Below are 43,730 nucleotides of genomic sequence, written 5' to 3'. Positions count from 1 at the left end.
CCGGACGGGAGGGGGCTTCGGCGTATCCGTTCAGCAGGAGGCCGGCGGGACGCTCTGCTCGTACTGGAAGACGTTGCGGGGGTCGTACTTCTGCTTGATCTGGCGCAGACGGTCGAAGTTGCCGTCCCAGTAGGCGGTTTCCCAGTCCTGCATGCCGATGTTGGGGACATTGACGTAAGCACCGTGTACGTAAGGCCGCAGCGCCTGGCTGAACTCCGCGATCCACGCCTGGGCCTGCGTGGTCAGTTCGTCGCCGCTGCCCGGCACACCGCGCTTGCCCCAGCCCGCGCCCGGCTCGGAGTAGAACAGCGCGTCGCGGTGCGGGAACGACGTGCCGCCACGCGGAGCCTTCCTGACCGCACCGCCGAACGCCTGGGTGAAGAAGTTGCTGTCGTCCGTCGGCGCGTTCCGCATGAACGATGCGATCACACTGATCGCCTCGTCCGGGAACGGCTTCTTCGTGAACTGCGAGAAGAACTTCCAGTTCGCGGGCTCGTCCTCGGTCGGGACCTGGAAACTCGTGTACACATCGCCCCAGTTGCCGACCTGCGTGGTGACCTTGGGACGGCCGACCGAGAGAATCGGCGCCAGCAGCTTCTTCGCCTCCGCGGGCGTTCCCTCCGCCAGGACCGCGAACAGCAGGATCTGGTTCGGGTGGATCTCCAGCTGGGTACCCAAGCGGTTGTCGGTGACCGGGGCCGTACGCTGCCAGGCGTCGAACACCCTGTGCAGGTCTCCGAGCCCGTCCCACGCCGCCTGCAGATAGGTGACGCTCTTGAGCGGGGCCACCTTGTAGGTGAGCGAGGTGACGATCCCGAAGTTGCCGTTGCCCGCGCCGCGAAGTGCCCACAGCAGGTCGGAGTGGTGATCCAGCTCCGCCCTGATCACCTTGGCACACGCGGCGCCCTCCGGTACCACGACCTCGGCGCCGATCAGGCTGTCGCAGGCCATGCCGAGGTAGCGGGTGAAGAAACCCAGGCCGCCGCCGAGGGTGGCACCGGCGAGGCCCACGCTGCCCTCCGTGCCTGTCGTCACCGCGAAGTTCTTCTTCGCGAGCGTCGTCACCGCTTCCAACTGGTTGAGCCCGGCGCCCACAGTGGCCGTACGGGCATGGGCGTCGATGTGGGCCGACTTCAGCTCACTGATGTCGATCACGATGCCGTTGTCGACATTCGACCAGCCCTCCAGACTGTGGCGGCCACTGCGCACCCGCAGCGCGACGTTGTGCTGCCGCGCCCACGTGAGGGCGTTGACGACGTCCTGGGTGTTCCTGGCGAAGACGATGACCAGCGGGTAGTGCACGAACAACTCGTCCCAGCCCTGGCTGGCGTCCGCGTAGTTCGGGTCGTTCGGGCGGACGATGCGCCCGGTCAGTCTCGCCGGCGCACATGTCTCACCCCCGGCCACGACACCCTCGACCCCGGCATTCACGGCGCTCGCGGCCGAGACTTCGGCGGGCTCGACACCCGAGACGACGACCGCGCCGGCCCCGGCGGCCGCCGTCGCCTTGAGCACTCTGCGACGAGAAAAGTCGTTCATGGTTCGTGTCCTCTCGACTGCCACCTGACTCGAATCACCCCTTTGTGGGCGATTTGCGCGAAGCGGACAGTAGCAAGAGTGGCCATCGAGGGCTGTCCCGACACGCATGAAGAGGGCCTTGAGCGCGCAACATCCTGCTCGCGGCGGCAGGAGGACGACGGGGACCCCGTGCACGCCGCCCCCCGTCCCGAGGGCCGGTGTCCCACCGGTCGGCCATCCGCTCCCGGCTCGTACGCCGGCGGAAATGTGAGCGCTCTGCCACCTTGACGGTGAAATCGCCCACCCTAACGGGGTAATGCCCGACAGATCAGGGGATAGTACATTAGGGATGGCGACGAAGAAGACAAGTGACTGAGCTTCAGATATTCCTGGCCGAGCACCCGACGCGGTTTGCCCGGTACGAGTAGCGGAATCGCGAAGAGGGGCCGACATGGCTGCTTCTGTTTCCCACCCCAAGGACATGACCGGCCGCGGGAACACGTAGCTGGATGACGATCGGCGTCATGTCGGCCACGACCCGGCGAGCGGTCCGCCGGACGGTCTTCTTCCGCTCCCCGGTTGCGCGGCCGCCTTCAGGTCCGCCGGTATCCCTCAACGCGCCTGCCGTCCCGACTTTCATCCGTTCTGGCCGACGAGCCGGCGCACCACCCCCTCGTGCCCCAGCCGCGCCAAGGCGGCACGGGGCACACCGCCACTGCCATCACTCCACCTCACAAAAGGAGTTGACCCATGAGTGGATGCGGCTGCGGGCAGTCCCCCATCGCCATCGGCGGCTGTCAGCCCTCCAAGCTGGCCTGTCCCCCCGTTGCCTGTCCCGGCTCCAAGCCGTGCGAGCACTGCGAGACGACCCCACTGCGCGACTCCGCGCCGTACCGGGTCGCGGCGACCGCGAGCAGCACCGACCCGACGCCGTACTACACCATCGCCAACACCCATGCCGCACTGGACCCTGTCGTCGCCCAGACCATCCTGAACAGCGGTACGGGCACGTTCCCGGCCGACGACGGGACGCACAACGGCCAGCACACCTGGCTCGCCGGCGTCGTGCACATCGACCCCACGTCACTGCGCGGCAACCCCACCAGCGTGACGATCAGCGCCTCGGTCCATGTCCACAACGACGGCAGGAACACGGCCTGCCAGCTGTACGGCCGCTTCGCCCTGTGGAACGGCACGACCCCGATCCGCACCGACCTCCTGGGCCCACCCGATCTGCCGGCGGGTGGTGACGACAACGGCGTCATCCCACCGACCACCGTGTCCCTCGCGGACGTCCTCGCGGGAAGGATCGTCATCGAGCTCAATCTGGAGACAGGCAACGACGACACCTGCCGGGTCGGCCCCAAGCAGTGGACCGTCGACAGCTTCGTCCTCACCGTCCAGGCGTCCGCCCCGGGCTGCGGCAGGCCGTTCCTCCGTACGACCTGCCGTAACTGCGACGGCGCGGTCACCTGCACGACCGACACCCTCGACGGCTCGACTCCCTACGCCGCGGTCCCGCCGGTCGTCCCGGTCGCCTCCTGCCAGGACGGATGCGCCACCGTCCGCCCTCCGTGCATCTCCACAGACCGGGGCAACGCCATCACCCGGGGCAGCGACGGGTGTCTGTACGCGCCCGACACGCCTGCTCTGGACCCGTCCCCGTGCAATGCCGCACGGAACACGACCGGTGGGCTACTCGTGCCGCGGATCGGCCTGACGGGTATCGCTCCGGGCGGCAACAGCAGCACCGAACGGTCGGTGGACATCGACGTCACCGGGACGCCCGGCTGCCCCGAAAGGTGGGAGATCGGCGCCCGCCTCACGCCGGTGAGCGCGTTCCTCAACGCCGAGAGGCAGCACGCCGACCTCCTGGCCCGAGCGGGTACCGACGTGCCGATCCCCGAGTCCGACATCGTGCTCCCGGAAGCCGGGGTGTACCACATCGACAGCGATGTACGGTACGCGCTCGGTTCCGCCACCGGCGGCAGCGGCTACATCATCGGCTGGCTCAGGGACGAGACCACGGACACCCTCCTGACGAGCTTCACCCAGATCGCGGCGATCAACGCGGCGAGGCAGGAGCAGCAAGGCGGAACCACACACATCATGACCGAGTACGCGGTCGCCTCCGGCCCCCGGACGGTCCGCCTGCACCTGATGTTCGTCCTCACCGGCGGCAAGATCTCCGACGCCGAGGCCGGCGGCACCGACAGCAATGGCGCGACCCGGATGCGCGTCCTCAAGGTCAGGGATTAGGACGTCGCTTCGTTCGGTGAGCGGGCGTCGGCCGGGTGACGGTGTCGCGCTCGTGGACGCGGTCGATGACCCGGGCGCGGAGTAGCCGCATGATCGGCCGTCGAAGAGCCGAAGGGGACGCCGAAGAGGAGGTGTTCCGAAGCCGAAGCGGGGGAGAGCGAGGTGCGATCGGCACGGGGCAGGGCCGGTGGCTCAGCCGATCTCCAGGATGACCTTGCCGGTGATGTTCCCGGCGGCGAAGGCGCGCTGTGCCTCGGCGGCCTTCTCCAGGGGGAAGACCGCCCCGACACGTACGGCGAGCAGGCCGGCCTCGGCCAGCGCGGTGACCGCGGTGAGGTCGGCGCGCTCCATGCGGGCGAAGACGGCCGTGGAGCCGGGGACGCCGGGATCGGCGATGGACGCGAGCCTGGCCCCCGGTCGTGCGGCCGCCGCCGACGCGGCGAGGGTGCCACGGCCGACCGTGTCGAACACGGCGTCCACACCGTTCGGGACCAGACCGAGCACCTGGTCGGTCAGGCCCTCGCCGTACGCGACGGTTTCGGCGCCGATCGTACGCAGGTAGTCGTGATTGCCGGGTGAGCCGGCACCGATGACACGAGCGCCTTGGGCCTTCGCGATCTGCACGGCGACGGATCCCACGCCGCCCGCGGCCCCGTGCACGAGGACGGTCTCGCCCGGTCGCACCGCGAGTGCGTGTCTCACGCCCTGGTAGGCGGTCAGCCCGGCCAGTGGCAGGCCCGCGGCTTCACTGAAGGACATGGTGCTCGGCTTGTGCGCGACGGTGCGCACATCCGCGGAGACCAGTTCGGCGAAGCCGCCGTGCGCTCGCTGCACATCACCGCGGATGTACGCGATCACCTCGTCGCCCGGCGCGAACTCCACCGCTCCGGGCCCGGCGCGTTCCACCACACCGGCGATGTCCCAGCCGGGCACCACCGGGAAGAACGTTTCCACCGCCTTGTCCAGAGCTCCGGCTTGGATGGCCGCGTCCGCGCGGTTCAGCCCGGCGGCCTTGACCCGGATCAGCACCGAGTCCACGTGGGTCTTCGGCTCGGGCAGCTCGGTGACTTCCAGGACTTCCGGTCCGCCGTAGCGGCGGTACACAACGGCCTTCATGTCTCAGGCCCCCGGGATCGCGATGGGCATGTCCATCAGCACGCTGTGCTTGACGATCTTCCACTCGCCGTCCACCCGGCGCAGATCCGTGTCGTAATACCCGGACTCGATCGGCCGGACGGTGCCCTGGGCACCGGAGACCCCGGCCGGCCAGCCCTCGGCCGGGCGCGCGGAGGCCCGCACGCTGTAGACGATGAACTGGGCGTTCAGATGGGCGTGGTCGCCGTCGACGTCGATGATGTGGTCCTGTGTGGTGTGGTGACTGGAGCCGCCCTCGGGGTGCGCGGACATGAAGTTCGTGACCGCGTATTCCACGCCCGCGCCGCCGATCAGGGGCTCCCCGAACGGCTCGTAGCTGTCGGGGCCGGTCCTGGTGTAGATCTGCACGACCGCGTCGTCGGTGAACAAAGCACCCTGTGTCCTGCCGTCGCGCCGGTCCGTCGCACGGACGTAGCGGGCCAGGACTTCCTGGACCTTGCGCTCGTCGCTCATGGGAGCGGTTTCCTTTCGTCGTCGCATCCCGGAACCGCGGTGGTTTCCCGGTGCAGCGCCCTCCCGCGGGGGACGAACCCCGCGGCAGCCGCTGTCTCCATCCGACCAGGGCGCTGCTCGGGGAGCCATGACTGTTTCCATCCATGGCGATACCCTGAAGGTATGGATCGACTGGAGACCCGAGAGCTCGTCTACTTCGTCGCGGTGGCTGAGGAACTGCACTTCAGCCGGGCGGCGGAGCGGTTGGGCATCGCTCAGCCGCCGCTGTCCCGGGCGGTGTCCCGGCTGGAGCGCCGTATGGGGGTGCGTCTCCTGGAGCGCACGAGCCGCCATGTGGAACTCACGGCCGCGGGCTCTGTCTTCCTCGACGAGTGCCGCCGCCTGCTCCTGGATCTGGACGCCGCGGTGCTCCGTACCCAGCGGGCGGTCCGTCCCTCACGGCTCGTCCTCGCCGTCCGCCCCGGCACCGGCTCCGGCCTGCTCGCACAGGCCCTGCGATCCCACGACGGTGCCGAACCCGAACTCGTCTTCACCAATGACGGGGCGGGCGCCCTGCGCGACGGCACGGCCGATGTCGCCCTGCTGTGCACGGACAGCGACGACCTCGCGAGCCTCCAGACCACCGAGGTCGCGGAGGAATACCCCGTCGCCCTCCTGCCGCGCGATCACCGTCTCGCGCGCTGTGTCGCGGTGACCACCGCCGAACTCCGCCAGGAACCGGCCTATCAGGACCAGTGCCCGCCGATGGGTCTGGACGAGGTCCTCGACCGGGTCGCACTCGGCCGGCTCGTCACCGTCGTCGGCTCGTCCGTCGCCGACCGCCTGACGCGGGAGGCGATCGCCGTCCCCGTGACGGATGTGCCCACGACGACGCTGGCCCTCGGCTGGCTCCCGCGGAACTCGCGGCCTGAGATCGCCTCCTTCGCCCGCACCGTACAGCGCATCGCCGCCGACCGCGGCGGTGAGGGACCGCGGTAGACCAAGAACCGGTTCGCGGCTCAGCGGATGGCTGGAAAGCGTGACGACGCCGCTCTGTTCACGGGTAGGGAAAGCCGTGTGAACGGCGCCGTACGCGACGGGACGCGGCCGGTGCGTTCGCGTTGGGTCCTGGATTGGGGTTCGTGGCGCGCTGCCCCGGGCGGCGCGGTCGAGGAGGGGGAGTCATGGCGGAGCAGACGGAGCGGCCGACGGGTTTACGCACGGGGGCGGCGGGGGCGGCGGGGACCGGGGTGGTGGCCTTCGATCCGGCGACGCGGATGTGGGTGACGGAGGCGGAGACCACGGCCGGGCGAGCCGGTCTGGTGCGAGTGCCCCGTCTGGACGGCTCGCTGCGCTCGGACGAAGTGCCGCTCGCCGAGGGCGCGGACGACTTCGGGCACATCGTGCACCACGTCCCGGCGGCCGTGCTGGAGGCCGGGTCCGTCGACGACGTGGTGGAGATGATCACGTTCTGCGACACGTACCGCGTCGAGGTGGCCGCCCGCGGTCAGGGACACGGGACGTACGGGCAGGCGCAGGTGGCCGGCGGGCTGGTGATCGAGACGGGATCGCTGAACCGGATCGGGCCGGTGGGAGCGGGGCAGGTCACGGTAGGCGCCGGAGCCGTGTGGAGCGCGGTGGCGCGGGAGACTCTGCGGTACGGGCTGACGCCGCCGGTCTTCACGGACTACCTGGAGCTGTCGGTGGGCGGCACCCTGTCCGTCGGCGGGCTGGGCGGCCAGGCGCACCGGTTCGGCGCACAGGTGGACAACGTCACCGCGCTGGAGGTCGTCACCGGGACGGGGGAACTGGTCAGTTGCTCGCCCACCCGGCGGCCGGACCTGTTCCGGGCGGTGCTCGCCGGACTCGGCCAGTGCGCGGTCATCGTCTCGGCGACACTGCGGCTGGTCACCGCGCCCGACACCGTGCGGCACTTCCTGCTGCCGTACACGGACCTGGAGACGTTTCTGGCCGACCAGCGGCTGCTCGCCGGGGACGAGCGGTTCACCTATGTCGAGGGCTCGGTCGAGGCGGACGGTGAGGGCGCGTACACCCAGTACGTACTGGAGGCCGTCGCCTACGGGCCGCCCGCCGGACCCGAGCGGGACGACGCGGAGCTGCTGCGCGGCCTGCGGTACGACCGGTCGGCACCGCTCACGGCCGAGACGCTCGGGTACTACGACTTCCTCGACCGCCTGGCCGCGGGGGTGGAGGGCCTCCAGCGCGCCGGCTTCTGGTCCTGGGCCCATCCCTGGCTGAATCTGCTGCTGCCCGGCGACCGCGCCGCCGAGCTGTCCCGCACCCTGCTGGACGGGCTCGCCGGGCAGGACACCGGCCCCGGCGGCGCCGTACTGATCTATCCGCTGGTCCGCCGCCACCTGCGCACCCCCCTGCTGCGGGTCCCCGACGACCCGGTGCCGTATCTGCTGGCCGTCCTGTGGACCCTGGACCCGGCGCGTCCCGCGGCCGTGAGCGCCCGCACGGCCGCCAACCACGCCGCGTACGAGACGGTCCGCGCGGCCGGCGGCACCCAGTACCCCGTGGGGTCCATCCCGATGACCGCCGCCGACCGGCGCGGCCAGTACGGCACGGCATGGGAGACGTTCGCCGCCGCCAAGCGCCGTTACGACCCGCATAACCTGCTCGCCCCGGGCCAGCACATCTTCACCCCCTGAGCGGCCCCGAGGACCCGACCGCCGTCGACCGAACCTCCGTCGGCCCGGGGCGACTTCACACGGGTTCGCCGGCCGGCAGCGAAAGGGTGGTCGTGGCGTGGTCGATCACGTGCGTCGTTGTCGCCGTCGCCGTGCCCGTTGCGGGCGGCTCGCCGGTGCCCAGGTTGCGGTCGTACTCGGGGAACGAGCCGCCCGACAGCTGCAATCGGATCCGCTGCCCGGCGGCGATCCGGCGAGCGCAGAAGTCGAGCGTCAGCTCGATCATCCGTGGTGCGGCCGGATCGTCCACGGACGGCAGCCGCAGCATCGCGTCGGAGAAGTTGACGGAGGTGCCGTCCGCGTCCACCACGCACAGGCGCGCGTGCAGGTCGGCGTACGGGTTGTCCGAGGTCAGGCCGACGCTCAGGGTGGGACTCCCGTGGATCTCGACCGGTCGGCCGAACGCCTCGGTGGTGAACGTGAGCACGTCCCGGCGCTGCTCGCGTGCGGTGTTGTCCCGCGGGCCGCCCTCCGGGGAGACGCGCCGGCCGCCGACAGCGGGCGTCGGGTCGGCCGGGTCGTAGGTGAACGTCGAGGACCCGGTGTCGCCGTCCGCGGTCAGCGATCCGCCCTCGCCGAGACGCAACTCCTGGCGCCCCGGCGCCACGGGCAGGCCGGCGAGTTCGCGCCACTCCTCCGCACCGGCCACATGCAGCCGAACCGCCGGCCGGGTGAGGGCGGTGGCACCGTCCCGCAGATGGGCGTCGAACCACGCCTGCGCTTCGTCCACCATCGTCCCTGCGGCGCCCGCGACGACATCGGTGTGCACCCACGGCCCGAGCGTCAGCGCGGCCGGCACACCCCGTGCGCGCAGCACCTCGAAAGCCTCGATGCTCTGCGGCAGGAACACGTCGTGGCTGCCGCCGATCAGCAGTGTCGGACCGGTGAACCGCTCCAGTGCCACACGGTGGTCGTACGGCCGCCAGTACGGGTCGGCGAGGCCGGGGTGGCCGACCCATTCGGCGTACCAGGGCGCGGTGGGACCGAGCAGCTCCGCCCCGGCCAGCAGCGGTAGCCGCCGCGCGGCGTCGGCCGGCAACTCGTCGGCGACCCCGGGAGACGGCCGGCGCACAAGGTCGCTCCAGCTCTGGCTGCCCTGCACGGTGAACGCGCCGGTGCGGTAGAAGGCGGAGCCGAAGTCGTACGGCCCGACCACGATCACCGCGGTTCTCGCCTCGGGCGGCGGGTCCTGAAGCAGGGCGTAGACGCAGTAGGCGAGGTAGGACATGCCGATCAGGCCCAGCCGGCCGTCGAACCAGGGCTGCTCGCGCAGCCAGCCGACCGTGTCGTGGCCGTCCGCCGCCTCCTGGACCATCGGCCGCAATTGGCCGTCCGAGTCCGCCGTACCGCGGCAGCTCTGCAGCAGTACGTGGTAGCCGGCGCCCGCGAACACCTTCGCGAGCAGCACGTCGAACGGGAAGCCGCGCCCGTACGGCGAGCGTACGAGGATGGTCGGCGACGGCCCGTCCGTGTGCGGGGCGTAGTGCTCGGCCGCCAGCTCGACCCCGTCGCGCATGGGGACGCGCACCGTCGTCACCGGACAGTCGGTGCCGCGTGGGCCGATCCCCGGCAGGGCCAGGACCTTCTGGGGATCGGCCAGGTCCGGTGCCGCGTCGGGCGCGAAGTCGAAGTGGGCGTCTTCCGGCATGGGTGGCTCCAGTTCACAGGATCTGAGGAGCCGGGGCCAGGAGGGCCCCGGTGGTGGTTCAGGCCGAGACGGAATCGGTGACGTGACGCCACTTCTCGTCGGACTCGGCCAGGACCTGGGCGGCCTGGTGGGCGTAGCGGTAGGCGTCGCCGCCGAGCAGGAGCCGGAGCGGCGCGTCCTCGCGGCCGGCGAGATCACACACGACCTGCGCGACCTTCGCCGGCTCCGCGGCTTCCACCCCGGTGACGTCGCTCAAGGCCGCGGCGTCGCGGAGCAGGTCGGCGAACGCGCCGACGGTGGGCCGGTAGGGCTCGCTGACCGGCGGGATGGCCATCGAGGAGCCCGCCCAGTCGGTGCGCATGCCGCCCGGTTCGAGCACGGTGACCTTGATGCCGAGCGGGGCGACCTCCTGCGCGAGAACGGTGGAGAAGCCGCCGACCGCCCACTTCGCGCTCTGGTACGCGGCCAGTCCGACCGAGCCGATCCGCCCGCCGACCGAGGAGACCTGGAAAATGTGCCCCGCGCCCTGGGCGCGCAGCGTCGGCAGCACCGCCTTGGTGACATGTACGACGCCGTAGAAGTCGGTGTCCAACTGGGCCCGGAAATCGGCCAGGTCCACGTCCTCGACTGCGGCCAGGTCGGCGTAGCCGGCGTTGTTGACCACCACGTCGAGGCGGCCGAACGCGGCCAGTCCCCGCTGGACGGCCTGCTGGACCTGGTCGTTGTCCGTGACGTCGAGCGCCACGGGCAGCACTCGCCCGCCGTGGCGCGCGACCAGATCCTCCAGCCGCGCCGGTCTGCGTGCGGTGGCGACCACGCGGTCACCGGCTTCCAGTGCCGCTTCGACGATCGCGCGGCCCAGCCCGCGAGAACTTCCGGTGACGAACCATACCCTCGACATGATCGCACTCCTTGTGTACCGACGGTCCATTACGTCGGCCAAGCTAATGGACCGCCGGTACTATGTCAATGTACCGGTGGTCTACCATGGTGGTATGACCACATTCCGCCGGGCACGCAGTGAGGAACAGCGCGAGATCCGCAGAGAAGCGATCCTTGACACCGCCGCCGCCATGCTCGACGAGATGCCCGTCAGCAAGATCAGCCTCAACGAGCTGAGCCGCCGTGTGGGGCTCGCCAAGTCACCGCTGCTGCGCTACTTCGAGTCCCGTGAGGCGATCCTGCTGGAACTGCTGGACCGCACCTGGAAACAGTGGCTCGCGCGGCTTCCCGAGCAACTCACCGCCGGCGTCGGCACCGACGGCACCGCCCAGCAGCGCGGCGCCCGGCTCGCCGACACCCTCACCCGCTCGCTCGCCGAGCAGCGCGCGCTGTGCGACCTGCTCGCCGCGCAGGCCGGAGTCCTGGAACACAACGTCTCCACCGATGTCGCCATCCGCTACAAGCACGCCGCCGTCGACAACGTGACCGTCCTCGCCGGAATGGTCCGCGACCACCTGCCCGAACTCGGCGCCGACGCCGGACAGGTGTCCGCCCAGGCCATCCTGATCACCGGCGCCATCCGGACGCACTCCGTACCGTCACCGAGCATGCTCGCCGCCTACGACATCGATCCGTCACTGGCCGAGCAGCGCCTGGACTTCACCACCGCCATGCGAACGATGCTGACCACCCTGATCACCGGAACCCTCGCCCGTCCGCGGCCAGAAGCTCCCGCTCGGCGCTCCGGGAGGCGAGGCGCTCACCACTGACAGACAAGTCCCGGCAGTCGCGGGTGCGTTCGGTCCGGTGCGGGGACGTTGCCGTGGATCGTGTCGGACGGACTGTGGGACCGCGTTGAACCGCTGCCGCCGCAGCGTGGGCGCAGGTTCCGGTACCCCGGCCGCAAGCATGTTGCCGGACCGGAAGTGCTGTGCGAAGTGCTGAAACGCCGGATGTTCGGCCGAGCCGGGTCCACTCTCCCGCAGGAGCGCGTCCTGCTCCACACACATGACACCAGGCACTGCGCGACGTCGTTATAGCCTCCGCCTGTGATCCATACCCATAGCTGGACGTCCAGCCCTCAACTCGACGAGCTGCCTCATCATCAAGAGCTCCTGGACGGTACAGACTGGGCATCGCTCGCCACCGCATACGGGACCGGCGAATCCTTGCCGGAGGCGCTGACGCGCCTGCTCGACCTCGATCCGGCCGTGAGGGCGGCCGCCGCGGAGGACGCTCTCGATGAAGTGACCCACCAGAACACCATCTACGAAGCCACCGTGCCCGTGGCGCTGTACGTCGCGGCCGTCCTCGGCCACCCGTCCACGGCAGCGGGCGAGTTCGACCACCGCACCGACCTGCCACCGCGTCACCCCACGCGCGTGAGACTGCTCGACTGGCTTGGTGCCACCGCGTACGACGCCGACGACAAGACCGCCGCCATGCACGAACGCATCTGCGGCAACGGGTTCCTCTGCGAGTACTGGCCGATGCGCGCGTTCCGAGACCTGCGCCCTGTGATCTTCACCGCCGTCCAGCCGTTCCTCGGCCACGACCACGGGGGAGTACGCGACGCGGCCCTGGTCGCCGCCATCCCTCTCGCAGAGCACCCCGCCCTCACCACAGACCTGTCCGAACTCGCCGACCACGCCCGCCGCCTGCTGGCGACCAGTACCGACCGCTACAGACGTGCCCGTGCCCTGGGCGCGCTCAAGGCATGGGGCCATGACACCACCGCCCTGGAGAACGCAGACGACATCGCGGCCCGCGAACTGCACGTCCGCCTCATGGCCGAACGCAGATCCTGGTGGTCAAGCAACGGTACAGGCGGACGCAGCGAAGACCCGCCCTTCTGACTCAACAGGCCTGCTGCCCGCATCACCAAGTCGGACCCCGACACCGCCACCGGTTACACCCGCTGGGTCGGCAAGGGAGCGCAGAGGAACCCGAAGGCTAGGCTCCGGCCATGCCGCCCCAGTACCCGTCAGCGGAGTCGACAACGGAGCAGTTGTCGATCATCGACAGCTTGAGCGCGCTGCCCTTCCCGGGGGAAGAAGGAAGGCCGGGAGCGGGCAGGAGCTGGAGCGGACCTGGGTTCCACCTGGTCGTACTCCGGGAGAGCCGGGACTTCTGGGAGGACCGGAGCACTGAGGCTGTCGAGGCGGCGGAACGAGAGCTGGAAGCCGGCGTCGCGGCGCTGACGGAAATCCTCGCGGGACGCTGGGGTGCTCCGGAGGCGGTTGATCTGGAACCGTATCTCGGGTTCGACGACCTCGGCCCAGAGTTCAGGGCCCGCGAGCCGCTCGGCTTCCTGTGTGGTGTCGCCGGCAGTGTGCAGGTGTGGCGCTTGCCGAACTCGGAGCGATGGATCGGCTTGGCCATCGGCCAGGCGGATCCGGAGTGGCCGCTGCAAGTGCTGGCGGCCATTGGCGAGGCATCCTCGCTCGTTCGGCGAACGACTGGTCGAACATCTTGAGGCCAGGGGGAGCGCGGCCGGTCGGCTCCGGTTAGGCTCCCGCTCTGTGCCTGAGCCAGCCCGTGATTCTCGTCCGAAGTCCTTGATCAACCAGCTCCAGCCCGGCCCCGTGAGAAAAGTGAAGGTCATCGGATTCGACGGGGTGGATGTCCTGGTGCGGCTCATGGATGCCGAAGGGGAGGAAGCCGAGATCGGTTTGTGGACGAAGGCGAGCTGATCACAGTGAGGGTCGCCGAGGTCGATCTTCAGCGTCACCGGGTGCGGCTGTGCGCTGCTGACGGAGGGGGCGGTTTCCAGGCCCTGTCCGGTCGGAGGGCAAGCTGACGGGGGCATTCGGCCTCGGCTCAGAAGCGGCATTCGGCCGGCTGCCGGGAGTTCGTCCCCGGCACCTGGGCGGGCGCTCGCCTTCTCGTGGGCCGCTGTGGTTGCCACCGCGGTGCGCTGGAACGAGTCGCGGTGGGCCACCCGTAACGCGCCTGCGGGATTGGGGTCAGGGGCTGGGCGGGAGCAGGGTGCGGCGGGCAAGAGCGACGGCGGTGCGGACCGCGATGGCGCCGATGAACGCCGTGATCGCTGCGAGCAGCAGATACGTATAGACAGTTTGTCCGGCGGGTCGCCCCGCCTCGTTCCAGCGGAGGGTCGCCGTGACCGCCGCGGCCCAGGAGAAGGTGAAGGCCCACGTACTGGGGGTGAACCGGAGATGGAGGAAAACGGGCAGCAGTCTGAGCTGTACGACGACCATCAGCAGCGCGTAGCCCGCCAGGGCCGCCGCGAAGAAGTCGATCCGGCCGCCGTTGACGGCGAAGTAGGCAACGCTCGCCACGGTCGGGGGCGCCACCTCGATGGCCAGCGTGGGGAGCAGCGGAGTGGGCAGCGTGGGACGGAAGAAGAGCCGGGCCATGATCATCGAGCCGAGGATGAACCAGCAGACGATGCCCAGGCCGAGCATCGTCTCGGCCAGCCGTTGCTGGCCGACCTCAGCGGCGGACGCTGCGGCGACCAGGCCGCCGGCGACGGTGGGCAGGAAGTAGCCGGGGTGCAGCCGGTCGAGTTCGAGTGGCCCGTAGATCCACTGGCCCGTGAGCCAGCCCCCGAGGAGCACGGTCAGTACCAGGAAGATGTCCACCAGCACTTTCCCCGCGTTCGGTGCGTGTGGGGCGAGGCCTTGGGAAGCCAGCAGCATGGGCGTGATGACGGCGAGCGAGGAAAAGGGGCTCCCTACGGGGTCGAGCAGGTCCGAGCGGAAGGCGCCCCGCGTCGAGAGGACGTAGCGCAGGTAGAAGGCCACCGTGGCCAACCAGACCACGGCGCAGAGTGCCAGAAGCGCGTCTCCCACCACGTGGGTGACGTGGCCCCCTTTGGCGGCTGCGACCCAGCAGCCCGCGAGGCCTGCCAGACCGAAGGCCATGCTGAAGAAGTTGAGCGGGATCCGTTGTGCCTGCGTAGCCAAGACGAACTCCTCGGAAAGGGGGCAGCGTGGCGTACCGGGCTCGGGGCGTGGCCGTTCACGGCGGCGGAGTGTGAGGTCGGGGGCGCCGGACCCGCGCCTTCGGCTCCGAGATCGGTGAGAACCTGGTCCCGCGCACAGGCGCGTCCCTCGGGTCGTGCTGTGATGTGGATGAGAACGGGTGATCGCACCGTTCCAACCGTCTGAATGCTCCAGCGGTCCCCTACACCGCGAATCCACGTGTGCCGAGCCGCTCTTCAAGGTCGCCGGGCTGCTGCAATCCCTGCTTGAAGGCTCGATTGATCCATCCACTGACCTCGGGGCCGGCCACTCGGGCGAAGAACGCGTCGGATTGCGGCCTGAACTCCTGGTCATCAGGAAGGGTCATCTCATCGACCCAGCCCTTTATTTCCGCGATGGCACCGCGATCGGTGCCGGCGACGCGATGGGTGAATGAATTGATGAAATCGTCGAACTCCGCATCCGGGATGGACCGGTTGACGTAGCCGTACCGCTCCGCGAGGTCGCCGTCGAAATCTTCGGCACCGGCCAGGATCTCAAGCGCACGTCCGCGACCGACGAGTCGTGGAAGTCGCGAAACGGCTCCGCCGCCAGGGGCGACGCCCGTGGTCATCTCGAACTGTCCGACAAGAGCACGCTCGCGGCTTGCGAAGCGGATGTCGGTGGCGAGCAGGAATTCGCTACCGGCTCCGCGTGCCCGGCCTCGAATGGCGCTGATGGAGATGACGGGCAATCTGCTGAGCCGGATGAGCACGTCCACGAAGGCCTGCTGCCCTGTGACGGGGGGCGGCTCGCCGGCCAGGGACGATGTGTCGTCGGTGAGATCCCAGTGAGCGCAGAAATAGTCGGGATTCGCGCTCTCGAACAGGATGACGGTGAGATCCGGGTCGGTTTCCGCGGCATCGACAAGGGTCCGTAGCTCGATGATCGTCTGCGAGCTGAATACATTCACCGGAGGATTGTCGAAGGAAACCCGCCACAGTGAGGACGATGGCTTGGTGATGGTGAAGTGGTTCATGAATTCACGTTACATAGCTGACTTGGGGAACGCAAGTCAAGTGGGTGCTGCCGTATCATCCCGACTGCTCCTTCGGTGATGTGCTGAGCGTGGGGAGCGGGGTGAACCGATCACAGGATGGCTTGTGGAGTTGGCGACTGCGCTGCGCGACACCAATTCCCGGTAGGCCGAGGTAAGCCTCGGTAGGCCTCGGCAGGTGAGTCCGGGGCTCCGGCGTCCGAGGTCGCCGGAAATGCTGCCGAGGGCCTTTCGGCGGGTCTTTGCTCCGTTTGGCGTTGCGACAGGAAGCGAAGGTGTCGCTGTGTCGCCAGCGCGAGCGCAGAGGCCTGGATTGGTTTCCGCAATCCAGGTTAAAATCGGCCTATGAAGGTCTTGGAGCTCCCTCTCAACAAGTACTGCCCGATCGCGCACAGCCTTGAGGTGCTGGGCCTCAAGTGGAATTTGCTGATCCTTCGGGAGGCATCTTTCGGGCGCACACGTTACGCGGAGTTCCTGAAGATCGGCGTGCCCACGGATGTCCTCATCATGCGCCTCGCCTCACTTGTCGAGGCGGGGCTCCTGGAGCGCAGGCCTTACCGGGAGCCCGGAAAGCGCACACGTGACGAGTACATCCTCACGGACGCGGGACGCGACGCGCTTCCGATTCTCGCGGCCTTCACATCCTGGGGCGACGTGCACGCACCGACCAGTCGCGAACCTGCGGTGCTCTTCGTCGACGAGGCCACGGGGCAACCGGTCACCCTCGCCTTTACCGACGCGGACGGCACCGCCGTGAACCCCGAGCGCGTCCGCATAATCTACGGCCCCGGAGCCGTACGGCCCGAGGACTGAGAGCCGCGGATTTCGCCGACGCCACCCTGTCGGTGGCCGATCTTGTCGACGTGGAGGGCGACGTGGTCGGCGCCCGCGTTGTGGTGTCCCTGGACGCGTCGGGCGATGGCCTCGGTGCCGCCCCAGACTGCGGGCGTAGTAGGCCATACCGATGAACGGGCCGAGGAATCCGAGCGCGGTGGCCCGGGTCGTGTCCGGGTTCATATCCAGGACGACGGCCCGGTACGGCGCGAGGGTGGCGGTCGGGCCGAGCAACTGCCGTGTCGCGGCAGTCGATTCGGGTGTGACCAGGAAGGTGTGGGTGCCCGCTGTGCGGCGCGCTGCCAGGTCGAGGAGTCCGGGGATCCACAGCGCTCCCCAGCCCAGTTCGTCGAGCTCGGCGGCCCGCCCGGAAGGGGCTGAGTCCGGCTGGGGGTCAGATCTGGTTGAGGCCGCCGTCGACGTAGAGGTTGGCTCCGGTGATGAAGCTGCTCTGATCGGTGGAGAGGAAGAGGATCGCGTTGGCGATCTCGTCGGGGCGGCCCATCCGGCCCAGGGGTACCTGGTCGGCGAGGAAGCCCTTGAGGCCGGCCGCCTGTTCCTTGTCGGGGGCCAGGCCGGTGATTCCGGGGGTGTCGATGGGGCCGGGCGTGATGGCGTTGACCCGGATCCCGCGGCCGACCCGCCCGGACCGCCCGGCTGGATGTCTGGGTGTGCAGGGCGCGCTGGCCGCCGGCGAACCGGCGCACAGCGCCCGCGACGCGCTGATCGCCTGGCGCCAGGACGGTGGGAAGGCCGTCCGTGAACGCTTCGAACGGGCCAAGGACGACGGCGACCTGCCCCCGGACGCCGACCCGGCCCACCTCGCGCGCTACGTCACCACGTTCGCGTACGGCATCTCCGTACAGGCGGCCGGTGGCGTCTGCCGTGAAGACCTTCAGCGGATCGCCGACACCGCGCTGCGGAACTGGCCCCCGGTATCGCCCGGTTGACCCAAGGCGGCCCGCACCTCCCGCCGTGGCCGCCGTTTGCGGTACAGGAGGCCGGGACCTCTTCCCGGATCACATCCCGGTGCTCGTCGCCCGCGAGTCCGGCCCGTACGGCACGGAAATCGAAGCTGACGGGACCCGGACGTATGGTCATGGGCACCGACGCGCAGTCACCGATCGGACGGCCGCGCGGATTCGACACCGAGCGGACGCCGGAGCGCGCCGTGCTGGTCTTCTCGCGGCACGGCTACGAGGGCGCCAGGCCGGCGGGCCTGACCGACGCCGTGGGTATCGGCCGGACCAGTACGTACGCGCCCTACGGCAGCAAGCGCCGGCCCCGGATCGCCTGACTTCCTGACCGGCTGTGGCTGGCTGGCGGGGCGTGAGCCCAGGTCGTATCCGGCAAGTGGCGTTGTTGTGCCAGGCGTCGCACGCCGGACGAGATCTGTCAGGCGACGCCCAGCCCCAGCCGGGGTATCTCCCGTCCCGGGGAGCGGTCCATCACCATCAGCAGGCCGGCCTCGCGAGTCCTGTCGTACGCGGCCTCGTCCACGACGTCCAGCTGGAACCAGACCGCCTTGGCGCCCATCGCCACAGCCTGGTCGGCGATGTCTCCGGCGAGAGCGGAGTTGACGAACACGTCCACCACATCCACCGGGAAAGGGATCTCCGCGAGGGAAGCGTAGCCCTTCTCGCCGTGGACCGTCTCGGCCTTCGGGTGCACAGGCACCACCCTCTTGCCGATACGCCGCAGCTTCTCGGCCACGCGGTAAGCGGCCCGTTCGCGGTTGTCGGACAGGCCCACCACGGCCCAGGTGTCTCCGGCGGTGGTGAGGATCTGCCTTATTGTCGCGTCATCACCATAGATCGTCATGCCAGGTGCCGCCGTGCGGTGGCGAGTTCCTCACCAGTTGACGCCGAGCGCATGATCGCGGGGAGTGCCAGGTCTGTGAACTTTGTCAGCCGCATGAGGAGACGTTAGCCAATCTGAATACTGTATGCAATAGTGCGCTCCAGTCGGGCCCGTTGTTCTTCTGTCAGATCTCCGCGTGCCACCGTCCGTGATCATTTCGCAGTTGAGATCCACCTACGCGATGGGCTCGGTGGACACCACAAATCGATGGCCGAGCGTGTGAGCGAGCGTCAGAATCGCTGCCCATGGAACCTGTCTCGCTGACGACACAGCGTCTGCTCCTACGCCCGCATGATCCCGGCGACGAGGACGCGGTCCTCGCCGCTTGCCAGGATGCCGACATTCAGCGGTGGACGGACTTTCCCGAGCCGTACGAACGTCGGCACGCTGCCTTCTACCTACGCGAACTGGTGCCGCGTGGCTGGAACGACGACACGATGTACCACTTCGCGGTGGAGGACCAGGTGAGCGGCGTGTTGGTGGCATCCGTCAATGTGCACCTACACGCTGACACATGGGGGATCGGGTACTGGACCGTGGCGGAACACCGAGGCCGGGGCTATGCGACGGAGGCGGTACTCGCCCTGGCCACCTGGTCCTTCACCGAACGAGGAGTCCAGCGCCTGGAGTGGAGGGCGGAGGCGGGGAACAGGGCCTCCTGGGCCGTGGCGGAGAAGGCCGGCTTCGTCAGGGAAGGCACCCTGCGTGCGGCGCAGACCAGCAGGAACAGTCTGAGGGACACCTGGGTCGGCGCTCTCCTGCCATCCGATCTCGGTCTGCCCTTCGCTCTCCCCTACTACCCCGCACAGAGCGATCCCGGATAACGCGCACAGACACGCCCGCAAACGAGAGCCGCCAGGGCCCAGGGACCGGGCCGCGTGACCCTGGACGGCGGACGAGCCGGGCCGGACCCCAGGACGGGTGTCTTCCGGCGGTTCGGCTTCGGCAGGCTCGGTAAGGGCCCCGGCGGGTTGGTATGGGCGTCGGCGTCCGGCCGTGTTCATCGCGGCGTGGGGCGATTCGCGGTGTGGCGGCGGAGGGCTTCGGTGAGAACAGGGGTGATCTCGATGAGCTGTTCCTGCTGTTCGGGGCTGAGGTCGTTGAAGGCCCTGCTGATGTCCGTCCGGTACTCGTCCCAGGCCAGTTTCTGGAGGGCGGTTCCGCCTCGGGTGAGGGAGACCACGGTGCTGCGGCCGTCGGCGGGGTTGGGCCGACGCTCGACAAGGCCGTCCTCGTCGAGGGCGTCGACGAGGGCGGTGATACGCCGCTGTGTGACACCGAGCGCCTGGGCGAGCTGGGTCATGGTCTGCGCACCGTTGGTATGCAGTGCGTTCAGGAGCCGCATGCGGATGTAGCTGACCGAACCAGCCGGGGTGCAGGCGTTGATCCAGGCCCCCCAAGCGGGGCCGAGTTCGGTGAAGAGCGCGACGAGTTCCTCGGATCTCGACTGGCTGGTCTGTCGGGGCATGTCGGGACCCTATCTCGCGAGCCCGCGGAGCGGCGGTGCTGCCTGGCCGCCGACGCGGCCAGGCAGCGGGGCGGTTCAGGATCCGCCCGTGACCTTGATGTTCGTCCCCGTGATCCACTGGGCGCGGGGGGAGAGCAGGAAGGTCACGGCCTCGGCGATGTCTCCGGGTTCGCCGGCACGCCCGAGAGGAACACCGGCGACCAGGGCTTCGCGGGTGGCGCCGATTCCCTCGGCGATGGTCTGGAGGATGGCGGAGCCTCCGGGAGTGTCGACCGGGCCGGGGGTGACCAGATTGACGCGGATTCCCTCCTTGGCGAGGTCCTGGGCGATGCCCTTGGTGTAGGTGTCCAAGGCGGCTTTCGCCGCGACGTAGTGCAGGAGCGGGCCGGACGGCGTCTCTGTGCCGTTGGTGGAGATGTTCACGATCGCCGGGTTCTCGGCCTTGCGCAGCGCCGGAAGGGCCGCGTTGATCAGGCGGACCGCGGACAGGAAGTGGATGTCCAGGGAGTCCTGCCACTCCTCGTCCGGAATCGACTCGGCGCCTTCGAGGTGCACACGGGCCGCCCCGGCGTTGTGCACCAGCAGATCGAGGCCGCCGAGTATCTGTGCTGCTTCGGTGACCAGGGCCGTGACCGCGTCGGCCGAACGCAGGTCCGCCGGGATGAAGGTCGAGCCTTCCGGCGTCGTCGCCGCGCGGGTACGAGCGGTGGTCACCACGTGGGCGCCTTCGTCGAGCAACTGCTGTGCGATGGCCGCGCCGATACCTCGGGATCCCCCGGTCACCAGCGCGCGACGGCCGGCGAACTCGCCTGGGATGGGCTTGTTAGGTGTGTACATGCATCCAGTGTTACCACCAGATGCTGTACAGCGCCAATAAAAACTTACCCCCGCTTGTAGTTCCATGATCCCACCCACGCTGTCTATCCATATGGGGCATGGTTCGGATATAAGGGCAAAATGGCCGTCTCTTGATGGGTTCGATCGCCCTCCACTTGCATCTCCGTCCGCGAGATGTACTGTGACTTACGCAAGTGCTGAACCCCGCCACTAATTGGAGTGAAAGGGCGGCCCACGGTCGGCACGGGGCGCGTCCGGGCCGAGCGGCCCTGAGAGCGCTCAGTCGGACAAGGCATGACCGAAGCCCCCTTCCTCCCACCCGAGCGGGATTCGGCCGCTTTCCGGCGGGACCTTTCGCGCCGCCGTCCGCCTGTGCCTGACACCAGGCCGGTCCCTCGGGGCGCAGGCGAAGCGGCACCACCCGTCCCCCGAAGCGGCACCCCCCATCCCCTTCTTCAGAAAGATGCGACATGACCAAGATCCTTGTGACAGGCGCCAGCGGTGTGCTCGGGAAGAAGACCCTCCAGCACTTGCTGGACCGGCGACCCGCGAGCGATCTGGTCGGACTCGTGCGCGATCCGGGCAAGGCTCAGGATCTGGCCGAGCTGGGCGTCGAACTGCGTACGGGCGACTACATGGATCCGGAGTCGCTGCGAAAGGCGTTCACGGGCATCGACAAGCTGATGCTGGTCCCCACGCACGCCTTCACCGACCGTAGGACCGCCCACGCGAATGTGATCGATGCCGCGGTTGGCGCCGGCGTCCAGCACGTGGTCTATGCCCCCATCATCCGCGACGAGGGCTCGACGTTCTCGATGAAGGAGATCACCGCCGAGGACGAGTTCACGCAGGCGAAGCTGGCCGCGTCGGGGCCGGCCTACACCCTGGCCGGGCACCCGCCGTTCCTCGACGTCATCACTCCCTACCTGGGAGCCGACCCGTACGGGAACGGGGTGCGGGTCCCCGCCGGGGACGGGCGATTCGCCGCCGCTTCCCGCGACGACCTGGCGGCGGCGCAGGCCGCCATCCTCACCGAGGAGGGACACGAGGGGAAGACGTACCGCCTGACCGGCGGGCCGTCCGTGTCCTTCGCCGAGATGGCGGAGATCCTCTCCGCCATCCACGGCTCCGCTGTCCCCTACGTTCCCGTCTCCGACGAGGAGTACCTCGACGCGATGCGCACCGTGGGCTTCCCCGACTTCGCCGTCGAGTTCGTGCTCACGTGGGTGCACGGGATGAACGCTGGCGAGTGGGAGGCCAAGGGCAACGACCTGGAGACGCTCATCGGCCACAGCCCCACGACCACGGCCGAGTTCCTGCGCGCCGAATACGCCACCCGCTGACCGTGCTCGGTCGAAAACACTGAGAAAGGCACGTCCATGAGAATCGGATTTCTCGGAGCAGGCGTCGTCGCCCAGACCATCGCCCGGCACGTACTGCCCCTGGGCCACCAGGTCCTGTTCAGCAACACCAAGGGACCGGACTCCCTTACGCCGCTGGTCGGGGAACTCGGCTCCGGCGCCTCGGCCGGAACCCCTCAGCAGGCCGCCGAGCAGGACATCGTCGTCCTCGCGGTCAACTGGCCCGACGTGCAGAACGCCCTGTTCTCCGTTCCCGACTGGTCGGGTCGCCTCCTGGTCGACGCGACCAACCGGGTCGCCGGCTACGACCCGCTCACCCTCGGCGACCTCTCAGGACGCACCTCCAGCGAGATCGTCGCCGACCTCGCCCCCGGTGCCCGCGTCGTCAAAGCCTTCAACTCCGTTCCCATGTCCTGGATCTCCGACTTCTCCTCCGCCAAGCCGCACACCGTGCTGTTCGTCTCAGGCGACGACAGCGAAGCGAAGAAGCCGGTCACCGAACTGATCGAGCAGGCCGGCCTGGTGAGCGTCGACCTCGGTTCGCTGGCTACCGGCGGACGCCTGCACCAACTCGGTGGCCCCCTCGCCGGGATCAACCTCACCTTCGGCGGAAGGTTCACCATATGAAGGCCCTGGTGTACGAGACGGCGCACGACCTCGCCGACTTCGCCCTCGAACGGGCCGAGGTACCCGAGCCGACGCTGCGCGATCAGGACGTCCTGGTCGAGGTCCGTGCCATCGGCGTCAACCCCGGCGAAGCCTTCATCCGCGGAACGCGCGGTGCCGAGCCCGGCGGCCGGGTCCTCCTCGGCTGGGAGTTCGCCGGGGTGGTCAGCGCGGTGGGAGAGCACGTACGGCGTTTTGCCGTAGGCGAGCGGGTCTTCGGCACCGGCGACACCACACGTGACGGCTGCTGGGCGGAGCGGCTCGCCGTCGACCACCGGATCCTCGCCAAGATCCCGCGGCAGCTCTCCTTCGCCGACGCCGCGAGTCTGCCCATCGGCGCTCTGACCGCGTCCGAAGCGCTCTTCAGAGACCAGGACACGCTGCCGACCGGCGTTGACCGCGTCCTTGTGGTCGGGGGAGCCGGCGCCGTCGGCTCACTCGCCACCCAGCTCTTGAAAACCAGGACACCCGCGCTCGTCATCAGCACCGCGTCGCGAGAAGCCTCCCGGCAGTGGTGCTCGCAGATGGGCGCCGACCTGGTGCTCGACCACACGGGCGATGTCCCCGCACAACTGAAAGCAGCCGGCATTCCGCACGTGGACATGGTGCTCTCCACCGCCGCGAGCGCCGATCACCTCGGCTGGATCCCCGACATCCTGCGCCCGTTCGGACACCTGTCCGTCGTGGACGGCGTCCCCTCGCTCGACGTAGGCGCTCTGGCGGCGAAGTCCTTGTCCCTGCACACGGAAATGGTCTTCAGCCGGATCGTCCACGGGACCGATCCCGAAGCCCAGGGCCAGATCCTCGAAAGCGTCGCCGAGCACATCACCGCCGGACGCCTGCGCCCCATCACCACGCGCAGACTCGACGGGCTCACGGCCGAGACGATGCGCACCGCCCACGCACTTGTCGAAAGCGGACGAACCATCGGCAAGATCGTCATCGTCACCTGACCCGCGACGGGACCCGGCAGAGGGGAAGCCGTACGGAACACCACCGTGCCGGACGATTACGGGGCAGCGCGGGGCCCGTCAGACTTCGGTAATGCCGTCCTGCCTTCTCTGAGCGCTGGGAGGGCACTGGGATGGAGCCATGAACGCTCCAGCCTGGCTTCCCCGTTTCCGGGGACCGTTGCACGACGCCCGAACCGCCACGGTGGTGGGCCGGCTCCTGGGTATCGCCGTTTTTCTCTGCTTTCTCACGGGGGTTGTCTCCCATTTCCTACAGGAACCGCCGGCATTCCTTTCGGGGCATCTGCCGACGCGTCCCATATCCGGATACCGGATCACCCAAGCTCTGCACATCATCAGCGGAATCGCGGCCGTTCCCCTGCTGCTCGTCAAGCTGTGGACGGTCTATCCCCGGCTCTTCCAGTGGCCGCCGGTGCGTTCGGTGACTCATGCCCTGGAACGGATCTCGATCGCCTTGCTGGTCGCGGCCACACTGCTGGAGTTGTTCATCGGGCTGCTCAACATCGTGCAGTGGTATCCGTGGCCGTTCGGTTTCCGCCAGGTGCACTGGGCCCTGGCCTGGGTGATCATCGGTTCGCTGCTGGTCCATCTCGGTGCCAAGACGCCCACGATTGCCGAGCATTGGCGACGCGCTCCCCGGACGTCCGCCATCGGCGCCGGCCGCCCGGCGCCTGACAGCGCCGACGCGGACCGGCGGGCGCTGCTGTGGGGGCTGGCCGCCGCGGTGGGTGCGGTGACCGTAGTGACCGCCGGTCAGAGTGTCACACCGCTGAAGGACCTGGCGCTGCTCTCGCCTCGCGATCCTGACGTGGGGCCCCAGGGTCTGCCCGTCAACCGGACCGCCCGTGCTGCCGGGATCACCGCCGCCGCGGTACGGGACTGGCGGCTTCACGTGGACGGCCCACGACCCTACCGACTGACCCTCGACGAGTTGCGTTCGATGCCTCAGCACTCCGTGGAACTGCCCATCGCGTGTGTGGAGGGTTGGTCGAAATCGGCCCGCTGGGAGGGAGTACGCATCTGTGACCTGCTGGCCCGCGCCGGTGCCGAGGACGGGGCACGGCTGCGCGTGGTGTCGTTGCAGACCCGGGGAGGGTACGGCGTCACGGAGATGGACAGCGCCTACACCCGTGACGTCCTGACCCTCCTGGCCCTGCGTCTCAACGGTGAGGTACTCGCTCCCGACCACGGATATCCGGCGCGTGTCATCGCCCCCAACAGGCCGGGTGTGCTCCAGACCAAGTGGGTCACACGTCTGGAGGTGCTGGTATGAGGAGGCTCCTGCTACGCGCCGTGCTGTTCTCCTCCGGGCTGGCCGCGATCGCCTTCGGAGGGTACGAGTTCTACGATCGGACCCGACCTGATACGGGCGACGTCCTCGGTGTGGGCCTGTGGCTCGCGGGCGGTGTGATCCTCCACGACGCCCTCCTCGTGCCCGCCGTCATGGCAGTGGGGCTGCTCATTCGTCGTTCGCCGGTACAGTCGGCATGGCCGGCGCTACGGGGCGGTCTGCTGTCCGTCGGTTCGCTGACTCTCATCGCCCTGCCGGCGCTGCTGCGGCCCGGAACGCCGTCCAATCCCACGGTTCTTCCTTCCGACTACCTGCTCAACTGGTCCGTCGCGGTTGCCGTCGTCGGCCTCGGCACGGCCTGTGCCGCGCTCCTCGCTCGGTACAGGCACAGACACGGGCACAGACACGGGCACCGGCACCGAAGCGGACAGCGGTCCGGCTGACACCGCCTCTTCCTCACACGTGGGCTTCCGCTCGGGGCCCCGGCCGGGGTCGGCCCGCCGCCGGCGGATGACCCATCCGGCCAGGACCGCGACCGCGGCCAGCGCATAGGCCACGGTGCCCGTCTCGCCGCCCAGCGCCCGGCCGGTGACATAGGCGGCGGCGCCCGCGACGGCGACACCGAGCCACTCCCAGCGGCCGTCGAGGGCGACCAGCGCGACCAGGAGCAGCGCGTACCAGGAGTAGCCGGGGGTCATGACGAGGAACGCTGTTCCCGTCACCAACAGGGCCCCGCTCCAAGGGCGTTCCGGGTCACCCCTGCGCAGCACGTATCCGATTACCGCGAGCATGACGGCCCCGACCACCGGCAGTGCCCAGGAGTCGGGGACCAGCAGCCGCAGCAGGGCGTAACGGCCGCGGGCCGAGGCGTCCTCGTATCCCTCCTCTTCGGCGTAGCCGCCCAGATAGCCGAGGACGGAGGCGTGAGAGCCGAGGACGTAGGGCAGATAGACCAGGCCCGCCACCACGGCGGCGGGCAGCGCCACGGCCACCGCGTCGCGACCGCGGCGGACACCGGACAGGGCTCCCGGCAGGAGGACGGCCGGCAGCAGCTTGGCCGTGATCGCGAGGCCCAGCAGCGCGCCGCCCGCCGTCCGCCGCCGTACGACCACGCCGAGCGCGGCGACGGACAGGAGTACGGCGAGTACATCGACATGGGCGTTGTTCACCGCCTCGACGGGTACCGCGGGACACCAGGCCCAGAAGGCGGCGTTCCGCGGATCGCCGCGCCGCCGCAGGATCATCACAAGAGCGCCGGAGGTCATCACGGACAGCAGGGCCGCACCGGTCTGGAGTCCCTTGTGGCGGACGTCGGGCGGCGAGAGTTCATGGACCAGCAGGAAGTAGCCCTCGGCCACGGGCGGGTAGATGGTGGGCACCTGGGGGCGGTTGATCCGGGTACACCTGCCCTCCGGCACCGGTGTCCGGTCCGGGCCGGTACAGGCGGCGCCGTGCGGGAAGAGCCAGTCGTCGCGCAGGCGGGTGAGCGCGGGGTCTGCCGGGGCGTGGTCGTACGGGGAGATCCCGGCGGCCTGCACTCTGCCGTCCCAGGCGTAGCGGAAGGAGTCGGTGCTCGTACGGGGCTCCGCTGCCAGTCCGGTGGCGGCGATCACGGCGGCGCCGGTCAGCACCAGTGTCACGGCCTGCCGCGCGGGCACCTTGCGCAGGCTCCGGACGGCCGCGGCGAACAGAGTCCAGCAGGCCGCGTACCACCAGGACAGCCCGACCGGATCCGTGTGATAGCCGCCCTTGCGCACGGTCAGTACGAGTGTGGCGGCCAGGGCTGCCAGCAGGAGGGCGGAGACGGTGGTACGGAGGCTGCGCATGGCGACAGCGTGGCAGCGGGAGCGTGGGAAACCGGTCCCACGGGGCACGACGTCCGTGTTTCGTAAGGTCCCGGACGCGCCTGACGGAGTCCGGTCCGCGGCCGGAGGACGGGCTCGGGATGAGCCGAGCCCGCCACTCAGCGCCGAGGTGGGAGCGGCCCGGGGCGCCGCGCGAGTGCCGTGAAGACGCGTCCCGCCTCCGTCCACTCATGGCGGCGGACCCAGCCGGCCGCCTCGGCATGCCCGTTGAGGGCGCGGGCGCCGACCCGTGCCCAGGCGAAGGAGGCGCCGAGTCCGCCCCGGCCGTTGTCGAGCCGCACCTCGCAGCGCTCATCCACGTCCAGGGCGAGGGATTCGACGATCACCGTCCCCTTCCGGGCGGTGATCTCCCCCAGCCGCCTCAGCAGGGCCACGGGATCGCCGCCGATACCGATGTTGCCGTCGATGAGCAGCGCGGTGTCCCAGCGGCCCTCGCCGGGCAGTGGTTCGAACACCGACCGGCACAGCGCGAATCCGCCGGACCGCTCGGTGCGCGCCACCGCCGCTGGGCTGACATCGATGCCCAGTGCCGGGTGCCCCCGCGCCGCGAGGGCGGCGACCAGCCGGCCGGGGCCGCATCCGACGTCCAGGACCGGGCCTTCGCACCGGGCGAGCACACCCAGGTCCGCGGCATCGGGGGCGGCGCACCAGCGTTCCACGTCCAGGGACAGCAGCCGGCCGTCGCTCCGCCGCAGATGGAGCGGGCCCCGGCCGCTGCGCAGCGCGTCGGAGTAGGGATCCTCGTGCCAGGCCGCCGGGGGCGCGAGGACGCGGCCGGGAGCCACCGCCGCCGTCAGCGGTCCTCGTGCCCTCATGCGCGGGCCGTCCGGCCGCCGGGAGCGGGCGCGGGCGGAGCCAGCCGTGTGTGCAGGGTGTGAAAGCTGCCGCCGCCCGCCTCGGCGGCCACCATCCGCGCGTCCTCGGCGGTGTCGACATCCCGCAGTGTCGCCATGCGGCCGACCCGTAGGCCGGCGGCGACGAGCCGCGCGTACTGTGCGGCTCCGGTCTCCGGCACCGACATCGGTATCCCGCGCAGCAGCGCGGGGTCCGGTGCCGCGAGTCCCAGCGCCCAGAAGCCTCCGTCGACGGCGGGCCCGAACCAGGCGTCATGCTCGCGCCAGGCGTCCGGGGCGAGCGCGGGGGCCAGCAGACCCGTGGTGACCTGCGGGGTGTCCATCCCGATGAGCAGGGCCGGGCCCGTACACAGGGCGAAGGCGGCGGCGAGCCGCTCGTCCAGTCCGCCGGCGCCCTGGGGCACCACTTCGAATCCCGGCACCAACCAGGGTCCGGGCCGCCCCTCCAGCACCAGCACCCGCCGGGTGGCCGGAGTCCGGGCGAGGGTGGCCAGAGTGTCGGCGAGAGCGGCCTCGGCCAGCGCGGCGGCCTCCTCCGGGCTGAAGGGCGGGGTGAGCCGGGTCTTGACGCGGCCCGGCACGGGTTCCTTGGCGATGACGAGAACCGTGGTCACCGGGCGGCCCCCGGCACGGCCGCGCCCGGCCTCGCGGTGGCCGGTTCGGCGAGTACCCGGCGCATGTCGTGCACGGCCTGCCAGGTGCCCCGCCAGGTACCGGTGACCTTGGACTCGCCTGTCCGGGGCAGATACGGCACGTCGGCCTCTCGTACCCGCCACCCGGCGTCGGCGGCGCGGACCACCATCTGGAGCGGATAGCCGCTGCGCCGGTCGGTCAGATCCAGGCCGAGCAGCGCCTCGCGCCGCGCGGCTCGCATGGGACCCAGGTCGCGCAGTCGCAGACCGGTGCGTCGGCGCAGCATCCAGGCCAGCGCGAGATTCCCCGCGCGGGCGCGCACCGGCCAGGCGCCCCGCCCCCGAGGTCTGCGCCGCCCCAGCACGAGATCGGCCCCACCGTCCGCGACCAGGTGTACGAAACCGGCCAGCAGCCCGGGATCGAGTGAGGCGTCGCAGTCGCAGAAGCACACGATGTCGGCCTCGGCGGCCAGCAGCCCGGCGTGGCAGGCCGCGCCGAAACCGCGGCGGGGCTCGTGCACCACGGTGGCGCCGAGCTCAGCCGCGAGTTCCGCGGATCCGTCGGTGGACCCGTTGTCGACCACGACGGCCCGCCAGCCGGCGGGAACACGGGCGAGCACCCAGGGCAGGGCCTCGGCCTCGTTCAGACAGGGAAGTACGAGATCTACGGTCACGGTCCTCACCGTAGGAATTCCGTACGGACATAGCGGACATCGACTCCTTACGAAACGCGGACGTCGCTCCCCGAGGTCCGTTCCGCCGGGAACGGGCGGGCCGGCTGATGCGACGCTTGGGGCCATGAGCATGGAGATTCCACCGGGCCGCGTCCTGGTCGTGGACGACGACCCGACGGTCGCCGAGGTTGTCAGCGGGTATCTGGAGCGGGCCGGCTTCGCGGTGGAGCACGCCGCCGACGGCTGGGCCGCACTCGAAAGCGCTGCTCGGTGCCGACCGGACCTGGTCCTTCTGGATCTGATGCTGCCGGGGCCGGACGGGCTGGAGGTGTGCCGCAGACTCCGCGCCGCGGGCCCGGTGCCGGTGGTCATGCTCACCGCACGAGGTGACGAGGAGGACCGGATCGCCGGACTGGAGCTCGGCGCCGACGACTATGTGACCAAGCCGTTCAGCCCGCGTGAGCTCGTGCTGCGTATCGAGTCCGTACTGCGCCGCAGCCGGGGTCCGGGCCGGGGACCGGACGGCCGGGCGGCCACCGGTTCGGGGGCCGCGCTGCGCGGTGCCGGGCTGGCCCTGGACCCCGCCACCCACCGCGCCGCCAAGGACGGCCGGGAACTCGCCCTCACACTGCGGGAGTTCGATCTCCTCGCACACTTCTTGCGCCATCCTGACCGGGCACACAGCAGGCAGGATCTGATGCGGGACGTATGGGGCTGGGACTTCGGAGACCTGTCCACGGTCACGGTCCATGTGCGGCGGCTGCGCGCCAAGATCGAGGACGATCCCGGTCGGCCGCGGCTCATCCGGACGGTCTGGGGCGTCGGCTACCGCTTCGCCCTTCGGCCCGGTGCCGGCATTCCGCACGGGAAGGATTCCCGGTCCGGGCCCGATGACCGGCCAGGGGCGGGGGAGGCGCTGTGAAGGACCTGCTGCTCATCGCCGCCTTCGCCCTGGCGGGGGCCGCCTGCGCGGGAGTCGCCGGCGCCGTCGTCCTGCGCCTGGTACGCCATCGCTCGGTCACCGTCTCCCTCACCGTGGTGGCCGCCGTCACGGTCACCGCCATGCTGACCGGAACACTCACCGTCGCCCAGGCGATGTTCCTGTCCGGGCACGACCTCACCGTCGTCACACTCGTGGTGACCATGGCCGCCGTCGTCTCGCTGGCGACCGCCTTGCTGCTGGGCCGCTGGGTGGTGGCCCGCAGCAACGAACTCGCGCTCGCGGCACGTGACTTCGGTGACGAGGGAAGCTTCGCCGCCCCGGTGGGACCGGCCACCGCCGAACTTGCCGCGCTTTCCCGGCAGCTCGCCGCCACCAGCGCCAAGCTGGCCGCCTCCCGCGAGAGGGAACGGGCACTGGAGACCTCACGCCGCGAGCTGGTCGCCTGGATCTCCCACGATCTGCGCACCCCGCTGGCCGGGCTGCGGGCCATGTCGGAGGCGCTGGAGGACGGCGTGGCGGACAACCCGGCCCGCTACCACCGGCAGATCGGTGCCGAGGTCGACCGGCTCAACTCCATGGTCAACGACCTGTTCGAACTGTCCCGGATCCACGCCGGAGCGCTGACCCTCACCCCGAGCCGGCTCTCGGTCTACGACCTGGTGGGCGACGCCCTCTCGGGAGTGCATCCGCTGGCTCACGAACGCGGGGTGCGGCTGGTCGGCGACGGAGTCGAACCCGTGCCGGTGGAAGTGGACGGCAAGGAGATGACGCGGGTCCTGGCCAACCTCCTCGTCAACGCCATCCATCACACCCCGGCCGACGGCACGGTCGCGGTCGCCGCCGAACGACAGGCCGACGCAGTTGTCCTGTCGGTGACGGACAGCTGCGGCGGCATACCGGAGGAGGATCTGGGGAGGGTCTTCGACACGGGCTGGCGGGGCAGCGCCGCCCGGACCCCTCCGGCCGGCGCCGGACTGGGCCTCGCGATCGTACGTGGCATCGTCGAAGCCCACGCCGGGCGCGCGGAGGTACGCAACGTGCGGGGCGGCTGCCGCTTCGAGGTCACCCTGCCCCTGCGGACGCGGACACTCTGAAGTCCGCGGGCGCGTACTCCGCGGCGCCGGTCGGCGGATCGGATCGGACCGGACCGGACCGGACGAGTCTTCGGGACGTCGGCCGCCGACACCGCCGAAGCACGCGAAAGGGTGCCCGCCGTCTCACCTTCCGGGCATCAAGTCCCTCGGGGCGCCGCGGAGGAACGCTGGCGCGCACGCGCGAACTCGGCCATCCCCTCGTCGAAGCCGACCTGTGGCCGCCAGCCCGACTCCACCCGCAACCGTGTGGAGTCGGCCGTGATGTGCCGTACATCGCCGAGGCGGAACTCACCCGTCACGACCGGGGCCGGTCCGCCGTGGGCCCTGGCCAGAGCCCGCGCCATTTCCAGAATGGTGTGGGGTTCGCCGCTGCCCGTGTTGTAAACGGTCATCGAGCCGGCGGCCCGTTCCGCGACCGCCTCCAGCGCCACGAGATTGGCCGCGGCCACATCCCGTACATGCACGAAGTCGCGCCGCTGGGCGCCGTCCTCGAAGACCCGCGGCGCCTCCCCGCGTGCCAGCGCCGACCGGAAGAACGACGCCACCCCCGCGTACGGGGTATCCCGCGGCATTCCCGGCCCGTACACGTTGTGATAGCGCAATGACACCGCCCGGCCTCCCACGCTCCGCGCCCACGCGGCTGCCAGGTGCTCCTGCGTCAGCTTCGTCGTCGCGTACACACTGCGGGGGTCCACGGGCGCGTCCTCAGTGACCAGTCCGGGAACGAGCCCGGCTCCGCAACGAGGGCAGCGCACCTCGAACCGCCCCGCCTCCAGATCGGCGGTCTCACGCGGACGGGGCCGTACGGCCCCGTGCCGCGGGCACACGTACCTGCCCTCCCCGTACACGACCATCGACCCGGCGAGTACGAGCCCGCGGACCCCGGCCTCCGCCATCCCCGCGAGCAGCACCGCGGTACCCACGTCGTTGCAATCGGCGTACGCGGGCGCGTCCGCGAAGTCCTGCCCCAGCCCCACCATCGCCGCCTGATGGCATACGGCGTCGACCCCGCGCAGGACCGCCCGTACGGCCTCCGGGTCTCGGACGTCCCCTCGCACCACCGAGGCATCCGTCAGAGCCGGGATCTCCGGATGCGAGGTGGGCAGGAACGCGTCCAGGACGACGGACTCATGCCCGTGCTCGCTCAGTGCCGTGACAATGTGGGCGCCGATGAAACCCGCGCCTCCCGTGACAAGTACTCGCATGCGGGGAACGCTACGGAACTCCGTGCGCACAACGCGGTTTCCGCACCGGCACGTAAGAGTTCCGTCACCCGTCACCCGTCGACCGTCCCGCCTCACCCGTCATTCCTCATCCGTCACCCGTCGACCGTCATGTGAACCGTTGTGCGGACCGGGCCGGTCGCGGAGCGCGAGGGACACCACGTACCAGACGGCCGAGGCCGCGAAGAGGGCCGCGGTGACGAGCAGCCAGTGGCCCAGGAAGACATCGGGACTCAGTCCTGTCGCGGCCGGGTATCCCGGAACCCGGCGGAGCACCAGCGGATACCAGACGAGCAGCAGGAGCAGCGAGACAAGGCCCGGGACCCGGACGTGGTTGATCAGGGCCGCCCGGCCGGCGGCCCGGTCCGCGGAGGTGGTGGCGCCCGCCGGCAGCAGTCGCCGCACCGCGCGGTCGAGGAGGGTGTAGAGGGGCAGCAGTACCAGGTCGTGCACCAGGGCGGCGCCCACGAACCAGACGGCGACGGCCAGGGCGTTCGTTCCCAGCAACCGGACACCCGCGTACGCGGTGAGGGCGAAGGAGCAGAGGATCAGCAGCAGATGGAGCGGGGAGCCGCCGTAACGGGCACGGAAATACCTCACGAGACGGCTCCCGACTCCGTGGCCGAGGTCGTTCCGAAGGTGAGGTGCGTGACCCACTTGGTGTTGTGGACGCCCGGGTTGGCGGGGACGATGATCCGCGCCGGATAGCCGTGGTCGAGCGACAGGTCGGCGCCGTTGACGCGCAGCGCGAGCAGGGAGCGGGGATCGCGGACCTGGTTGTCCCGCAGGACCGTGGAGCCGAAACCGCCTTGTTGCAGGGAGTCGACCCGGACCGGGGGCAGGTTCTCGTGCAACCCCACCAGAGCCGCCAGGTCGGACAGCCGCACTCCGCTCCAGTGCTGGTCCTCGGTGGACCACCCCTCCACACAGGCGATGGGCAGCCAGGCCGAGTGCTGTGGCAGGCGGAGCGTCTCGGCGCGGGTGAGCACGGCCTCGCGGGAGCCGCCGCGCACCACGAGCCGCCAGCCGGCGCCCGTGGCCTCGGGCTGGATGCCGACGTCCGCGGCCGTCTTGTTGATCGGGAAACCGTTGGGACCCTGCCCGGGGTTCCGGCCGTGCGGAGCGAGCAGGGCCGTCCGCCGCAGGCTGCCGCCGATGCTCTGACCGGCCGTCACGACCAGCAGCGCCAGGGAGGCGAGGCCCACCGTGCCGAGGATGCCGCGTCGCGACATGGTCGGCGGAGCGGGCCGCGGGGAGACCAGGCCGGTCTGGTCGGGTGGTTCAGGGCGGGTGCCGCTGAGAGGGGTGCGCAGCTCGGTCCGCAGCCGCCGACTCCGCAGCGCGCGTGCCACCACGCGCAGGCGGAGGGCGACATGCACGACGAACGCGCCGATGAACACCCAGGCACCGTAGAAATGGAGGGTGTAGAAGGAGCCCGGAAAGATGTAGTGAAGCTGGATGTTGAGCAGACCGGTGGCGAACTCGAACAGGGCGCCCCCGACGAGCAGCAGCAGGGAGAGCCGCTCCAACGCCTGGCCGGGCGAGCGCAGCGGCGGCCAGGCGAACAGCTTCGGGATGACGGACCACAGCTTGGCCAGCAGTACGGGGACGAGGACGACGCCGAGTGTGACATGGACGCCCTGGGTGACCCGGTAGAGCCAGGACGGGCCGGTCGGCCAGGCGAAGAGGTAGAAGCCGAGCACGCCCTTGTCCGGCGTCTGGTCGTTGATCGGGGACAGGTTCGGGTTGTAGGCCGCGTAGGAGAGCAGGCCGGTCACGAAGAGCACCGTGATGCCGACGAGCAGGACCAGTCCGAGGACCGAGGTCAGCCACGGCCCCCGCAGCGGGCTGCGCCAGAATCCCGGTCGGGACGGCCCCGGCGGCGGCCCGCCCGTCAGCCGGGCTCGCAGCCGGGTGCGGGGGGACTCCGGTGCCCGTGTGGAGCCTTCCGCGACGGGGCCGCCGGTCCGTCCGCCGGCCTGGTCCCCGCCCGGACCGGGCGGGTCGGGCGGCGACTGCGGGCGCTCGGCGGCCGAGGGGCTGTCAGCCGTCATCGTTGCCTCTTTTCCTGGTTGCGTTCGACAGGTCGTGCCTCCTGAGGCACGGGCTCCGGGGTTTCCGCCGCTGGTGACGGACCCCGGCCCGACCAGTGGCGGTGGGCGGCCGCGCCGCAGACCACAAGGGCGGCGGCGCCGTACGCCCACTCCTGCAACGGCATTTGGGGGAAGGCGGCGTTTCCGACATAGAGCACCGCGCCGGCAGCGGGGACGGCGAGCCACTCCGCGCGGCCGTCGAGCGCGACCAGACCCACGACCAGCAGGGCGTACCAGGAGTAGCCGGGCGAGACCAACATCAGTGTGGTGCCGCTCACCAGGAGGGCTCCTCGCCATGGCCGCTCAGGGTCACCGCGCCGCCAGACGTACACCACGGTCAGCGCGATGAGCGTGGCGGCGACGGGTGCCGCCGCCACGTCGGGCAGCAGCAGCCGCAGCAGGGCGAAACGGCGGACGTCGCCGGGCTCGTAGCCCTCCTCCTTCAGATAGCCGGGCAGATAACCCAGCACCTGGCTCCCGGAGACCGCCACGTACGGCAGATAGACGAGCACGAAGGCGGCGACCGCCGGAACCACGGTCCGCAGCATCGACCGCCGCCCCGCCACGGAGCCGAGCAGCGCGAGGACCGGCAGCAGCTTCACGGCGGTGGCGGCGCCCAGCAGGACACCGCGGCGGATGCCCGGCCCCACGGCGCCCAGCGCCAGAACGGTGAGCAGTACCCCCAGGGTGTCGACATGGGCGTTGTTGACCGCCTCGACCGGTACTGCCGGGCACCAGGCCCAGAGCGCCGCCGTACGGGGGTCCCGGCCACGGCGGCGCAGCACGGCCAGCAGCGCGGCGGTGGTGGCGAACGCGAGTACGGCGCCGGCGGCCTGGAAAGGCTTGTGCCGCCCGTCGGCGGGCGACAACTCGTGGACGGCGAAGAACCACCACTCCGCTACCGGGGGATAGATCGTGTGTGCCTCTGGACGGTTGATGCGAGTGCAGCCCGTCGCCCGGGGGCCGGTTCCGTCCCCTGCCGCCGGGAACGTGTGCAGTTCCAGGCGCAGGGCGGTGGCGGGGTCCTGACAGGCGGAGTCCGGGGGGAAGAGCCATGGGTCGCGCAGCCGTACGAGTTCCGGAGCGGCCGGCGGATAGGTGTACGGGGAGATGCCCGCCGCCTGCACGGTGCCGTCCCAGACGTAGCGGAACATGTCGCTGCTGGTGCTGGGCGGTCCGGTCAGGCCGGTCAGAGCCACAACCGCGCTTCCCGCGAGGATGAGGGCTGTCGCCCGCCGCACCGGGACCGCCCGTACCGTCCAGCAGGCGGCGGCGAACAGGGCCCAGGCCACCGCGTACCAGAGCAGGATGCGTTCCGGGCGGGCGAGGACTCCACCGGTGCGGACCGAGACGGTGGTCGCCGTGACGAGGCCGGCCAGCAGTACGAGTGTGCCGGCCGTCCGGACGCCGGAACGGCCGACGCGAGCCCGCCCGGCGAACGGGACGAGCGTGCTCATGCCGGCCCGCCGGGAGTACCGCACCGATGCCACGGCTCGGGGCGGCGCCGGCCGGGCCGCCGGTACCTGAGCGGGAGGGGCACGGGGTCACCGATCTCTGTTCCTTGTACGGATGGTGGTCACGAGAAGCAGGGGAGAGAACTGGGCACAGCGGCACGCGGGGGAGGCGGTGGCCGACGGAACGCCCGCCGAGGGACGGGGACGGCGAGCGGAATCGAGTGATCAGGGACGAAGGTCCAGGAAGCGGCGGCCACCCTCGGACCATTCACCCGCCACCGTCCAGCCCGCTCCGACGGCGACGCCACGCAGCGCCGCCGAACCCACCCTGGCCCAGAGGAAAACGGGGCCACAGCGGCCGAGGCCGTCCCGTACCCGGACGACCAGGCGCTCGTCCACCTCGTGGGCATCCGCCTCGACGAGCAGTCGGCCCCCGGGGGCAAGCAGACCGCGCGCCCGTGCCAGCAGTGTTTCCGGAACACCGCCGATCCCGATGTTGCCGTCCGCCAGCAGCACCGTGCCCCACCGCCCCTCGGCGGGCAGCCGGTCGAAGACCGACTTGTGGACCACGGGCCGGCCTTCCCGGTGGGCGCGGGCGACCGCGGCCGGGCTGATGTCCACTCCGAGGACTGGCCGGCCCCGCCGGGCCAGGGCTATGACCAGCCGTCCGGGTCCGCAGCCCAGATCGAGGACAGGCCCATGGCAGCGGTGCAACAGCTCCTGGTCCGCGGAATCGGCGGGGGCGCACCACCGCTCCACGTCCAGAGGCAGCAGCCAGCCGTCGGAGCGCTGAAGGAAGAGGGGGCCGCGGCCGGCATCCAGTGCGCGCACATACGGGTCGCCGGCCCAAGCGGCATCGGCGGCGTGTCCACTCAGCACCGTCTCGCGCACTAGGGCCTCTCATTTGGGTCTGGCTGGGTGGGGGAGCGCCCGCCGCGGCAGCGGCTGGTGTCCGCGGTGGTGCCGTGGATCGCGAGGCGGAGGAGGGAGCCCAGGCGGAGCGTGGGCGACCGACGACAACGCGGCGAGGCGCGGTGCCAGGGCACGCGAGCCCAGCAGGATCCAAACGAGAGACCCTAGGGGACTCCTTCCGCTCGGACGTCGGCACGGGCCAGTGCCGCGGCGAAACGCGTTCCGGGCGCGTCCGCGGCGACCGCGACGGCGTCGGCGGCGGTGTCCACGTCACGCAGTGGAGGCAGATCACATACCGTCAGGCCGGCGGTGGCGAGGCGATGCCGTTGCCGCCGTCCGGTCTCGGAGGTCGACATGGGCACACCCCGTACCAGAGAGGGGGCCAGCGACGGTTCGGCGAAGCCCAAGGCCCAGAAGCCGCCGTCGGCAGCCGGGCCGAACCACGCGTCACTCCCGCACCAGTCCACGGCGTCCAGCAACTCGGCCGTCAGCTGCGGGGTGTCCATGCCGATGAGCAGCGCCGGACCGTCGGCGACGGTGGCGAAGGCCGCCGCGATCCGCTCGTCGAGTTCACCGTAGGCCTGCGGAACGACCTCGACCCCCGCGGGCAGCCACGGCCCCGGCTCGCCGTCCAACACCAGCACGCGGCGGCGCACGGCCGCGCGCAGCACGGCGTCCAGGGTGTCGGCCAGGGCGGCCTCGGCGAGGATGGCGGCCTGGGCGGAGCTGTACGGCGGGGTGAGCCGTGTCTTGACCCTGCCGGGCACCGGTTCCTTGGCGAGAACGAGCACGGTGGGCGCGGCGCGCCGTTGCGGGGCGGGTGTCATCGCCGTGCCTTCCCGGCGCCGGCCGGGGGGACGGCGGGCGCCTCGGCGAGGACCGCCCCCATGTCGCGTACCGCCTGCCAGGTGCCCCGCCAGGTCCCGGTCACCTTGGACCGGCCGACCCGTGGCGCGTAGGGCACGTCGGTCTCACGCACCCGCCATCCCGCCTCCGCCGCATGGACGAGCATCTGAAGCGGGTAGCCGGAACGGCGGTCGGTCAGGCCCAGACCGAGCAAGGCCGTACGGCGGGTGGCGCGCATCGGGCCGATGTCGTGCAGCTCCACCAGACCCGTGCGGCGGCGTACCCGCCGTGCCAGCTCCCGGTTGGCGAGTCGGGCGTGCAGCGGCCAGGCGTTCCTGGTCACCGGTCTTCGACGGCCGAGCACCAGGTCGGCTGACCCGTTCAACAGGGGGACCGTCAGAGGCGGAAGCCGAGCCGGGTCGAGGGAGGCGTCGCAGTCGCAGAAGCAGACGATCTCAGCGGTGGCGGCACACAGGCCCGCGTGGCAGGCGGCGCCGAACCCACGCCGCGGCTCGTGGACGACCAGGGCTCCCAGCTCCGCGGCGAGAGCCGCCGAGCCGTCGCGAGAGCCGTTGTCGACGACGATGGCCCGCCAGCCGGGCGGGATTCGGCCGAGTACCCACGGAAGGGCGGCTGCCTCGTCCAGACACGGCAGGATCACATCGACCGGTGCTCCCACGATCACAGGAGAATCAGTGTCGGTCACGGTCACCCTATTCGACAGAAAAGAACATATGGAATATCACGACCTTATGGGGCGCGGGAGTGCGGCGCACCAGCTCGGTGCGCCGCACTCCTTGCCGCGGTCGGCGACTCCGCGGGAAGAAGTCCGCCCTGGCGCTCGCCCTTGGTCCGGGACATCCCGGTGGCCCGGTCGCGGCCATGTGAGTGACCGAGGATGCCGTCGAGGCGCTGAGCCTGGTCGGCAGGTTCTGAACGCGGCCCTCGTCGCGGTCCTCGTCGCACCGCGTAATAGTTCGCGGGCCACGGGCCTGGGGCGGGCGTACGGGTGCGGTGAGGGTGCGTCCCGGTCCGCGACGGCGTGCTCAGCAGGTTGTGGAGCTGGAGATGCGCACGGCGTCCAACTGCCCTGTGGTGACTCCGATGGTGGAACTCGGGGGAAGGCATGCTGTTGTGCCGGTGGTCCAACGAATGAAGGCGACGCTGCCGCGGGTGTTCACGACGGTGAGCGGGGCCGCGGGTTTCGACGACAGGAACTGCCATCCTCCCGTCAGGTCCTGGAACTGCCCGATGATGTTGTTGTTCTTGATGACACACACGTAGGGGTAAAGGCAGGTGGCCTTGGATCCCTGTTCCGCGGCGCCGGCTGTGCCGGCGAGCAGGGCCCCCGTTACGGAGATGGCGAGTAGTCCTGTCGTCGCAGCCGTCGACAATCGCATGGATCTCCTTATTGTGGGTGAGCTGATACCGGGTATTACATGCCATGGCCGCGGCGGCCATGTATCCGTAAACCGGTCACCTGATGGCGGTTTACGGCCGCGTGGCGCTGCCGATTGTGCGAGCGCTGTGCCGGGTCTTGAGCGGGCTGCCTGGATCGCGGCGGCTGGTGTCGGGTTTCCGTTCATGGCGTTCCTCGCGGTGGAGGGGCCCGCCAGGTGGCGCAGTCCGTGGGACGACGCGCCCGGCCAGGTGTTGAGCGGGGCTGTCCGTCGCTGACCGGCTCACGATGCCTCGGGCGGGGGCGGTCAGCTGCCCCTCCGCCGTCGGCGGGCCGCCATTCCCCAGCGGATCGGGTTGCGTGGCGGAGCCCTCTCCGTTACGTTTGAAGTGCGTGCCGGAGAGGACTCCGTCACATATTCGGCGGGGGTGCTCCATGGCATGCCTCCCCGCCCTCCCCTCGCCGGACCCGACGACACCGTCGGACGCCCGGCCCTTACCGGCCCGACCCTCACCCGGCCCGGCCGGATGGCCATGCGCCGCCGCCCGACGAGGAGCGGCGCCCGGTACAGAACCAGAGAAAGGGACCTCACATGTCCACCATGTCCACCAGCCAGTACCCGATGGGCTCGGGGTTCACGGCAGCCAGCACTGCCCTCGACGTCGTCCAGGGCATCGACCTGTCCGGCAGGACCGCGATCGTCACCGGAGGCCACTCCGGCGTCGGGCTGGAGACCACGCGCGCGCTGCGCACCGCCGGTGCCACTGTCATCGTGCCGGTCCGCAACCCCGAGAAGGGGCGCGCCCGCGTGGCCGACATCCCCGGCGTCGCGGTCGAACGGCTCGACCTCGCGGACCCCGCGTCGATCGACGCCTTCACCGAGCGGTTCCTGGCCACCGGGCATCCTCTGCACCTTCTCGTGAACAGCGCGGGCATCATGGGCGTGCCGCTCGGCCGTGACTCCCGTGGCTACGAGCAGCACTTCGCCACCAACCACCTCGGGCACTTCCACCTCGTGCGCGACCTCTGGCCGACGCTGGCCGCCGCCGGCGGCGCGCGGGTGGTGAACGTGTCGGCGTGGGCGCACCGCATGTCTCCGGTGGTCTTCGACGACCTGGCCTTCGACCGCCGCCCGTACGAGTGGATCCTCGGCTACGGCCAGTCGAAGACGGCGAACATCCTCCACGCGGTCGCCATCAACACCCGCGGCCGGGCGCATGGCGTCGAGGCCTTCGCCTGCCACCCCGGCAGCATCCCCGCCACCGACCTGTCCGGCTGGGCAACCCCCGAAATCCACCGGGCCATGGGCAACGCCGACGAGAGCGGGAACTGGATCATCGACCCGGAACGCGGCAAGAAGACGCCACAGCAGGGGGCCTCCACCCAGACCTGGCTCGCCACCGACCCGCGCCTGACCGGACTGGGCGGAACCTACGGCGAGAACACCGAGCTGTCGCCGCTGGTCGGCGAGCCGGACGGTGCCGAACTCCGCGCTCTGCTCGCCACCGGTCAGACCCCGTCCGGCGTCGTCCCTCACGCCGTCGACCCCGAAGCGGCCGAGCGGCTGTGGACCGTCAGCGAGGAACTCATCGCCCGATGAGCCACCCGTGGGTCCGCCCATGCGCCGGTGGACCCGCGCCATGCCCGGCGGACCCACCCCTGCTTCCCAGGTGAGGAACACCATGCGTTCTCACGTAAGAAACACCATGCGGGCATTGGGCTCGCCACCGGCCGCGGGGCCGCCGCCGACGTGCTCCGCACCGAGATGCCGGACGATCCCGTGCGCACCGCCGCCGTCGACGTCTTGGACGAGGACGCCTTCGCGGCCGCCGCCCGGCCTTCGCCGCCGCCCGGCCTGCGCCTGCGTCGGCGCCTGCGGCGCTTATCCCTGGTCGCGCAGTCCCGCCACGACCAGGTCGAACAGACGGGCGGCCCGGGGGCGCCAGTCGCCCTCCGGATCCAGGTTGTACAGGCCGTCCACGGCCAGCAGTACATCGTCGGGGCCGAACCCGGCCCGCATGGTGCCGGCCCGCTCATTGGCCGCGATCAGCCGGCCGATCGCGCCCGCGACCGGGCCGTACGCCTCCTGCGCGAAGCTCCCATGGACGGACGCGCCCCGCAGCGCCTGGACAAGGCCGGCCTTCGTCATCACATAGTCCGCGTACCGGTCCAGCCACGCCCGCAGCGCGGCCGTCGGCCGCATCTGCCCCAGCAACTCATCGGCAGCAGCGGCCAGTTGATGCACCTCGTGCCGGTACAGCTCGAAGACCAACTCCTCGCGGGTGGGAAAGTGCCGGTAGAGCGTGCCGATCCCTACCCCGGCCGCCTTCGCGACCGCGTTCAGCGACACCCCACCGTCTCCGGCGAACTCCTCCCGGGCCACCTCCAGCAACCGCGCACGTGTACGTTCACCCTGCGCGTGCAACTGCTCCACTCGCTTGCCGCCCACCGCGCGCCACCGTCCTCTCCTGGCCTCCCCGTGAGACGGAGGAGCGCTCCGCCACATCGAAGCCATTGTACGGAGAGGTCTCCGTCATGGCGCCCCACGGCACCCCAATGGCCCCCCGTCCCCGCGAACTCGGGCGTGGGTGCCGTTCCCCACCACGCGGATCTCCGGACCACGCGGATCTCCGGGGCCGAGTTCCGTACCGGGCCGGACGGTGCCGTGGCTGCGACCACCGTCCGGCCCGGCGGCTTCAGGACCCCACCGCGACTGCGTGGTGCTCGTGTTCGCAGGTGTCGTCGATGCCGCAGGTGTCCCAGAGGGGGAACGGGTCGGTGGAAGGCCGGGCCTCGCCCTCCGCCATGAGGCAGTCGGTCAGGGCCGCTCGCAGCGCGTCCGCGTCCAAGTGGGTTCCGATGAAGACCAGTTCCTGAGCGTCGGGACTGCGTGAGCCGCGCGCGGCGGAGGGTTCGAAGCGGGCCACGGCGCCGGCCTGTGACCACGGGCAGCCCGGGGCCTGCCGCGCCCGCTCCAGGTCGAAGAGCCGGGTGCCGAGGACATCCCCGAGCACGGTGGTCTTGCCGGCACCCAGGAAACCGGACAGGACGGTGACGGGCAGGCGGCTGAACCGGCCGTTCGGCATCGGGTGTCAGCCTTCGGGGCGCAGCAGGCCGCGCTCGTACGCCTTCGCCAGCCGCTGCGGCACCAGATACGGGACTCCGTCCACGGTGATCGGTACGAGCTGGGGCGTGGTGGCCTTCCACCGGGCGCGGCGGTGGCGGGTGTTGCTGCGGGACATCTTGCGTTTGGGCACGGCCATGGGAAACCTCCGGACGGATGGGTGAGAGGCAGACAGTATATGAAAACGGCTATCGTTTCCAATAGAGCGGGAGTCAACGGGTCGACCGCCCCGGCGGAACCACGGGCCGCACCACGCGCGTCTGTCGCCGACATGAGCGGAAAGCGACTGGATCGGGACATGAGCAGCACTTCGAATGCCGCCGGCGGCGCCGGATGCCTCCTCGCCGGCCTCGGCGCGGCGGCGGCGGCGCTTGTGTGGGCACCGCGGGCCGCGTTCAGCATCGACGGCGGATTCGAGGCCCATGCCCGTGATCTGAGCGTGCTCTACATCGATCTTCCGCTCATCGTGCTCGGAGGCGCTCTGGTCCCGCTCCTCGCCTGGGCGCTGACCACACGCTGGACGGGCAGGCCATGGGTGGCGGTGCTCGCGGCCGTGGCCGCGCTCGCGCTCGGGATATGGGGACTCATGGAATGGTGGACTCCGCGACAGGACCCGGACCCCGGCTACGGACCAGGAATCTGACCCTCGCCTCCCCGAGGACGCCGGCTCAACAACTGGCCGTCCCTGGAACACCCCATGCTCCTTGGCCTGCGGGAGATCACCAAGGACGACGTCCGGGACGCCCTCGCCCGGCGGGCCGGCCCGGCGGCCCCCTCGCTCGGCGGCCGGGCCTGGTGGGCCGGAATCTCCTCACGAATCGGGTGCATCTCGATGTGAGGGTCGGTACCGGGCTCGTGGGTGAGGAGCGCCTCGCCGTGCTCGAAGCCGAGTGCGCGCGACTGATCCCGCTCGGCGCGGTACGTGTGCGACTCCTGTATGACGGCAACGATTCGTGCATCGTGACGCAGGACATCGAGGGCAACGAGTTCTGCCTCGACTGAGCGTCCAGCGACGCCGAGTACGGGGCGCCGCGGGTCAGGTGGCCCGCAGGGCGGAGCGGCCGGTCCGCCAGGCGTCGAGCAGGCGGGCGCCCAGCCGGTTCTCCAGGAACACGGTGGCGTCCGCGCCGAAGGCCACATCGGCCTCCAGACGCGGCTCGTCGGCGAGCAGCCCGCCGATCACCTCGCGCCGTACGACTTGCTCGTGCACCGCGTCGGCCTCCACATGCTCGGCGTAGAACCGTTCGGCGGCGGGACCGGCCTCCGTACGCCGCATCGCCGCCGCCAGCCGCCGTGCGCCGGGCGAGGAAGTGACCTCGACGCAGGCGAAGTGGCCGACGAGTGCGCCGCGCAGCGCCCGGCGCAGGCCGAACAGCGTCATCATGTTGACGGTGGCGAGCACGTCGGCCGGCGCCGCGTCCAGATAGTGGCCGTAGCCGGTGTCCAGTCCCAGGTCCGTCATCAGGTCGGCGAAGAGTTCGGCGTGGATCCTCTCGGCCCGCCCGGCGCCGAACTCGTCGTACTCGATGGCGACCATGCCGGCCTTGGCCCGGCCGCGCAGCCGGGGGATCACCCAGGCGTGCGGATCGGCCTCCTTGAGGTGGTAGAGCGAGCGCAGCGCCGCGTACTCGCGCAACTGCCGGAGTTCACCGTGGTGTTCCAGGTGGTACGCGACGCTGCC

At 70.5% G+C, this 43,730-nt stretch carries 43 protein-coding genes and 6 pseudogenes; 21 read left to right on the top strand and 28 right to left on the bottom strand.

What is annotated here, in order from left to right:
- Window positions 1-30: 30 nt before the first annotated feature.
- Window positions 31-1,539: an FAD-binding oxidoreductase gene (locus ACWGDX_RS33255; RefSeq protein WP_453631660.1), complete on the bottom strand. Its 1,509-nt coding sequence runs from the start codon at window positions 1,537-1,539 to the stop codon at window positions 31-33.
- Between the two features lie 729 nt (window positions 1,540-2,268).
- Between ACWGDX_RS33255 and ACWGDX_RS33250 the strand changes: the two genes are divergently transcribed.
- Window positions 2,269-3,777 carry a hypothetical protein gene (locus tag ACWGDX_RS33250; RefSeq protein WP_453631659.1) on the top strand — a complete coding sequence of 503 codons (1,509 nt, stop codon included), beginning with the start codon at window positions 2,269-2,271 and terminating at the stop codon, window positions 3,775-3,777.
- A gap of 192 nt (window positions 3,778-3,969) precedes the next feature.
- Here the strand turns inward: ACWGDX_RS33250 and ACWGDX_RS33245 are convergent, their stop codons facing one another.
- Both ACWGDX_RS33245 and ACWGDX_RS33240 read right to left on the bottom strand, forming a co-directional pair.
- Window positions 3,970-4,893, bottom strand: a complete 924-nt coding sequence (locus ACWGDX_RS33245; RefSeq protein WP_453631657.1) for an NADP-dependent oxidoreductase — start codon at window positions 4,891-4,893, stop codon at window positions 3,970-3,972.
- Window positions 4,894-4,896: 3 nt separating this feature from the next.
- Complete coding sequence (locus ACWGDX_RS33240) at window positions 4,897-5,385, bottom strand: nuclear transport factor 2 family protein (RefSeq protein WP_453631655.1); 489 nt, start codon at window positions 5,383-5,385, stop codon at window positions 4,897-4,899.
- Between the two features lie 162 nt (window positions 5,386-5,547).
- On the opposite strand from ACWGDX_RS33240, the gene ACWGDX_RS33235 reads away from it, so the two are divergent.
- Entirely contained in the window at window positions 5,548-6,363 is an 816-nt protein-coding gene (locus tag ACWGDX_RS33235; RefSeq protein ID WP_453631654.1) for a LysR family transcriptional regulator, read from the top strand.
- A gap of 185 nt (window positions 6,364-6,548) precedes the next feature.
- Entirely contained in the window at window positions 6,549-8,039 is a 1,491-nt protein-coding gene (locus ACWGDX_RS33230; RefSeq protein WP_453631652.1) for an FAD-binding protein, read from the top strand.
- A gap of 55 nt (window positions 8,040-8,094) precedes the next feature.
- Here the strand turns inward: ACWGDX_RS33230 and ACWGDX_RS33225 are convergent, their stop codons facing one another.
- The gene (locus ACWGDX_RS33225; protein WP_453631650.1) at window positions 8,095-9,726 is read right to left on the bottom strand and encodes a CocE/NonD family hydrolase; all 1,632 of its coding nucleotides are present in this window, start codon (window positions 9,724-9,726) and stop codon (window positions 8,095-8,097) included.
- A gap of 58 nt (window positions 9,727-9,784) precedes the next feature.
- Window positions 9,785-10,627 (bottom strand): SDR family NAD(P)-dependent oxidoreductase, encoded by an 843-nt coding sequence (locus tag ACWGDX_RS33220; RefSeq protein WP_453631648.1) that lies wholly within the window; start codon window positions 10,625-10,627, stop codon window positions 9,785-9,787.
- Between the two features lie 94 nt (window positions 10,628-10,721).
- Between ACWGDX_RS33220 and ACWGDX_RS33215 the strand changes: the two genes are divergently transcribed.
- From ACWGDX_RS33215 to ACWGDX_RS33200, 4 genes and pseudogenes are all read left to right on the top strand, one after another.
- Window positions 10,722-11,438, top strand: a complete 717-nt coding sequence (locus tag ACWGDX_RS33215) for a TetR family transcriptional regulator (protein WP_453631646.1) — start codon at window positions 10,722-10,724, stop codon at window positions 11,436-11,438.
- Window positions 11,439-11,486: 48 nt separating this feature from the next.
- Window positions 11,487-11,612, top strand: a pseudogene (locus tag ACWGDX_RS33210) (IS5/IS1182 family transposase); the annotation flags it as partial.
- Between the two features lie 105 nt (window positions 11,613-11,717).
- Window positions 11,718-12,524, top strand: a complete 807-nt coding sequence (locus ACWGDX_RS33205) for a hypothetical protein (protein ID WP_453631644.1) — start codon at window positions 11,718-11,720, stop codon at window positions 12,522-12,524.
- A 110-nt stretch (window positions 12,525-12,634) separates the two neighbouring features.
- Window positions 12,635-13,144 (top strand): hypothetical protein, encoded by a 510-nt coding sequence (locus ACWGDX_RS33200; RefSeq protein WP_453631642.1) that lies wholly within the window; start codon window positions 12,635-12,637, stop codon window positions 13,142-13,144.
- Between the two features lie 490 nt (window positions 13,145-13,634).
- On the opposite strand, the gene ACWGDX_RS33195 is transcribed toward ACWGDX_RS33200, so the two are convergent.
- Window positions 13,635-14,594, bottom strand: coding sequence for an SLAC1 family transporter (locus tag ACWGDX_RS33195; protein WP_453631640.1), 960 nt, complete (start codon window positions 14,592-14,594; stop codon window positions 13,635-13,637).
- Window positions 14,595-14,814: 220 nt separating this feature from the next.
- A complete protein-coding gene (locus ACWGDX_RS33190) occupies window positions 14,815-15,630 on the bottom strand; it encodes an enoyl-CoA hydratase/isomerase family protein (protein ID WP_453631638.1) in 816 nt (271 codons plus the stop codon).
- 363 nt (window positions 15,631-15,993) lie between these two features.
- Here ACWGDX_RS33190 and ACWGDX_RS33185 point away from each other — a divergent pair, with 363 nt between their 5' ends.
- Window positions 15,994-16,461 (top strand): winged helix-turn-helix transcriptional regulator, encoded by a 468-nt coding sequence (locus ACWGDX_RS33185; protein WP_453631636.1) that lies wholly within the window; start codon window positions 15,994-15,996, stop codon window positions 16,459-16,461.
- 415 nt (window positions 16,462-16,876) lie between these two features.
- Here ACWGDX_RS33185 and ACWGDX_RS33180 read toward each other — a convergent pair.
- Window positions 16,877-17,116 (bottom strand): annotated as a pseudogene (locus ACWGDX_RS33180) (SDR family NAD(P)-dependent oxidoreductase); the annotation flags it as partial.
- A 4-nt stretch (window positions 17,117-17,120) separates the two neighbouring features.
- On the opposite strand from ACWGDX_RS33180, the pseudogene ACWGDX_RS33175 reads away from it, so the two are divergent.
- Window positions 17,121-17,432 (top strand): annotated as a pseudogene (locus tag ACWGDX_RS33175) (TetR family transcriptional regulator C-terminal domain-containing protein); the annotation flags it as partial.
- 143 nt (window positions 17,433-17,575) lie between these two features.
- Window positions 17,576-17,779, top strand: coding sequence for a hypothetical protein (locus ACWGDX_RS33170; protein ID WP_453631634.1), 204 nt, complete (start codon window positions 17,576-17,578; stop codon window positions 17,777-17,779).
- A gap of 98 nt (window positions 17,780-17,877) precedes the next feature.
- Here the strand turns inward: ACWGDX_RS33170 and ACWGDX_RS33165 are convergent, their stop codons facing one another.
- Window positions 17,878-18,297, bottom strand: coding sequence for a CoA-binding protein (locus tag ACWGDX_RS33165; protein WP_453631662.1), 420 nt, complete (start codon window positions 18,295-18,297; stop codon window positions 17,878-17,880).
- A gap of 290 nt (window positions 18,298-18,587) precedes the next feature.
- Here ACWGDX_RS33165 and ACWGDX_RS33160 point away from each other — a divergent pair, with 290 nt between their 5' ends.
- On the top strand, window positions 18,588-19,166 hold the full coding sequence (locus ACWGDX_RS33160; RefSeq protein ID WP_453631632.1) for a GNAT family N-acetyltransferase: 579 nt from the start codon (window positions 18,588-18,590) through the stop codon (window positions 19,164-19,166).
- 176 nt (window positions 19,167-19,342) lie between these two features.
- On the opposite strand, the gene ACWGDX_RS33155 is transcribed toward ACWGDX_RS33160, so the two are convergent.
- Together ACWGDX_RS33155 and ACWGDX_RS33150 are read right to left on the bottom strand one after the other, a co-directional pair.
- Window positions 19,343-19,810: a MarR family winged helix-turn-helix transcriptional regulator gene (locus tag ACWGDX_RS33155; RefSeq protein WP_453631630.1), complete on the bottom strand. Its 468-nt coding sequence runs from the start codon at window positions 19,808-19,810 to the stop codon at window positions 19,343-19,345.
- A 75-nt stretch (window positions 19,811-19,885) separates the two neighbouring features.
- Complete coding sequence (locus tag ACWGDX_RS33150) at window positions 19,886-20,647, bottom strand: oxidoreductase (RefSeq protein ID WP_453631629.1); 762 nt, start codon at window positions 20,645-20,647, stop codon at window positions 19,886-19,888.
- A gap of 470 nt (window positions 20,648-21,117) precedes the next feature.
- Between ACWGDX_RS33150 and ACWGDX_RS33145 the strand changes: the two genes are divergently transcribed.
- The 4 genes from ACWGDX_RS33145 to ACWGDX_RS33130 all read left to right on the top strand — a co-directional run bounded on the left by ACWGDX_RS33145 (window position 21,118) and on the right by ACWGDX_RS33130 (window position 24,918).
- On the top strand, window positions 21,118-21,990 hold the full coding sequence (locus tag ACWGDX_RS33145) for an NAD(P)H-binding protein (RefSeq protein ID WP_453631627.1): 873 nt from the start codon (window positions 21,118-21,120) through the stop codon (window positions 21,988-21,990).
- Window positions 21,991-22,026: 36 nt separating this feature from the next.
- Window positions 22,027-22,635, top strand: a complete 609-nt coding sequence (locus tag ACWGDX_RS33140) for an NADPH-dependent F420 reductase (protein ID WP_453631625.1) — start codon at window positions 22,027-22,029, stop codon at window positions 22,633-22,635.
- Entirely contained in the window at window positions 22,632-23,627 is a 996-nt protein-coding gene (locus ACWGDX_RS33135; protein WP_453631623.1) for a zinc-binding alcohol dehydrogenase family protein, read from the top strand. The genes ACWGDX_RS33140 and ACWGDX_RS33135 overlap by 4 nt, the downstream gene beginning before the upstream one ends.
- 139 nt (window positions 23,628-23,766) lie before the next feature.
- Complete coding sequence (locus ACWGDX_RS33130; RefSeq protein WP_453631621.1) at window positions 23,767-24,918, top strand: molybdopterin-dependent oxidoreductase; 1,152 nt, start codon at window positions 23,767-23,769, stop codon at window positions 24,916-24,918.
- Window positions 24,919-25,142: 224 nt separating this feature from the next.
- Here the strand turns inward: ACWGDX_RS33130 and ACWGDX_RS33125 are convergent, their stop codons facing one another.
- The 4 genes from ACWGDX_RS33125 to ACWGDX_RS33110 form a co-directional block, all read right to left on the bottom strand.
- A complete protein-coding gene (locus ACWGDX_RS33125) occupies window positions 25,143-26,762 on the bottom strand; it encodes a glycosyltransferase family 87 protein (RefSeq protein WP_453631619.1) in 1,620 nt (539 codons plus the stop codon).
- Window positions 26,763-26,899: 137 nt separating this feature from the next.
- Entirely contained in the window at window positions 26,900-27,616 is a 717-nt protein-coding gene (locus ACWGDX_RS33120) for a class I SAM-dependent methyltransferase (RefSeq protein WP_453631617.1), read from the bottom strand.
- Entirely contained in the window at window positions 27,613-28,269 is a 657-nt protein-coding gene (locus ACWGDX_RS33115; RefSeq protein ID WP_453631615.1) for a TIGR04282 family arsenosugar biosynthesis glycosyltransferase, read from the bottom strand. The genes ACWGDX_RS33120 and ACWGDX_RS33115 overlap by 4 nt, the downstream gene beginning before the upstream one ends.
- A complete protein-coding gene (locus ACWGDX_RS33110; RefSeq protein WP_453631613.1) occupies window positions 28,266-28,970 on the bottom strand; it encodes a glycosyltransferase family 2 protein in 705 nt (234 codons plus the stop codon). Before ACWGDX_RS33110 ends, ACWGDX_RS33115 begins: the two co-directional genes overlap by 4 nt.
- A 115-nt stretch (window positions 28,971-29,085) precedes the next feature.
- On the opposite strand from ACWGDX_RS33110, the gene ACWGDX_RS33105 reads away from it, so the two are divergent.
- Complete coding sequence (locus tag ACWGDX_RS33105) at window positions 29,086-29,883, top strand: response regulator transcription factor (RefSeq protein WP_453631611.1); 798 nt, start codon at window positions 29,086-29,088, stop codon at window positions 29,881-29,883.
- Window positions 29,880-30,998, top strand: a complete 1,119-nt coding sequence (locus ACWGDX_RS33100) for a sensor histidine kinase (RefSeq protein ID WP_453631609.1) — start codon at window positions 29,880-29,882, stop codon at window positions 30,996-30,998. Before ACWGDX_RS33105 ends, ACWGDX_RS33100 begins: the two co-directional genes overlap by 4 nt.
- A gap of 137 nt (window positions 30,999-31,135) precedes the next feature.
- Here the strand turns inward: ACWGDX_RS33100 and ACWGDX_RS33095 are convergent, their stop codons facing one another.
- From ACWGDX_RS33095 to ACWGDX_RS33060, 8 genes are all read right to left on the bottom strand, one after another.
- Entirely contained in the window at window positions 31,136-32,203 is a 1,068-nt protein-coding gene (locus ACWGDX_RS33095) for an NAD-dependent epimerase/dehydratase family protein (protein ID WP_453631607.1), read from the bottom strand.
- A gap of 99 nt (window positions 32,204-32,302) precedes the next feature.
- A complete protein-coding gene (locus ACWGDX_RS33090) occupies window positions 32,303-32,821 on the bottom strand; it encodes a hypothetical protein (protein ID WP_453631605.1) in 519 nt (172 codons plus the stop codon).
- Window positions 32,818-34,275: a molybdopterin-dependent oxidoreductase gene (locus ACWGDX_RS33085; RefSeq protein ID WP_453631603.1), complete on the bottom strand. Its 1,458-nt coding sequence runs from the start codon at window positions 34,273-34,275 to the stop codon at window positions 32,818-32,820. Before ACWGDX_RS33085 ends, ACWGDX_RS33090 begins: the two co-directional genes overlap by 4 nt.
- Complete coding sequence (locus ACWGDX_RS33080; protein ID WP_453631601.1) at window positions 34,272-35,771, bottom strand: glycosyltransferase 87 family protein; 1,500 nt, start codon at window positions 35,769-35,771, stop codon at window positions 34,272-34,274. Before ACWGDX_RS33080 ends, ACWGDX_RS33085 begins: the two co-directional genes overlap by 4 nt.
- Before the next feature lie 222 nt (window positions 35,772-35,993).
- Window positions 35,994-36,659, bottom strand: coding sequence for a class I SAM-dependent DNA methyltransferase (locus tag ACWGDX_RS33075; protein ID WP_453631599.1), 666 nt, complete (start codon window positions 36,657-36,659; stop codon window positions 35,994-35,996).
- A 185-nt stretch (window positions 36,660-36,844) separates the two neighbouring features.
- Window positions 36,845-37,507: a TIGR04282 family arsenosugar biosynthesis glycosyltransferase gene (locus tag ACWGDX_RS33070; RefSeq protein ID WP_453631597.1), complete on the bottom strand. Its 663-nt coding sequence runs from the start codon at window positions 37,505-37,507 to the stop codon at window positions 36,845-36,847.
- Window positions 37,504-38,238: a glycosyltransferase family 2 protein gene (locus tag ACWGDX_RS33065; protein ID WP_453631595.1), complete on the bottom strand. Its 735-nt coding sequence runs from the start codon at window positions 38,236-38,238 to the stop codon at window positions 37,504-37,506. The genes ACWGDX_RS33070 and ACWGDX_RS33065 overlap by 4 nt, the downstream gene beginning before the upstream one ends.
- 334 nt (window positions 38,239-38,572) lie before the next feature.
- Window positions 38,573-38,926 carry a hypothetical protein gene (locus tag ACWGDX_RS33060; protein WP_453631593.1) on the bottom strand — a complete coding sequence of 118 codons (354 nt, stop codon included), beginning with the start codon at window positions 38,924-38,926 and terminating at the stop codon, window positions 38,573-38,575.
- A gap of 591 nt (window positions 38,927-39,517) precedes the next feature.
- Here ACWGDX_RS33060 and ACWGDX_RS33055 point away from each other — a divergent pair.
- The gene (locus tag ACWGDX_RS33055) at window positions 39,518-40,525 is read left to right on the top strand and encodes an SDR family NAD(P)-dependent oxidoreductase (protein WP_453631591.1); all 1,008 of its coding nucleotides are present in this window, start codon (window positions 39,518-39,520) and stop codon (window positions 40,523-40,525) included.
- Window positions 40,526-40,807: 282 nt separating this feature from the next.
- Here the strand turns inward: ACWGDX_RS33055 and ACWGDX_RS33050 are convergent, their stop codons facing one another.
- From ACWGDX_RS33050 to rpmF, 4 genes and pseudogenes are all read right to left on the bottom strand, one after another.
- The gene (locus ACWGDX_RS33050; protein ID WP_453631589.1) at window positions 40,808-41,374 is read right to left on the bottom strand and encodes a TetR/AcrR family transcriptional regulator; all 567 of its coding nucleotides are present in this window, start codon (window positions 41,372-41,374) and stop codon (window positions 40,808-40,810) included.
- 247 nt (window positions 41,375-41,621) lie between these two features.
- A pseudogene (locus ACWGDX_RS33045) lies at window positions 41,622-41,873 on the bottom strand (GTP-binding protein); the annotation flags it as partial.
- Window positions 41,874-41,948: 75 nt separating this feature from the next.
- Window positions 41,949-42,011 (bottom strand): annotated as a pseudogene (locus ACWGDX_RS33040) (hypothetical protein); the annotation flags it as partial.
- A gap of 6 nt (window positions 42,012-42,017) precedes the next feature.
- On the bottom strand, window positions 42,018-42,188 hold the full coding sequence (gene rpmF / locus ACWGDX_RS33035) for a 50S ribosomal protein L32 (RefSeq protein ID WP_453631587.1): 171 nt from the start codon (window positions 42,186-42,188) through the stop codon (window positions 42,018-42,020).
- A gap of 159 nt (window positions 42,189-42,347) precedes the next feature.
- Between rpmF and ACWGDX_RS33030 the strand changes: the two genes are divergently transcribed.
- The 3 genes and pseudogenes from ACWGDX_RS33030 to ACWGDX_RS33020 all read left to right on the top strand — a co-directional run.
- Window positions 42,348-42,692 carry a hypothetical protein gene (locus ACWGDX_RS33030; protein WP_453631585.1) on the top strand — a complete coding sequence of 115 codons (345 nt, stop codon included), beginning with the start codon at window positions 42,348-42,350 and terminating at the stop codon, window positions 42,690-42,692.
- 54 nt (window positions 42,693-42,746) lie between these two features.
- Window positions 42,747-42,887 carry a hypothetical protein gene (locus ACWGDX_RS33025; RefSeq protein WP_453631663.1) on the top strand — a complete coding sequence of 47 codons (141 nt, stop codon included), beginning with the start codon at window positions 42,747-42,749 and terminating at the stop codon, window positions 42,885-42,887.
- Window positions 42,866-43,051 (top strand): annotated as a pseudogene (locus ACWGDX_RS33020) (VOC family protein); the annotation flags it as partial. The gene ACWGDX_RS33025 and the pseudogene ACWGDX_RS33020, both read left to right, overlap by 22 nt.
- A 34-nt stretch (window positions 43,052-43,085) precedes the next feature.
- Here ACWGDX_RS33020 and ACWGDX_RS33015 read toward each other — a convergent pair.
- On the bottom strand, window positions 43,086-43,730 hold a 645-nt coding region (locus tag ACWGDX_RS33015), incomplete at its 5' end, for an iron-containing redox enzyme family protein (RefSeq protein ID WP_453631583.1).

The sequence above is a fragment of the Streptomyces sp. NPDC055025 genome (assembly GCF_053608565.1).
The sequence above is the reverse complement of the archived record's forward strand: the minus strand, read 5'-3'. Positions and strand labels throughout refer to the sequence as shown.

What these genes read in the sequence shown, in the direction of transcription:
- ACWGDX_RS33255 (WP_453631660.1), bottom strand. Translation starts at nt 1,539, where the DNA reads ATGAACGACTTTTCTCGTCGCAGAGTGCTCAAGGCGACGGCGGCCGCC.
- ACWGDX_RS33250 (WP_453631659.1), top strand. Translation starts at nt 2,269, where the DNA reads ATGAGTGGATGCGGCTGCGGGCAGTCCCCCATCGCCATCGGCGGCTGT.
- ACWGDX_RS33245 (WP_453631657.1), bottom strand. Translation starts at nt 4,893, where the DNA reads ATGAAGGCCGTTGTGTACCGCCGCTACGGCGGACCGGAAGTCCTGGAA.
- ACWGDX_RS33240 (WP_453631655.1), bottom strand. Translation starts at nt 5,385, where the DNA reads ATGAGCGACGAGCGCAAGGTCCAGGAAGTCCTGGCCCGCTACGTCCGT.
- ACWGDX_RS33235 (WP_453631654.1), top strand. Translation starts at nt 5,548, where the DNA reads ATGGATCGACTGGAGACCCGAGAGCTCGTCTACTTCGTCGCGGTGGCT.
- ACWGDX_RS33230 (WP_453631652.1), top strand. Translation starts at nt 6,549, where the DNA reads ATGGCGGAGCAGACGGAGCGGCCGACGGGTTTACGCACGGGGGCGGCG.
- ACWGDX_RS33225 (WP_453631650.1), bottom strand. Translation starts at nt 9,726, where the DNA reads ATGCCGGAAGACGCCCACTTCGACTTCGCGCCCGACGCGGCACCGGAC.
- ACWGDX_RS33220 (WP_453631648.1), bottom strand. Translation starts at nt 10,627, where the DNA reads ATGTCGAGGGTATGGTTCGTCACCGGAAGTTCTCGCGGGCTGGGCCGC.
- ACWGDX_RS33215 (WP_453631646.1), top strand. Translation starts at nt 10,722, where the DNA reads ATGACCACATTCCGCCGGGCACGCAGTGAGGAACAGCGCGAGATCCGC.
- ACWGDX_RS33200 (WP_453631642.1), top strand. Translation starts at nt 12,635, where the DNA reads ATGCCGCCCCAGTACCCGTCAGCGGAGTCGACAACGGAGCAGTTGTCG.
- ACWGDX_RS33190 (WP_453631638.1), bottom strand. Translation starts at nt 15,630, where the DNA reads ATGAACCACTTCACCATCACCAAGCCATCGTCCTCACTGTGGCGGGTT.
- ACWGDX_RS33185 (WP_453631636.1), top strand. Translation starts at nt 15,994, where the DNA reads ATGAAGGTCTTGGAGCTCCCTCTCAACAAGTACTGCCCGATCGCGCAC.
- ACWGDX_RS33170 (WP_453631634.1), top strand. Translation starts at nt 17,576, where the DNA reads ATGGTCATGGGCACCGACGCGCAGTCACCGATCGGACGGCCGCGCGGA.
- ACWGDX_RS33160 (WP_453631632.1), top strand. Translation starts at nt 18,588, where the DNA reads ATGGAACCTGTCTCGCTGACGACACAGCGTCTGCTCCTACGCCCGCAT.
- ACWGDX_RS33155 (WP_453631630.1), bottom strand. Translation starts at nt 19,810, where the DNA reads ATGCCCCGACAGACCAGCCAGTCGAGATCCGAGGAACTCGTCGCGCTC.
- ACWGDX_RS33150 (WP_453631629.1), bottom strand. Translation starts at nt 20,647, where the DNA reads ATGTACACACCTAACAAGCCCATCCCAGGCGAGTTCGCCGGCCGTCGC.
- ACWGDX_RS33145 (WP_453631627.1), top strand. Translation starts at nt 21,118, where the DNA reads ATGACCAAGATCCTTGTGACAGGCGCCAGCGGTGTGCTCGGGAAGAAG.
- ACWGDX_RS33140 (WP_453631625.1), top strand. Translation starts at nt 22,027, where the DNA reads ATGAGAATCGGATTTCTCGGAGCAGGCGTCGTCGCCCAGACCATCGCC.
- ACWGDX_RS33135 (WP_453631623.1), top strand. Translation starts at nt 22,632, where the DNA reads ATGAAGGCCCTGGTGTACGAGACGGCGCACGACCTCGCCGACTTCGCC.
- ACWGDX_RS33130 (WP_453631621.1), top strand. Translation starts at nt 23,767, where the DNA reads ATGAACGCTCCAGCCTGGCTTCCCCGTTTCCGGGGACCGTTGCACGAC.
- ACWGDX_RS33125 (WP_453631619.1), bottom strand. Translation starts at nt 26,762, where the DNA reads ATGCGCAGCCTCCGTACCACCGTCTCCGCCCTCCTGCTGGCAGCCCTG.
- ACWGDX_RS33120 (WP_453631617.1), bottom strand. Translation starts at nt 27,616, where the DNA reads ATGAGGGCACGAGGACCGCTGACGGCGGCGGTGGCTCCCGGCCGCGTC.
- ACWGDX_RS33105 (WP_453631611.1), top strand. Translation starts at nt 29,086, where the DNA reads ATGAGCATGGAGATTCCACCGGGCCGCGTCCTGGTCGTGGACGACGAC.
- ACWGDX_RS33095 (WP_453631607.1), bottom strand. Translation starts at nt 32,203, where the DNA reads ATGCGAGTACTTGTCACGGGAGGCGCGGGTTTCATCGGCGCCCACATT.
- ACWGDX_RS33085 (WP_453631603.1), bottom strand. Translation starts at nt 34,275, where the DNA reads ATGACGGCTGACAGCCCCTCGGCCGCCGAGCGCCCGCAGTCGCCGCCC.
- ACWGDX_RS33080 (WP_453631601.1), bottom strand. Translation starts at nt 35,771, where the DNA reads ATGAGCACGCTCGTCCCGTTCGCCGGGCGGGCTCGCGTCGGCCGTTCC.
- ACWGDX_RS33070 (WP_453631597.1), bottom strand. Translation starts at nt 37,507, where the DNA reads ATGACACCCGCCCCGCAACGGCGCGCCGCGCCCACCGTGCTCGTTCTC.
- ACWGDX_RS33060 (WP_453631593.1), bottom strand. Translation starts at nt 38,926, where the DNA reads ATGCGATTGTCGACGGCTGCGACGACAGGACTACTCGCCATCTCCGTA.
- ACWGDX_RS33055 (WP_453631591.1), top strand. Translation starts at nt 39,518, where the DNA reads ATGTCCACCATGTCCACCAGCCAGTACCCGATGGGCTCGGGGTTCACG.
- rpmF (WP_453631587.1), bottom strand. Translation starts at nt 42,188, where the DNA reads ATGGCCGTGCCCAAACGCAAGATGTCCCGCAGCAACACCCGCCACCGC.
- ACWGDX_RS33030 (WP_453631585.1), top strand. Translation starts at nt 42,348, where the DNA reads ATGAGCAGCACTTCGAATGCCGCCGGCGGCGCCGGATGCCTCCTCGCC.
- ACWGDX_RS33025 (WP_453631663.1), top strand. Translation starts at nt 42,747, where the DNA reads ATGCTCCTTGGCCTGCGGGAGATCACCAAGGACGACGTCCGGGACGCC.